This window comes from Streptomyces sp. NPDC014882 (assembly GCF_043081325.1).
Classification (GTDB): domain Bacteria; phylum Actinomycetota; class Actinomycetes; order Streptomycetales; family Streptomycetaceae; genus Streptomyces.
In genome coordinates, this window is the sequence record NZ_JBIBWL010000002.1 from 1 (window position 1) to 56702 (window position 56702).

The window sequence follows — 56702 nt, forward strand, 5'->3', positions numbered from 1 at the left end:
GGGCCGGGCCGGGCCGGGCCGGGTCAGGCCGGGTCAGGCCGGGCCGGGCCGGGCCGGGCCGGGCCGGGTCAGGCCGGGTCAGGCCGGGCCAGGCCGGGCCGGGTCAGGCCGGGTCAGGCCGGGCCGGGCCGGGCCGGGTCAGGCCGGGTCAGGCCGGGCCGGGTCAGGCCGGGTCAGGCCGGGCCGGGTCAGGCCGGGTCAGGCCGGGCCGGGTCAGGCCGGGTCAGGCCGGGCCGGGTCAGGCGTGTTCGACGATCGCGTCGGTGAGGACGGGCGCGTCGTCCCGTTCCACGGCGCTCACGGCGAGGCGGACCGCCCCCGCACCGCGCCACATGCGGATGCGGAGGGTCTCGCCCGGGAAGACCACCCCGGCGAACCGGGCGGCGTAGGCGCGCACCCGCGCCACGTCCCCGTCGAGCAGGGTGTCGACGACCGCCTTGAGGGTGATCCCGTAGGTGCACAGGCCGTGCAGGACGGGCCGGTCGAAGCCGGCCGCCCTCGCGAAGTCGGGGTCGGCGTGCAGCGGGTTGCGGTCGCCGGAGAGGCGGTACAGGAGGGCCTGGTCCTCCCGGGTGCGCCGTTCGACGGTCCGGTCGGGGGCGCCGGCCGGCGGGTCGGGCCGGGCGGAGGGGCCCCGGTCACCGCCCCGGCCGCCCTCGCCGCGGACGAAGATCCGGGCCTCGTCCGTCCACAGCGGCCCGTTCGCGTCGGTGACCTCGGTGCGCATGACGAGGACGGTGGCCGTGCCCTTGTCGTGGACGGCGACGATGCGGCCGGTGGCGGTGGCGGCGCCCTCGGCGGGCAGTGGACGGTGCAGGGTGAGCGACTGGCCGCCGTGCAGGACGCGGGCGAGGTCGACGTCGACGCCGGGCACGGACAGTGCGCCGATCACGCCGGGCGGGCCGCCGCCCGCGACGGTGGCGAAGCTCGGCAGGACGTGCAGCCGGGACTCCAGCGTGTAGCGCAGTTCGCCGGGGTCGGTGGCGGGGACGCCCGCGCCGATGCCGAGGTGGTAGAGCAGGACGTCCTCGCGGTCCCAGGAGATCTCGCCGGTCCGGGGGGCGGCGGCGAGCGCCTCGGCTGCGTCGATGGGCACGGGGGCTCCTGGCGGGTCACGGGCGGACGGAGACCGCGTTCCGGTCCGGCGCCCGCCCCCTGTATAGCCCGGCGTCCATCCCTTGTGAAGGTTCCTGACGGCCCGTCAGCGGGCGTGTCGTGACGCCCCCGAGCTGTCACCCGTGACATTTGTCCTGCCGTGGTCCGTACAACCGCATCTGCCCGTGGGCGGGGGTGGGTGCGTAGCGTCGGAGCGGTGGGCGAGGACCCGTGGAGGGACGACGAAGGGGGACCGTGATGCGCGGGAAGCAGTGGGTGGCCTGTCGGTGGCAGGCGCATGTGCGGCACAAGGCCGAGCGCGCCCGCGACCGGGAGGCGATGCGGGAGTGGCGCAGGACGGGCGAGGTGCCGGAGCATCCGGGCCCGCCGCCGTCCGGCTACTCCCTGCTGCCGTGGCTGCTGCTCGGCATGGGCGCCTTCTCGAACCTCCTCAGGGGCGAGGCCAACCCGTGGATCGGCGGCCTCGGAGTGCTGACCTTCAACTCCCTCTACATCTACGTCGTGTTCCGCAGCTTCGTCCGGGAGAAGCGCGAGGCGTTCTCGACACGGCTGGCCCTGGTGCTGATGGCGCTCGTCACCTGTGCTCTGGCGCTCGGCTACGGCGGCAGCTGGCTGAGCTTCTTCCCCCTGCTAGGACTGGCCGTCGGCGCGAACACGCGAGGGCGCCGGCTGGGGCCGGTCGGCGTCGGGCTGGCGCTTGCCGCCGGCGCCGCCGCCGTGTACCGCAACGGCTGGGGCGACGCGGTGAACATCGCGTACGGCACCCTCCTGTCGACGATGGTGACGGCCGCGATCCTGTCCCTGACCGAGGCGGTACGGCAGTTGCGGGCCGCCCGTGAGGAACTGGCCCGGCGGGCGGTCGAGGAGGAGCGGCTGCGGTTCTCCCGCGATCTGCACGACCTGCTCGGGCACACCCTGTCGGTGATCGTGGTGAAGTCTGAGGCGGTCCGGAGACTCGCCGAGCGCGATCTCGACGCGGCCCTCGCCCAGGTGACGGACATAGAGGCGGTGGGCCGCCAGGCGCTGACGGAGATCCGCGAGGCGGTCACCGGGTACCGCGAGGGCAGTCTCGCCACCGAACTGGACCGGGCCCGCTCGGTCCTGACGGCGGCCGGCGTCGAGCCCGTGGTCGCCCGGTCGGGCCCCCCGCTCGCCCCGCGGACGGCGGCCCTGCTGGGCTGGGTGGTGCGCGAGGCGGTCACCAACGTGGTCCGCCACAGCGGGGCCGGCCGCTGCGAGATCACCGTGGCGGGCACGGCCGGACGAGCACGGCTGACGGTCACCGACGACGGCCGGGGGACGGACGGCCGAGGTACGGGCCGCCGAGGTACGAAAGGTCACGGCACGGGCGGCTCTGAAGGAGAGGGCGGTTCCGGCGCGGGTGGCTCCGGCGACTCCGGCACGGACGGTCCCGGGACGGGCGACTCCGGTCCGGACGGTCCCGGGACGGGCGCCCACTCGTGTGCGGTGGGCTGCGGCACCGGTCTGACCGGCCTGCGGGAGCGCCTCGCCGCGGCGGGCGGCTCGCTGACGGCGGGCCAGGGCCCGGACGGCGGCTTCACGGTCACGGCGGAACTCCCGGCGGACGCGCCGCCGGCGCACGGGGCAGGGGAACTCGGGGACGCCCGGCAGCCCGGCCGGGCGAGAGGAACGGCCGACGGGCCGCTGCCGTACCGGAGCGGGGCGGGCCCGGGCGCCTCCCTGGTGGAGCCGGTGTCCGGGGCGGTGCCGCCGGGGCCCGCCGCACCTACGCTGAGGTCGTGAACGAGATGCCCCGTGACCGTCGTCCCGCCAAGTCCGTCAGGATCCTGCTCGCGGAGGACCAGGGCATGATGCGCGGAGCGCTGGCCCTGCTGCTGGGGCTGGAGCCGGACATGGAGGTCGTGGCCCAGGTCGGCACCGGGGACGCGATCGTGGACGCCGCCCTCCTCCACCGCCCGGACATCGCGCTCCTCGACATCGAACTGCCCGGCACGAGCGGTCTGGACGCCGCCGCCGAGCTGCGCGGGCAGGTGCCCGACTGCCGGGTGCTGATCCTCACCACCTTCGGACGGCCTGGCTACCTGCGGCGGGCCATGGAGGCCGGGGCCGCCGGGTTCCTCGTGAAGGACGGACCGGTGGAGGAACTGGCGGCCACGATCCGCCGGGTGCTGACCGGGGAGACGGTGGTCGATCCGGCTCTGGCGGCCGCCGCGCTCAGCGTGGGGCCCAGCCCGCTGACGGCCCGTGAGTGCGAGGTCCTCAGAGCCTCCGCCGACGGCGCGACGGTCGCCGATGTCGCAGCGGAGCTGCACCTGTCGGAGTCGACGGTCCGCAACTACCTCTCCGCCGCCATCGGCAAGACGGGCACCCGCAACCGTGCGGAGGCGATGCGCGTGGCGCGCCACCAGGGCTGGCTCTGAGCGGTGCGCACGCGGCTGTGCGCACGGGTCTCCCCCCCGTGCCCGCCTGCTGCGACGAACACGGCGGGAGACCCGTGCCCCGCAGTGGCGGCCTGGCACCGTCACGGACGGAGGCCTACCGGGTGCCGCTCCGAAGGCCGGGTGCCGGCTCTAGAGGCCGGGACCCGTGCGGCGCAGGACGCGCAGGGAGCCGGTGTCCGAGACCTCCGTGAAGGCGCCGGACTCCAGGGCGCGCAGGTAGACGCGGTAGGGGGCCTGACCGGTGAACTCGTCGGCCGGGTCCGGGAAGACGTCGTGGATGACGAGGAGGCCGCCCTCGGCGACGTGCGGGGCCCAGCCCTCGTAGTCGGAGCCGGCGTGCTCGTCGGTGTGGCCGCCGTCGACGAAGACCAGGCCGAGGGGTGAGTTCCAGAAGGCCGCGATCTGCGGGGAGCGGCCCACCAGCGCCACCACGTGCTCCTCGAGGCCGGCCCGGTGCAGGGTGCGGCGGAAGGCGGGCAGGGTGTCCATCAGGCCGATCTCGGGGTCGACGGTCTCCGGGTCGTGGTACTCCCAGCCCGGCTGCTGCTCCTCGCTGCCCCGGTGGTGGTCGAGGGTGAGCGCGGTGACCCCGGCCCGCCGGGCCGCGTCCGCGAGGAGGATCGTCGAACGGCCGCAGTAGGTGCCGACCTCCAGCAGCGGAAGCCCCAGACCGACCGCCTCCACGGCGGCGGCGTACAGCGCGAGTCCCTCGTCGAGGGGCATGAATCCCTTCGCGGCCTCGAACGCGGCCAGGATCTCGGGCTCGGGTGCCGCGGCCATGGGGGTCCTTCCGGTGGTACGTGCGTCTGGGCCCGCCCATGGTGCCGCACCCCCCGCCGCGGGGGGCGACGGGGGGTGCGGGGCAGGCGGGTCGGGCGGTGACCGCGCCGGACCGGTCCGGCCCGGGCCGGACAGTGACCCACCGCTCGGGATCGGTCCGGGCGGGGCGGAGCCGGTCGGGCGGTGACCGCGCCGGTCGGGACCGGCCCGGGCCGGACAGCGACCGCGCCGGTCAGGGCCGGCCCGGGCCGGGCGGAGCCGGTCAGGCGGTGACCGTCTCGCCCGGCAGCGCCAGGTCCAGGTCGACCGGGCGTTCGTCGCCGGCGTGGGTCGCCGCGGACGCGAGGGGGCCGTGGCCGGTGGCCCTGGCGGCGAGGACGTAGGCGCCCCGGGCCGGGACGGCGACGACGTAGCTGCCGTCCGGCTGCGACAGGGTGGCGCCGGCCTGACGGCCGCGGTGGTCGATGAGGGTGACCTTGGCGTGGGCGACCGGGGCGCCGTCGGCGTCCAGGACCCGGCCCCGGAAGCCCCGCAGGACCGCCTCGGCGTGGGCCAGGTTGGCGTCCTCCTCGCTGCTGGCACGCAGCTGAGGCGCCGTCGCGGGGGTGTTGCGGGGCAGGAACAGGGCGAGGAGCAGGCCCACGGCGACGGCCGCGGTGGCGATGAGGAAGGAAACCCGGAAGCCGTGCATGGTCGGGACGGCGACGCCGCCCACGTCGTTCGCGGTGTCGGCCAGCACCATGCCGATGACGGCGCTGGACACCGACGTGCCGATGGAACGCATCAGGGTGTTGAGGCCGTTGGCGGCGCCCGTCTCCGAGGCCGGGACCGCACCGACGATCAGCGCGGGGAGCGAGGAGTAGGCGAGGCCGATGCCCGCGCCCAGGACGACCGCGATGACGAGGCTCTGCCAGGCGGCGCTCATCAGGCCGAGGCCGGCGCCGTAGCCGATCGCGATGATCAGCAGGCCGAGGATCAGGGTGATTTTGGGGCCGTACTTGGCGGAGAGGCGGGCGTAGACGGGGGCGGTGACCATCATCGTCAGGCCGAGCGGTGCCACCAGGAGGCCGGCGGTGACCATCGACTGGCCGAGGCCGTAGCCGGTGCTCTTCGGCAGCTGGAGGAGCTGGGGCAGGACGAGGGAGACGACGTAGAAGGAGACGCCGACCATGATCGAGGCGAGGTTGGTGAACAGGACCGCCGGGCGGGCGCTGGTGCGCAGGTCGACCAGCGGCGCCTTGACGCGCAGCTCCATCAGACCCCACAGGAGGAGCACGGCGACGGAGGCGGCGAACAGGCCGAGCGTGAGGACCGAGGACCAGCCCCAGTCGCTGCCCTTGGTGATCGGCAGCAGGAACAGCACGAGGCCGGCGGAGAGGCCGAGCGCGCCCGGCAGGTCGAAGGAGCCCTCGGCGCGGGCCGGGGACTCGGGGACGACGAGCAGGGTCAGGACGATGGCGAGGACGCCGAGACCGGCGGCGCCGTAGAAGAGGACGTGCCAGTCGGCGTGCTGGGCGACGAGGGCCGCGGCGGGCAGGGCGAGGCCGCCGCCGACGCCGATGGAGGAGCTCATCAGCGCCATCGCCGAGCCGAGCCTCTCGCGGGGCAGCATGTCGCGCATCAGGCCGATGCCGAGCGGTATCGCGCCCATCGCGAAGCCCTGGAGGGTCCGGCCGGCGATCATGGTGAGCAGGTCGCTGGTGGCGGCGCTGACCAGGGCGCCGACGACCATCACGGCGAGGCTGAGGATCAGCGTGCGGCGCTTTCCGTACAGGTCGCCGAGGCGGCCCATGATCGGGGTGGCGACGGCGCCGGACAGCAGGGTCGAGGTGAGGACCCAGGTGGCGTTGCTGGGAGAGGTGTCCAGCAGTTGCGGCAGGTCCTTGATGACCGGTACCAGCAGGGTCTGCATCACCGCGACCACGATGCCCGCGAAGGCGAGCACCGGGACGACGGCACCGCCCGCCCTGCGTCCGGGCCGGTCGGTCGACGTGTGCGTCATGAAGCGGGGCCTCCAGGCCTGGGAGCGGACGGGCGAACGGCTGAACCGTGCGGCACGCGCGGGTGGGTGCGGGTACGTGCAGCGTGAACCTCGTATGCACGAGCAACTATTCCGATGCTTCGGCACACTAACGAAATCTTGACCTTCTCTTGGGAAAGGACCACGCGGGCGGTACCGCGGCCCTAGGCCGATATCCCTATGCCGGGGGTGCCGGGTGGTTGAGACCATGGCCCCCATGCCCTCCGCGACACCCGCTCCCTCCGCCGCCCGCCCGTCCCGCTCCGCACGCCGTTCCTCCGCCCCCGCCTGGCTCGTCGTGGCGCTCGCCTGCGCCGGCCAGTTCCTCGTCGTCCTCGACGTGTCCGTCGTCAACGTGGCGCTGCCCTCCGTGCGGGCCGAGCTGGGCATGGGCGCGGCCGGCCTCCAGTGGGTGGTCAACGCCTACGCCATCGCCTTCGCCGGGTTCATGCTGCTCGGCGGCCGGGCCGGCGACCTCTACGGCCGCAAGCGGATGTTCCTCGTCGGGCTCGCCCTGTTCACGCTGGCCTCGCTGGCCGGCGGGCTGGCGCGGGACGACTGGCAGTTGCTGCTCGCCCGGGCCGCGCAGGGACTGGGCGCCGCCGTGCTGGCGCCCTCGACGCTGACGATCGTCACCGCCGCCGTGCCGGACGGCGCGGCGCGGGCGCGGGCGATCGCCACCTGGACGGCGGTCGGCGCGGGCGGCGGCGCCGCGGGCGGACTCGTCGGCGGCGTGCTGGTCGACCTGCTGTCGTGGCGCTGGGTGCTGCTGATCAACGTGCCGGTCGGCGCGGTCGTCCTCGCCGGCGCCCTCGCCCTGCTCCCCGAGAGCCGGGCCGGGGACCGCCGCCGCCCGGACCTGCCGGGCGCCCTCCTCGTCACGGCGGGCCTGGCCGGTCTCGCGTACGGCATCTCGCGGACGGAGGCCGAGGGGTGGACCGCGGCGGGCGCCCTGGTGCCGCTGGCCGCCGGGCTCGTCCTGATCGCGCTGTTCCTCGCCGTCGAGGCCCGCACGGCGGCCCCGCTGATGCCGCTCGGCCTGCTGAGGCTGCGGTCGGTGGCCTCGGCGAACGTGGCGATGCTGCTGTGCGGCTCGGCGATGTTCTCCATGTGGTATTTCATGACGCTGTACGCGCAGAACGTGCTGGGCTACACCCCGCTGGAGGCCGGCCTGGCCCTGATACCCAGCTCACTGGCCATCGTCCTCGGCTCCAAGCTCGCCCCCCGGCTGATGCGGAGGCACGGGGCGCGCACGGTGGCGGCGGCGGGCGCGCTCACGGCGGCGGCGGGCTTCGGCCGGCAGTCGACGATGACCGCCGACGGCACCTACGTCACCGCGATCCTGCTGCCGGGCGTGCTGATGATGCTGGGCGCGGGCCTGTCGGCCACGCCGCTGGCCTCGCTGGCCACGGCCGGGGTGGACCCGGGCGAGGCGGGACTGGTGTCCGGTCTGGTCAACACCTCGCGCACGATGGGCGGTTCGCTGGGCCTGGCGGTGCTGTCCACGCTGGCGGCGGGCCGCACGGCGGGCCGGGGGACGCCCGAGGCGCTGACGGCCGGGTACGCGCTGGCGTTCCGTACGGGGGCGGTGGTGCTGCTCGCGGGGGTGGTGCTGATGCTGGTGTGGCTGCCGCGGCGGACGGAACGGACGAGGCCGACGGAGCAGACGGTCCCGATGGAGCAACCGCGACAGCCGGAACACGCGGGGCCGGTGGAGCAGCGTGAGCCCGCGGCGCGGCGGCGGCACGACGCGCAGCCGGGGCGGGACGTCGTGGGCGCGGATCCCTCGGCCCCGGCGGGCCGGACCGGTTCGGCGGACTCCGGGACGTAGCCGGAGGGCGGACGAAGGGAGGCGGGGACACACGGGGGCACATGCGGACCCGTAGGGACGCGGGGGCACCGAGACCGCCGAGGAGGCCGAGGACGAGAAGGACCGCCCTCCGGGCCTCGTCCGTCCCGCGGACCCCGCCGGCGGGGCGACCGCCGTGGACCGGCCGGTCACCGGAGTCGCCCTTCCCTGGTCCGCCGCCACGCGCCCCGACGGCAGTCGCCCTTCCCTGGTCCGCCGGTGGCCTCCCGGCCGTGTCGGGGGCGCACCGCTAGGGTGGCAGGCGTGTCGTACGTAGGTCCTGACTTCGATCCCCCGCGTCCCCGCCGCTCCGCGCTGCGGCGCACGCTCACCGTGCTGCTCGCCGTGCTCGTGCCCGGTGCGCTGCTCGGATGGCTGGCGTGGGAGGCGCTGGGCGGTTCGCAGGAGCGCGGGTCGGGCGGCCGGGCCGCGGGGGCGGTCTCCGGCACCGGGGGGACGGCCTCGGCCGGCGGCACCCCGGACGACAGGCCGGGCGCGCGGTCCCCGTCGGCGTCCGCACCCGGCGGCGCCGGGACCCTCGCGGGCAAGGTCGTCGTCATCGACCCGGGACACAATCCCGCCAACTCCGCGCACACGGCCGAGATCGGCCGCCAGGTGGACATCGGCACCCACGAGAAGGAGTGCGACACCACCGGCACCGCCACCGACTCCGGTTACAGCGAGGCCGCGTTCACGCTCGACGTGGCGCACCGGCTGCGCGTCCTGCTGGAACAGCGGGGCGCCACGGTGAAGTTGACGCAGGACGCCGACCGGCCGTACGGGCCCTGCATCGACGAGCGGGCCCGGATCGGCAACTCGGCGCGCGCGGACGCCGTCGTGTCGGTGCACGCCGACGGAGCGGGCGCCGGACAGCGCGGCTTCCACGTGATCCTGCCGGGCGCGGTGCACGCGGGCGCCGCCGACACCCGTGCCATCGTGACCCCCTCGCGAAAACTCGGTGAACTGATCGCCGGCGACTTCGCGGACGCCACCGGCACCGCGCCCTCGAACTACGTCGGCGACGGCACCGGTCTCGTCACGCGGGAGGACCTGGGCGGTCTCAATCTGTCAACGGTTCCCAAGGTGTTCATCGAGTGCGGGAACATGCGCGATACCAAGGACGCGGCACTGCTCACCAGCGGCGCCTGGCGGCAGAGGGCGGCGCAGGGGATCTCCGAGGGAATCGTGAGTTTCCTGCGCGGACGGTGACCGGCGCACCGGTCCCCGGGGACAGCCCGATCGTGTGGACGATAGTGTCGTCCCCACGACGAGGGGCCGTTCCCGCGCTTCCCACCCGGGCCTGACGGCGACATGGTGACAGCGACGCCTCTACCGATGCTTGTATCGATGACGAGACGACTGACGAAGGACCTGAAGTGAATATCCGCTCCCTCACTCGAGGCGACGGCGTGGTGATCGGAGCAGCGGTATTGCTGTTCATCGCGTCGTTCCTGGACACGTTCGACGGCTCCGGCGGCGACATTCCCACCGCCTGGGACAACCTCGGTCTGCTGATGGGCATGTACGTCGGCGGCATCATCGGTGCGGCCCTGATCGTCCTCGCCCGCGCGCTGCCCCAGCCGCGCAAGATCGTCGGCCTGGACCTCGGGCAGCTCGGGGTCGCGCTGACGGTGTTCGCCGCGTGGACGGCGTTCTGGTCGATCATCGACCCGCTGGGCGCGTTCAGCGACACCTTCGGCAGCGCGGACGTGGAGCGGGGGGCCGGTCTCATCCTCGGCTTCATCGCGACGCTGGTGTTGGCCGGCGGCGCCGTCGCCACCCCCCTCGTCCCGGCCCTCCAGGCCGCGCTGATCCCGGCTCCGAAGCCGCCGGCGCCGCTGCCCTACGGCGCCCAGCCGCCCGGTGGCTACGGCTACCCGGGCGCGCAGCAGCAGCCGTCGCCGTTCGGCGGGCAGCCGCAGCAGGGTCAGCAGCCGGGCCAGCCGCCGTTCACGGGCGGCCAGCCGGCTCCGGCCCAGCCGCCGGCCGCCGACTTCTCGCCGTTCTGGTTCGCCGTGCCGGTGGCGCGTCCGCTGTACGCGGAGGACGGCGCGCCCATGCCGATCGCCGAACTGGCCCCCGGCACCTGGTACCTGGCCGTCGAGCAGGGCGCCCAGGGCCTGGTGGCGCAGACCCAGGACGGTCGTCGCGGCGTGCTGCGGGACACCTCCGGCATCCAGCGCGGCTGAGTCCGCGCCCCCGCCTCCGCGGCCCCCGCCCTTTCCGGGCGGGGGCCGTCGTCGTGCGGCCACCCTCCGCCCACGATTGATCGGCCGTCAGGAACCCTGCGCGGAAGCGGCCTTCAGAGGAACACCGCGATCGGGTTCAGTGTCAGTTCGCCGCTCTCGCGGTTCCAGGTCGGGACCTTGCCGAGGCAGCGGGCCTGGAACTCCCCGGTGAAGTACTCGGCGTTCTGGAAGCCCTCGCGGACCCCGGCCGCCTCGCAGGTGATCCGTACCCGCGCCGCCGGGTCTCCGGTGCCGTACCGGGCGTGCAGCACGATGTCGCCGTTCTCCGCGCGGCGGGCGGTGAACAGGCCGGTGACCGAGACGAACGCCGAGCCGACGCCGACGGCGGTCAGCGGCACGCTGCGGTCGCCGCCCCGGTCGGCGAGGGTGTCGGCGAGCGCGCGGTTCGGGGTGACGACGCCGGTGGTGAGGTCGGCCTCGACGACGACGTCCTCCTTGCGCATGGTGTCCATCAGCAGCCGGATCACCGTGATCGGGGTGTTCTGCCGGAAGTAGGCGGTGACGCGTTCCCTGGCGATCTCCCGGCGGGCCCCGGCCATGCCGCCGGACAGGCGGGCGAAGAGGCCGACGCCCGCGTGGACGTTGGTGCGGTCGGCGACCTCCGCCTCCAGCGCGGCGGAGAAGCCGCCCTGCTGGTAGAGGTCCATCACCCGCTGTTCGTGCAGGAAGAACGCCATGCCGTGCACGATGCGGCCGCCGCGCCGGCGGCGCCGGAGCAGGCCCAGCCGGGCCAGCGCGTGCCGGGCCGGTACGGCGAGCGCGGCCGCCGTCACCGCCCAGACGACCAGCCACGGCCACCACAGGCTCCACCACTGACTGTCAGTGACACCCACGGATCTCCTTGAACGCGTCGGTGAGCGAGGAGGGTCCGGCGTCGACCGTGCGGCCGCCGGTCGCGGCGGACGCCCGCCGCAGGGCGGCCGCGTCGGCCTCTCCGAACGGGACGGTGAAGGTGGGCACCGCGTCGGCGGCGGACCCCAGCCGGTCGTGCCGGCGCAGGAACTCCCCGTACGACAGGCCCGCGTTGTTCTCGCCGTCCGTCATCAGCACGATGGCGACGGGCCGTCCGGGAGCGGCGCGTACGGCGTCGGCGGCGATGCGGTAGCCGCGGTCGAGGGCCGACCAGAGCGCGGTGGCGTCGTCGAAGCCGCCGCCCGCCACCATCCGGTCGAGGGCCTCCAGGTCGGCGTCGGAGCGCACCGTGACGGTGCGCTCCTGGAGCACGCTCCCGCCGAAGCGGACGACGGTGAGACGTTCGCCCCGGTAGAAGCGGGCGAACTTGCCGGTGGCGGTGCGGTCGGCGCCGCTGAGGCCGGCGAAGGCGGCGCGCAGGGCCTCGATCCGCTCGCCGCGCATCGAGGTGGAGAAGTCCAGCAGGAACACGACCTGGTCGCCGGTGGTGTGCGCCGGGTCACCGTAGTCGTCGACGAGCCGGCGCACGATGGACAGCCGGTCGGGGAAGGACAGGGCGTTGCCGACGGGGGCGCGCAGTTCGGCGGAGGGCTCGACGTCCTGGTTGACGGGACGCCGGTGGGTGCGCCGCATCAGTTCGCGCTGGGTGTCGGCGCTCAGCAGCCAGTCGACGACCTCGCCGTAGGCCGCGCGCTCGCCGGGGTCGAGGAGGAGCAGCGGGAAGTCGGACAGGACCATGCCGTCGTCGGGGTGGACGATCTCCAGCGGGCGGCTCAGCGCGCCGCCGGCGTTGAGGGCGAGCAGTTCGGACTCGTGGGCGATCAGCGCGTCGGCGGCCTGCGGGCGCCGGGCGTAGGCGTCGGTCAGCGCGCGCGAGCCGGCGGCGGTGAGGGTCTGGCCGGAGCGGAAGCCGCGCAGCCGGTCGCAGGAGACGTCCTCCTCGCGCAGTGCGCTGCCGGTGCCGGCGGCCGCGGTGGCGACGCCGACGAGGGCGGCCCGCCCGGTGTCGCTGCGCCGGGGGTCGGCCATGCCGAAGCGTACGGTGCCGTCGGCGGCGGCGTCGGCGAGGTCGGCCCAGGAGATCCGGCCGCCCGGGGCGCGGGCGCGCAGGTCGCGGGCGGCGTCGGGGGTGAGGCCGACGACGACGGGCGAGCGCATGATCGAGGTGGACTCGGGACGGGCGGTGCCGTCGGCCGCGTCCCGCAGGCGCAGCAGGAAGGAGCGGTCGGAGGCGAGCCAGGCCAGGTCGTAGGCGGACTCCCGTCCGGCGGCGGGCGGTTGCCCGGTGAGGTCCGCGGTCGCCGTGTACTCCAGTTCCAGCTCGATCCCGGTGGCCTCCTCCAGCTTCCCCAACAGCGGTTCCACGTCGGCCAGTTCCGGGGCGGCCAGGACGCGCAGGGTGCGGTGGCCGCCGTCGTCGGCGCAGGCGGAGGTGAGGGTGGCGAGGAGGGCGAGGGCCAGGGTGGCGGCGAGGGCCGCGGCCGGCCGCCTCACGGGGCGTCCCGGACGGGCGGGGGGCAGTCGCCGACGTAGGTGATGATGCGCTCCAGCACGTCCAGGTCGGGTTCGTAGGACTTGGTCCGGTCGGGGTTGGCGGCGGGGACCTGGATCCCGTGGCCGTCGAGGTAGGCGTTGAGGCGTTCGCTGGTGCCGTCCTCGCCGGAGAAGCGGACGCGGAAGCCGAGTTCGATGGCCCGGTCGCGCAACTCCTCGTCCTGCTCCAGCAGTCGGACCAGGCGGTCGCCCCGGTCGGTGAGGGAGATGAGCTGGGGCTCGGTGAGGGCGTAGGGCGTGGGGTAGAGCAGGACGCGGTCGGTGTCCTGCTCGCCGTACCTGTCGTGGTGGGCGATCTGGTGGGCCAGGTACTGGTGTTCGTAGATGAGGGAGATGGGGGCGATGCTCTCGCCGAGGTCGGAGAGGTAGCTGTCGGCCTGTTCGTCGGCCCACATGCCCTGGAGGCTGATCAGTGGCTTGATCTTCGCGGCGAGGCCGGTGACCGCTTCCCGGGCGAGCCGCGGGTCGTTGACGTTCTCGGTGCCGGGGGTGGTGTTCCGGTTGGCGACGAAGGCGAGGAGGCTGAGGTAGGTGCCGGCCGCGTTGGACTCGCAGACGTTGGAGGTGCGCACCAGGACGCGGCCGCTGTTGCTGCGGCCGCCGGTGTCGAAGCCGATGCCGTTCCAGGTGTCCGCGCCCTCGGCCCGGCCGTCGCCGTCCTGGTCGGCGGTGCTCCGGCCGCCGTCGGTGCCGTCGAGCAAGCCCGTGAAGGCGGCCATGTCGAGGTCGTAGTAGAGGGTGGGGCCGCCGCCGGGGGCCCGTTGCGGGGTGGCGGCGCCGGCCTCGACCAGGGTGTCGGCGTAGTCGCGGAAGGTGCCGAGGACCAGCGGGGTGACGAAGGGGCGGACGGAGCGCACGGAGCGGTCCTGCCGGCCGAGGACGAGTTTGGCGGCGGGCTGGCCGGAGGGGAAGACGACGTCCGTGCCGTCCAGGGACTGGGTGGCGATGCCCCGGGAGCCGAGGCGGCGGATGTCGACGCGGATGCCGTGCCGGAGCAGCAGCCGCCGCACCTCGGGGTCCCTGAAGAAGTCCGACTTGGAGGCCATCCGCGCCTCCAGGGTGACGATCCGTTCGAAGGGGCGCAGGGTGTTGCCCGAGATCAGCAGGGCGATCAGCCCGGCCACCGCGACCGGCAGGGCCACGGCGACGTGGCGGGGCACCCGGCGGCGGCCGACCCGGCGCGTGCCGAGTCTCGGCTCGTCGATCGCCGGTGTTGCGGAGTGTGACAACGGCCCTCCTGCCACTCAAGGGGGCAGGATCATCGAGGATCCCCTCGAACACCGTCCCCCGGAAGGCACAACTCCAAGCCAACACAGGGCAAATGGAGAAGTCGTGAACAGGCCGTGTTTCATCCCGTCACGAACGGCAAGCCGGAGTGCATGTCCCCTCGATACCGTAACGGTGCGCATTCGGCAGGCACGGTCATCGCCGTCGTCGCCGACGTGATGGCCTTCATCCTGGGCCTCTGGATCGTCATGTATCTGCTGGACGCCAACCGCGGCAACGAACTGGTGCAGTTCGTGCACGACGCGGCCCGCTGGCTGGCGGGGTGGTCGTACGACCTGTTCACGTTCGACGAGGCGTGGGCGAGGGTCGTGGCGGGCTACGGCCTGGCGGCGGTCGTGTACCTGTTCGTCGGGCACGCGATCGCGAACCGGGTCCGCCACTGACCTCTCGCCGGCCTCGTCGGCGGCACACCGGTCGCACCGTGCCGGCGCGACGGTCGTACCGACACCGGACGGCCGGCCGCACCGACACCGCAGCCCGGTCGCGCGGTGACGGCATACCGGCCGCACCGTCACCGCGCGTCCTGTCGGGCCGACATGGCACGTTCGGTCGCGCCGTGACGGCACGGCGGTCGCACCGTCAGCCGCAGCAGTCGGGATCCAGTCCCGTCGGCAGGCGGTCGCCGCCGAACACCGCGCAGGTGGCCTCGTGTCCGCCCAGCGCGGCGACCGCGAGCAGCAGCGACCCGGCGGTCCACGTCGTCAGCTCCCGCGGCCACAGGGCCGCGTCCTCGAAGACGTACCCCGTCCAGTACAGCCCGGACTCCGGGTCGCGCAGCCGCTGGATCCACTGGAGGATCTCCAGCGCCCGGTCGGACTCGCCCACCGCCCAGAGCGCCAGGGCGAGTTCGGCCGACTCCCCGCCGGTCACCCACGGGTTGGGCACGACGCAGCGCACGCCGAGCCCCGGCACGACGAACCGGTCCCACATCTCCTCGATGCGGGCCTTGGCCTCCACGCCGGTGAGCGCGCCGCCGAGGACCGGGTAGTACCAGTCCATGGAGTAGCGGGCCTTGTCCAGGAACCGCTCCGGGTGCCGGCGGATGGCGTGCCGGAGCGCACCCGCCGCCAACTCCCAGTCCGGCTGGGGTTCTTCGCGCTGCTCGGCGATGGCCAGGGCGCAGCGCAGCGCGTGGTGGACGGAGGAGGAGCCGGTCAGCAGCGCGTCCGCGGTGGGCGTGCCGTCGTCGTCGCGGCGCCAGCCGATCTGTCCGCCGCTCTGCTGGAGCCGCAGGACGTACTCGACGGCCGCGTGGACGACCGGCCACATGCGGTCCAGGAAGGTGTCGTCGCCGGTGGACAGGTAGTGGTGCCAGACGCCGACGGCGACGTAGGCGACGAAGTTCGTCTCGCGGCCCCGGTCGGTGACGTCGGCGAAGTCGCCGTCGGCGTAGGCGGCGTACCAGGAGCCGTCCTCGTTCTGGTGCCGGGCGAGCCACTCGTAGGCCCGCTCGGCGGCCTCGTGCTCGCCCGCCGCGTCCAGCGCCATCGCGGCCTCGGTGTGGTCCCACGGGTCGAGGTGGTGCCCGCGGAACCACGGGATCGCGCCGTCCTCCCGCTGTTCGGCCAGGATGCCGCGGACGGTCTCGACGGCCTGTTCGGCGGTGAGGACCCCGGGCAGGACGAGGTGTTCCGTCCGGGGAGTGGTCACTTGGCGTCCACCCGGGGCAGGTGGGGCTTGGTCGCGTAGGCCACGAAGCTCTTGCCGATCAGCGGGTTCAGCGCCTGTTCGGCGACCCGGGTCGCCAGCGGCTTCTTCATGATGTCCCAGACCAGCAGCTTGTGGTACGCGCGCACCGGCAGCGCCTTGTCGTTGTCGACGCCGAACGCGCACTTCAGCCACCAGTACGGCGAGTGCAGCGCGTGGGCGTGGTGGCTGCCGTACGGGCGCAGGCCCGCCTCGCGGATCTTGCCGAGCAGTTCGTCCGCCCGGTAGATGCGGATGTGGCCGCCCTCGACCTCGTGGTAGGCGTCGGACAGGGTCCAGCAGACCTTCTCGGGGCCGTAGCGCGGGACGGTGATCGCGATGCGGCCGCCCGGCTTGAGGACCCGCACCATCTCGGCGAGGACGCCCTTGTCGTCGGGGATGTGCTCCATCACCTCGGAGATGATGACGACGTCGAAGGACTCGTCGGGGAAGGGCAGCGCGAGGGCGTCGCCCTCCATCGCGGTGGCGGTGGCGCCCTCGGGGGCCTCGCCCGCCTCCTTCATCGCCGCGAACCACTTGGCGACCTCGCGGATCTCCTCGCCGTTCTGGTCCAGCGCCACGACCCGGGCGCCGCGCCGGTAGCACTCGAAGGCGTGGCGTCCCGCCCCGCAGCCGAGGTCCAGGACGCGGTCACCCGGGGCGAGCGGGAACCGGGAGAAGTCGACGGTCAGCACGTGGCCCTGCTTTCGCGATCGGATTCAACGTCAACACCGGGGACAGCGCCCGCGGAGAGGGGTGCGGAGGGGGACGCGGGGGTGCGGGGTGCCGGCCGCGCGCCGGACGGGCGGGACCGTCCGCCGCCGGCCCGCTCCACGGCCTCGCGGTACCGCTCGACGGTGCCCTCGGCGGCGCGCGCCCAGGTGAACCGCTCCAGCACCCGGCGTCGCCCGGCCGCGCCGAGCCGGGCCCGCAGCGCCGGGTCGCCGAGCAGCCGGGCCAGCGCGGCGGCCAGCGCTCCCGCGTCGCCCGGCGGTACGGCCAGGCAGGTCTCCCCGTCGGGCCCGGCGACCTCGGGGGTGGCGCCGCCGGTGGTGGCGACGAGCGGGGTGCCGGTCGCCATGGCCTCCGCGGCCGGCAGCGAGAAGCCCTCGTAGAGGGAGGGCACGCAGGCGACCTCCGCCGAGCGGACCAGGTCGACGAGTTCGGCGTCGGAGATGCCCTTGACGAACTCGATGGCGCCGTCGAGGCCGTAGCGCTCCACCGCGGCGGCGACGGGGCCCTCCTGCGGGCGCTTGCCGACGACGACGAGATGGGCGTCCGGCTGCTCGGTGCGGACCTTGGCCAGCGCCTCGACGAGGAAGACCAGTCCCTTGAGCGGCACGTCCGCGCTGGACGTCGTGACGATGCGGCCCGGCACGACGGGCACCGACGGGTCGGGCGCGAACAGGTCGGTGTCGGCGCCGATGTGGACGACGTGGATGCGGTCGTCGCGGACCCCGAGGTGGTCGACGATCTCCTGGCGGGAGGTCCCGGAGACGGTGAGCACGGACGGCAGGCGGCGGGCGACGCGCTTCTGCATGCGGGTGAAGGCGTACCAGCGGCGCACCGAGGCGCGCCGCTTCCAGCCCTCGGCGGCGTCCAGTTCCAACTGCCGGTCGACGGTGATGGGGTGGTGGATGGTGGTGACCAGGGGCGCGCCGACGTCGCCCAGCAGGCCGTAGCCGAGGGTCTGGTTGTCGTGCACGACGTCGAACTCGCCGCGGCGGGCCCGCAGATGGCGGCGGGCGCGCAGGGAGAAGGTCAGCGGTTCGGGGAAGCCGCCGGTCCACATCGTCGCCACTTCGAGGGCGTCGACCCAGTCGCGGTACTCGTCGCGCTCCGGGGTGCGGAAGGGATCGGGCTGGCGGTAGAGGTCCAGGCTGGGCAGCTCGGTGAGGGACAGCCGGCCGTCGTGGCCCTCGTCGAGGACCGGGTAGGGCTGGGAGCCGATGACCTCGACGCGGTGGCCGAGCCGGGCCAGTTCGCGGGAGAGGTGGCGCACGTAGACGCCCTGACCGCCGCAGAACGGGTTCCCCTTGTAGGTGAGGAGCGCGATGTCGAGCGGTCGCCCGCCGTCCGCGGCGAGGTCCTGGGACCCCGCCTGACTGGCCTCAGCGGTCACTCCGGGCCCCCTTCTGCCTGCACTGTCCCGCGAGACTACGACGGGACGCTAATCTAGAACAAGTTTCAGACTTGATCGTCCGGGAGGCTCCGAATCTACCGGCAGGTAAGGACGCTGTGACCCGTGGATCAGGTGATTCACGCCACGGCCCGGCGTCCCGTGTCCGCCGAGCGATCCCGAGCCCTCACCGACCGTCACGGAACGGGACCCCTCCCATGCCTGCGCAAGCCAAGACGGACAAGGCGGACGCCGGCGTCCGGCGCCCCTGTGCCGCTCCCCTCACCGAGCGGCAGGAGGCCCGCCGCCGCCGCATCCTGCACGCGAGCGCGCGGCTGGCGGGCCGGGGCGGGTTCGACGCGGTGCAGATGCGGGAGGTCGCCGAGTCCTCGCAGGTGGCCCTGGGCACGCTCTACCGCTACTTCCCCTCCAAGGTGCACCTGCTGGTCGCCACCATGCAGGACCAGTTGGAGCACCTGCACGGCACGCTGCGGAAGAGGCCCCCGGCGGGCGACACCCCGGCCGCCCGCGTCGTGGAGACCCTGATGCGCGCCTTCCGGTCCCTCCAGCGCGAGCCCCAGCTCGCCGACGCGATGGTGCGCGCCCTCACCTTCGCCGACCGCAGCGTCTCGCCCGAGGTCGACCAGGTCTCCCGCCAGACCACCGCGATCATCCTCGACGCGATGGACCTGGCGGACCCCACCCCCCGGCAGCTCTGCGCGGTCCGCGTCATCGAACACACCTGGCACTCGGCCCTCATCACCTGGCTCTCGGGCCGCGCCTCCATCGCCCAGGTCCGCGTCGACATCGAGACGGCCTGCCGCCTGATCGACGCGCCGGGGCCGGGGGCGGCCGAGTAGGGCGCGAGCGGGGGCCGCGCCGCTCCCGCCGCTTCGGCGGTCCCGGCGCCCCACCGGTCCCACCGTCCCGGCAGTATCGGCGCCCTCCCGGCCGCCGTCGGGCCGCGTCCGCCCGTGCCCGCAGGCGGCCCTCAAGGCCTTTCCTACGGCCGAGTACAGTGGCCCCGTCGTCATCACACCCGTACGGGGGAAAGCCGGTGCAATTCCGGCGCTGACCCGCAACCGTGAGCCGTGCAGACAGCAGACAGCACGGCCAGCCGGACTGCCCCGGACGGGACCGTGACCGGCTCACGTGCGTCGGCGCCGCCGCCGCACGGGCACCGTCGAGGTATGCGGAGCCGAGCCGCCGGGGTGTCCCGCGCTGCCCGGTTCCCTGACAGGGAGAGGCACCCGCCGATCATGAACATCCGCCGCAGCGCCGCCGTCCTGGCCGCCACCGCAGTGATCGGCGCCGCCACGCCCGCCGTGGCCGCGTCCCCGTCGCCGACCCCGTCCGTGGCGGTCCCGTCCGGTCTGTACGGCACCACCGACCCGACGTACGACGGTGTCTGGCGCCAGTCGCTCGCCCTGCTCGCCCAGGACACGGTCGGGGTGAAGCCGGCGGAGAAGGCCGTGGCCTGGCTCACCGGCCAGCAGTGCGCGAACGGCTCCTTCGCCGCGTTCCGCGCCGCCCCCGCCACGGCCTGCGACGCGAAGCTGATGGTCGACACCAACAGCACCGCCGCCGCCGTGCAGGCCCTCGCGGCCCTCGGCGGTCACGGGGCCGCGGCGGACAAGGCCGTCGGCTGGCTGAAGTCCGTGCAGAACGCGGACGGCGGCTGGGGGTACGCCCCCGGCGGCGCCAGCGACACCAACTCGACGGCCGTCGTCGTCGGCGCGCTGGCCGCGGCCGGGGAGAAGCCCGCCGAGGTCGTCAAGGGCGGGAAGTCGCCGTACGACGCCCTGGTCCGGCTCGCGCTGCCCTGTGCCGACGGTGGCGCCTTCGCCTACCAGCCCGACAAGCAGGGCAAGTTGGCGGCCAACGCGGACGCGACGGCCGCGGGCGTCCTCGGCGCGCTCGGCGAGGGCCTGGCGGCCGGTGCCGGGAAGAAGGCGGACGAGACCGCCTGCGCCGCCCCCGGCACCCCGCGGCAGGCCGCCGCCAACGGCGCCGCCTACCTGGCGAAGGCCGTGGCGAAGGACGGCTACCTGACCTCGGTGCTCCCCGGCGCCGAGAACCAGCCGGACTACGGCAACACCGCCGACGCCGTGGTCGCGCTCGCCGCGCAGGGCGGCGCCGGACAGGCGGCGAAGCCGCTGGCCTGGCTCCAGCGCAACGCCGCCGCCTGGGCGAAGCAGAGCGGCCCCGCCGCCTGGGCGCAGCTGGTCCTCGCCGCCCACGCGGCGGGCGCCGACCCGCGCGCCTTCGGCGGCACGGACCTGGTCGCCGCCCTGAACGCGACGGGCCCGGCCCCGCAGGCCGCCGGCTCCGCGCAGAAGGGCGACGCGGACGACGCGGACGAGGCCGACGAGGCGGGGCAGGACCCCGAGGACGGTTTCGGCGTCTGGTGGACCGTCGGCGTCTTCCTCGTCGCCGGCATCGGCATCGGCTTCCTGATCAGCGGCCGCAGGAAGCAGCAGCAGTGATACGCCGTCTCACCGCCCTGTTCGCCGCCGCGCTGTTCCTGGGTCTGGCCGCCACCGGCCCGGCCCAGGCCGCCGGTTACCGCTACTGGTCGTTCTGGGACCGCGACGGCGACCGCTGGGTCTACGCCACCGAGGGCCCCGCCACGGCCCGCCCCTCCGACGGCGCCGTGCAGGGCTTCCGCTTCGCGGTCGGCGAGGACTCGCAGGACGTGGCGCGGCCGCGCGGCACGGCCTCGTTCGCGTCGATCTGCGCGCGGACCCCGGAGCGGGACGGCACGAAGCGGGTCGCCCTGGTCCTCGACTTCGGCACCGCCGCGGACGCGCCGTCCGGCGAGCGGCCGCCCGCCGCCCGCACGGCCTGCGCCCGCGTCCCGGACGACGCGACCACGGCCGAGGCGCTCGCCGCCGTCGCGAAGCCCCTGCGCTACGACACGAACGCGCTGCTGTGCGCGATCACGGGCTACCCGCGGAAGGGCTGCGGGGAGCAGGTGACGACGGACCGGGGCGAGGACGAGAACGAGGCCGGGGCCGGGGCCGGGGCCGGGGCCGGACGGAAGGACACCCCTTCGGCGTCCTCGGCGTCGTCCACCGACGACGGCGGCCCGTCCGTGGGCGTCTACGCCGGCGGCGCGCTGATCGCCGCCCTGGCCGCGGCGGCGGTGTGGCAGGCCCGGCGGCGCCGGAATGACTGAGGGCTCCCGCCCCGCGGGCGACGGCGCCCCTCCCGTCGTGAGCGGCACCCGCCCCACGGGCGACGGCACCCGTCCCACGGGCGACGGCACTCGCACCGCCGACGGTGGCACCCGCCCCGCCGCCGGTGACACCCGCCCCGCCGCCGGCCGCGTCCGCCCCGCCGGGAACCGCGCCCGGCCGACGCCGGCGGGCGCGGGCGCGCCCCAGCTCCACCCCGGCGCCTGGTGGTTGTGGGCCCTCGGCCTCGGCACGGCCGCGACCCGCACCACCAACCCGCTCCTGCTGGCCCTCCTCCTGGCCACCTCCGCCTACGTCGTCCTCGCCTGCCGCCCCCACACCCCCTGGTCCCGGTCCTACTCCGCCTTCCTCCACCTCGCCCTCGCCGTCCTCGCCGTCCGCCTCTTCTTCGTCGTGGTCCTCGGCTCCCCCGTCCCCGGCACGCACGTGATCCTGACGCTCCCCGAAGTCCCGCTCCCCGACTGGGCGCAGGGCATCCGGCTGGGCGGCAGGGTCACCGCCGAGGGGGTCGTCTTCGCGCTGTACGACGGTCTGCGGCTGGCCACCCTCCTCGTCTGCGTGGGTGCCGCGAACGCCCTGGCGAGCCCCTCCCGCCTCCTGAAGGCCCTCCCCGGCGCCCTGTACGAGGCGGGGGTCGCCGTCGTCGTGGCGCTCACCTTCGCGCCGTACCTCATCGCCGACGTGCAGCGGCTGCGGGCCGCCCGCCGGCTGCGCGGCCGCCCGGACCGGGGCCTGCGCGGCCTGTTCCAGGTGGCGCTCCCGGTCCTGGAGGGCGCCCTGGAACGCTCCGTCGCCCTCGCCGCCGCCATGGACGCCCGCGGCTACGGCCGTACCGCCGACGTCCCGTCCCGCGTCCGCCGTACGACGGCCGCCCTCACCCTGGGCGGTCTGCTCGGCGTGTGCGCGGGGACGTACGGCCTGCTCACCGCGGCGGGCGGCACGTACGGGCTGCCGGTGCTCGTCGCCGGCGTCGCCGCCGCGCTCGCCGGTCTGCGGCTGGGCGGACGCCGCTCGCCGCGCACCCGCTACCGCCCGGACCGCTGGACACCGCGCGCCTGTCTGGTCGCCGGCTCCGGCGCCGCGGTCGCCGCGCTGCTCACGCTCGCCGCCTCCGCCGACCCGGCGGCCCTGCACCCCGGCGTGATCCCGCTCACGGCGCCCGCCCTCCCCCTGTGGCCCGCCGCGGCCGTGCTCGTCGGGCTGCTGCCCGCGCTGCTGCCCGCCCCGCCGTCCACCCCGCCGCCCGCCCCGCTCCCGAAGGAGCCGTCGCCGTGATCCGCTTCGAGAACGTCTCCGTGACGTACGACGGTTGTCCCGAAGCCACCGTGCGGGACGTCGACTTCGAGATCCCGGAAGGGGAACTGGTGCTGCTCGCCGGTCCGTCCGGGGTCGGCAAGTCGACGCTGCTCGGCACGGTCGGCGGTCTCGTCCCGCACTTCACGGGCGGCACCCTGCGCGGCCGGGTGACGGTCGCCGGCCGCGACACCCGCACCCACGAGCCGCGCGAACTCGCCGACGTGGTGGGGACGGTGGGCCAGGACCCGCTGTCCCACTTCGTCACGGACACCGTGGAGGAGGAACTCGCCTACGGCATGGAGTCGTTGGGCCTGCCTCCGGCGGTGATGCGGCGCCGCGTCGAGGAGACCCTCGACCTGCTCGGCCTGGCCGGACTGCGCGACCGTCCGATCGCCACGCTCTCCGGGGGCCAGCGGCAGCGCGTCGCGATCGGCTCGGTCCTCACCCCGCACCCCCGCGTCCTCGTCCTGGACGAGCCGACCTCCGCGCTCGACCCGGCCGCCGCCGAGGAGGTCCTCGCCGTCCTGCTCCGTCTGGTCCACGACCTCGGTACGACCGTCCTGCTCGCGGAACACCGGCTGGAACGCGTCCTGCAGTACGCCGACCGGGTCGCCCTGCTGCCCGCGCCCGGTGCGGCCCCGGTGCTGGGCACCCCGGCCGGGATCATGGCCGTGTCGCCGGTGTGCCCGCCCGTGGTGGAGCTGGGCCGGCTGGCGGGCTGGTCCCCGTTGCCGCTGACCGTCCGCGACGCCCGGCGCCGGGCGGGCGGTCTGCGGGAACGGCTGGCCGGCCGGGAGCCCGAGCCCGCCCCGCCCACGGCCGCCGAGCCGCCGTCACCGCCGCCGGCGCCGCCGCGCCGGGCGTTCTCCGGGTGGCGCCGGCGCCCCGCAGCCGCCCCCGACGCGTCCGCGCCCCCGGCGGAGGTCCGTTCCCTCTCCGTGCGCCGCGCCGGGGTGCAGGCGCTGCGCGACGTCGACCTCACGGTGTCCCCCGGCGAGACCGTCGCCCTCATGGGCCGCAACGGCGCCGGCAAGTCCACCCTGCTCAACACCCTCGTGGGCCTGGTCGAACCGTCTTCCGGCACGGTCCGGGCGGGCGGCGCGCTCCCCCACCGCACCGCGCCCCGCGACCTCGTCCGCCGGGTCGGCCTGGTCCCGCAGGAACCCCGCGACCTGCTGTACGCCGACACGGTCGCCGCCGAGTGCGCCGCCGCCGACCGGGACGCGCGGGCCGCCCCCGGCACCTGCCGCGCCCTCGTCCGCGACCTGCTGCCCGGCATCGCCGACGGCACCCACCCCCGCGACCTGTCCGAGGGCCAGCGTCTGACGCTGGCGCTGGCGGTCGTCCTGGCCGCGCGCCCGCCGCTGCTCCTGCTCGACGAGCCGACCCGCGGCCTGGACTACGCGGCGAAGACCCGCCTGGTCGGCCTCCTGCGCGGGCTGGCCGCAGCCGGGCACGCGATCGTGCTGGCCACGCACGACGTGGAGCTGGCGGCGGAGCTGGCCCACCGGGTCGTGCTGCTGGCGGAGGGCGAGGTGATCGCGGACGGTCCGACGGCCGAGGTGATCGTCTCCTCCCCGTCCTTCGCCCCGCAGGTGACGAAGATCCTGGCCCCGCAGGAGTGGCTGACCGTCGCCCAGGTGCGGGAGGCGTTGCGGTGACCGCGACCGGCCGGCCGACGCCGGCACCGGCCCCGGTCGGGCAGGCGCGGGCGGTCCGCCTCGGCCCTCGTTCGGTGGCCGCGCTCGGGCTCGTCGGCGCGGTCGGGGCGGTCGCCTTCGCCTGGCCGTTCCTGGCCCCGCCCGCCTCCGCGCTGAACGCGCACGCGCAGGACGCCCCCTGGCTGTTCGCGGGGCTGCTGGTCCTGCTGGTCGCGGTGGTGGCGGCGACGATCTCGGAGTCGGGGCTCGGCGCGAAGGCGGTCGCGATGCTCGGTGTGCTGGCGGCGACCGGCGCCGCCCTGCGCCCGATCGGGGCCGGTACGGCGGGCATCGAGCCGATGTTCTTCCTGATGGTGCTCAGCGGCCGGGTCCTCGGCCCCGGCTTCGGCTTCGTGCTGGGCTCGGTCACGATGTTCGCGTCCGCCCTGCTCACGGGCGGGGTGGGCCCGTGGATGCCGTTCCAGATGCTGTCGATGGGCTGGTTCACGATGGGCGCCGGCCTGCTGCCGGGCCCGGACCGGCTGCGCGGCCGGGGCGAGCTGGCGCTGCTCGCGGTCTACGGCTTCCTGGCCGCCTTCGCCTACGGCACGGCGATGAACATGGCGGGCTGGCCGTTCCTGGGCGAGCTGGCCTCGCGCATCGCCTTCGATCCGGACGCGGCCGTGGCGGAGAACCTGGCCCGTTTCCTCGCGTACTGCGCGGCCACCTCGCTGGGCTGGGACCTGGGCCGGGCCGTCGTGACCGTCGTGCTGACCCTGACGCTGGGCCCGGCCGTGCTCAGGGCGCTGCGCAGGGCCACCCGGCGCGCGGCCTTCGAGACCGCGGTCACATTCGAGGACCGCTGAGCCGCGCCGACGGGCCGACGGGCGGTGAAGCACCCCACATGACCCACATCACCTACGATCCGCCCTAGTGGTGCATTTCGGACGCCATGTCCATGCAGATTGCCGTCCTGACCTGCGCTTTGAGAGCCAGGTCACACGACCGACCTTTCCCCCACATGCGGCCACAACTAGTAAAAGGGGTCATTGCGGACCCCTGCCGAGCCTGTTTCTCTGGAGGACGTCGCACGGCGCCGACGAGCCCCCGGGCCCCCGGCGCCGACGCATGCAGCCCCCCGCCGCACATCACGCGGTGCGGCCGCGCACCGCGTGACTCCGCATGCACCACGACGCACCTGCCCCCGAAGGAAAAAGGTTCTCCGTGTCCGTCTCCGTCATCCGCCGCATCGCCTCCCCGAAGAAGGCCCTCACCGCCGCCGCCCTGGCCGCCGCGACCGCCGGCATGGCGCTGTCCGCGGCTCCCGCCCAGGCCGCGACCGTGACCTCCGCCTCCCAGGCCAAGGCGATCGCGCACCAGATGATCCCGGACGCCGCGCAGTTCGGCGCGTTCAGCAAGATCGTGCAGCACGAGAGCAACTGGGACGTCGACGCCACCAACTCCTCCTCCGGCGCCTACGGCCTGGTCCAGGCCCTGCCGGGCAACAAGATGGCCTCGGCCGGCTCCGACTGGAAGACCAACGCCAAGACCCAGATCAAGTGGGGTCTCGACTACATGAACTCCCGCTACGGCAGCCCCGCCGGCGCCTGGTCCTTCTGGCAGGCCAACGGCTGGTACTGAGCCGAGCCGACCCCGCACGCGTGAGGCGGCGGCCCCCCGATCCCCGGGGGCCGCCGCCTCACGCCTTTCCGGTGCGCCGGCACCCGGGGTCTCCCGGGGCGCCGGCGTCCGAGGCCACCGGGGCCCCGCCGCCAGGGCGATATCCTCGCTCCTTCGTTCGGGTCGGAGTCACCGCCCCGGCGCCCCGACCGTCGAAGGAACCGTTCGTGACCTCGATCCCGGCGCCCGGCCGCGACCGCCTGCCCTCGCTGACGGGGCTCCGTTTCTGGGCGGCGCTGCTGGTCGTCCTGTACCACCTGTCCCGGCAGGCGGGCACCGTGCCGGGACTCAGCGAGGCGGTCTGGTACGGCCGGAGCGGGGTGACGTTCTTCTTCGTGCTGTCGGGGGCCGTGCTGGCCTGGACGTACGACGGCGTGCGGGTGCCCGTCCGGATCTTCCTGTGGCGCCGGTTCGCCCGCGTCTGGCCGCTGCTCGCCTTCGGCGTGGCGGCGTCCGTCGCCGTGTACGCCCTGATGGACCGTGCCGTGTCGGCGAAGGCGGTCGTCGCGAACCTGCTGCTGGTGCACGCCTGGTTCCCCGAGCCGGTCGTCTTCAAGGGCGGCAACCCCGCGGCCTGGTCGCTCAGTGACGAGGCCTGGTTCTACCTGGTCTTCCCGGTGCTGATGGCCCTGCTGGCGGGCCGCGGGGCGAAGGTGTGGGCGTGGACCGCGGCCGGTGCCGTCGGCGCCGGCCTCGTCCTGTGGCCGGCGCTGTCGGGTCTGCCGCCGGTCACGCGCGCGTGGGCGCTCGACTACCTGCCGCTGACGCGTGGCCTCCAGTTCCTGCTGGGCGTGGTGGCGGGGCTCGCGCTGAAGCGCGGCTGGCGCCCGCCCGTGTCGCTGCCCGTGGCCGCCGCACTCGTGGTGGCCTGGCACCTCGCGCTGATCCCCTGGCACCACGCCGTGCCCGACGCCCTCTGGTACAGCCCGTACACGGCCTCCCAGTGGCTCTCGGCACCGGTCTTCGCCGCCCTCATCTGCGCCGCCGCCCGGGCCGACCTCGACGGGCGCCGCACCGGACTGGGCGGACCCTGGATGATCCGGCTCGGCCACTGGTCGTTCGCCTGGTACCTCCTCCACGAGATCGTCCTCCGCGCGGCCCTCTTCCACTGGGGCAGGCCCGCCCCCGGCGCCGCCACCCTCCTCTTCTGGGCCGGCGTCCTCCTGGTGAGCCAGGCCGCCGCGGGCGCCGCCTACCACGGGCTGGAGCACCCGGCCGAACGGTGGCTGCGGGGCCTCGCGGGCCGGCCCGCCGCACCGTCCGTCCGTCCGCCCGCCGGGGTGGGCGGGCGATAGTCCGCCCGGGCCCGGCGCCCGTTCAGGCGCGCGCCGTCCGTTCCCGCTCCGGTGCCGCCCGGCGGTCCTCCCCCGCGGGCGCCGCCCGCGCCGCCCCCGCCCGCGGCCCCTGCAGCAGGTACGCCAGCCCGAAGCCGGCGAGGACCACGACGGCACCGCCCGCCGCGTCGAGGATCCAGTGGTTGCCGGTGGCCACGATCGCGGAGACCGTGAAGAGGGGATGCAGGAGGCCCAGGGCCTTCATCCACCCCTTCGGGGCGACGAGCGCGATCACCGTGCCGCACCACAGGGACCAGCCGAAGTGCAGGGAGGGCATCGCCGCGTACTGGTTGGTCAGGGACGTCAGCGTGCCGTAGTCGGGCCGGGTGAAGTCCTGCGCGCCGTGGACGGTGTCGACGATGCCGAGGCCGGGCATCAGGCGCGGCGGGGCCAGCGGGTAGAGCCAGAAGCCGACGAGGGCGAGCAGGGTCGTGAGGCCGAGGGAGGAGCGGGCCCAGCGGTAGTCCACGGGGCGGCGCAGGTAGAGGACGGCCAGCACCGTCAGCGGGACCACGAAGTGGAACGACGTGTAGTAGAAGTCGAAGAAGTCGCGGAGCCGGCCGATCCCGACGACCGCGTGGTTGGCCCGGCGCTCGATGTCGAGGTGGAGGAAGCGCTCGATGTCGAGGATCTGCCGGCCGTGGGCCTCCGCCCGCCGGCGGCCGCCGGAGATCGTGCCGCCCGTCGCCGCCAGCCGGACCTGCTGGTACGCCGCGTAGGTGACGCGGATGAGCAGCAGTTCCAGGAGCAGGTTGGGGCGGGTGAGGACCCGGCCCGGGAAGGGCAGCAGCGGGACGTGCTTCCAGCGGGCCGGGACGGGGGCGGCGTACTGCGTCGGGACCGGGGCGCGGTGGTGGGGGGAGGTGCGGGGCAGGAAGGGCACGGCCGTCGCGGCGGCCAGCGCGGCCAGCAGGACGACGTTGTCCCGCAGGGGGTACAGGGCCGCCATGTCCGGCAGCATCATCTCCGCCGGGAGGGTCATGACCAGGACGACGGCGACCGGCCAGACGTGACGGTCCGAGGCCCGCCTGCCGACCCGGCCGACCACCGCCGGCAGGAGCCACAGGAGCTGGTGCTGCCAGGTCGTCGGGGACACCGCGATGGCGGCGCAGCCGGTGATCGACACCGCGAGCAGGAGCTGGCCGTCGCGTGCGTAGCGCACCGCCCGGCGGACGCCGAGGACGGCCACGGCCGCGCCCAGCGTCAGGAACAGCGCGATCTCCGGCGGACCGGACAGGCCGAGGCGCAGCAGGGCGCCGTGCAGGGACTGGTTGCCGAGGGCGTCCGCCTCGCCGCCGAGGCCCGCGCCGGCCATGTGGTGGACCCAGTAGGCGGCCGAGTCGTGCGGCATCGCCGCCCACGCGAGCAGGGTGCAGGCCAGGAACGCCGCGCCCGCGGTCGCGGCGGCCCGGCGCCGGCCGGTGAACCACAGCAGCGGGGCGAACAGCAGGACGGTCGGCTGGAGGGCGGCCGCCAGGCCGATCAGCGCGCCCCCCGCGTGCCGCCCCCGCACGACGAAGCAGCCGAGCAGGACGAGCAGGACGGGGATGATGCTGGTCTGACCGAGCCAGAGGGTGTTGCGGACGGGCAGGGACAGCATCAGCAGGCTGATCGCGACGGGTGCGGCCGGCAGCGGGGCGCGTCTGCTCACCGGCTGCGGCAGGGCCCGCGCGGCGACCAGGCCGAGCGCGACGACCAGCAGCAGGGTGCCGAAGGTCCAGCCCCAGCCGAGGGCCTGTTCGGCCGCCCGGGTCAGGGGCTTGAGGACGAGCCCCCCGAACGGGGTGCCGGTGAAGCGCGTCGAGTCGTAGAGCGAGCCGTTGACGTGCAGGACGCCCTCGGGCCCGACCCAGGTCTCCAGGTCCGTCAGCCGCTCTCCGCGCGGGGTCCCGAGGACGACGGCCACCTGCCGGACGGCGAGGAGGGCCGCGACCAGCCAGAGGCCGAGACGGGCCAGGCGCGGGCGTGCTCTCGCCGTGCCGGCCGCGCTCGCTCCGAGGGGTTCCGCCGACCGCCCGCCGTGCTCCGCATTCGCCACGCCTCGTAGGCCTCCCGCCCCGTAGGTCCCGCACGTTCCCTCGTGGGGTGCTTCACGAGCCCTCTTCGCCACCCGGGGAGGCCCGCGGCACCCCCGACGAAGACGCGGGCCGCCCCGCCTCCGCCTGACATTCGCTCCACTTTTGTCCGGAAGACGATAGTGCGGGGGGCGGGGGCCGTTTCCGCGGAGCGCGTGACGATCCGCCGGGCCGGACCGGGCGGCGAAGGCCGGCAGGCCGCTGACCGGCGGGTTCCCTCCGGTGTCGGCCGCGGGAGGGGGGCGCGGACGGAAACTCGGGTGCGGTGCGCGGTGTTGACGAACGGATCAGCGTTTCCGGACCGATCGGCGTTTCCGACACGTGCCGTCGGCGGCCGGGAGGCGGACGCGGACGGTGCCGCGGAGGACGTGCGGGGCACCCGCGAGGCGCTCGAACTCGTCGGCGCCCACCCGGGGTCGAGCGGTACGGCGGTCCGGACGGCGGGCGCCGAGGGCCACGACGGCTTCGCGCCGGCGCGTGTGCCGACGCGTGTGCGGGCGCAGCCCCGGGCGCGCGTCCCCGGCTCCCGGGCCCGCGTCTCCGGGCCACGCGTCCCCGGCTCCCGGGCCCCGCGTCACCGGCCCGTGCCCCCGGGCCTCCGCGTCACCGGGCCCCCGGCCGTCGGGGCGCGCCTCGTCCTCAGGCCTCGTGGTAGAAGCCCACGTTGACGCTGCGCGGGCCGGTGCGGTCCGTGACGACGACCTCGCCGTTGCCGCCCCGCGGGAGCTGCACGCTCCCGCCGTAGGCGATGGTCTGGGCGTACTCGCCGACCACCAGGCGGACCTCGGAGGACGGGTCCGGCTGGGAGCCGCGCAACCAGCTGACCTGCCAGACACCCTCGGGGCCGCACCGGAACTCCAGGTGGACCCGGGAGACGAACAGCCATTCCTCGGGCGTGACGAGGCGGCACACGGACTTGTCCCGGCCCACCCGCAGCACGGCGCCCGGCTCGCTGGGCGCGTCGGCCATGAGCATGCCGGCCGTGGCACCCTCTTCCGTTCCGGAGACGGTGGCCATGGTGAGTTCGAGCACGTGCGCTCCTCGAGAGATGTCTGTCCGACGGTGTCCGAACTGTGCGTGCACAGCCGCCGCATACTAAATCGCCCGGCCCCGCCGCGTCCGGCACAATGGACGCATGACCGAGCGAAAGCCACCCGGTGTCCCGTTCGAGTCCTGGGTCGACAAGCAGATCCAGGACGCGGAGCGGCGCGGGGAGTTCGATCATCTCGCGGGCGCGGGAAGGCCGTTGGACCCGGAGCTCGAGGGTTCCTACGACGAACTGTGGTGGGTCAGGCGCAAGATGGCGCGCGAGGGGCTCTCGGTCCTGCCTCCCGCGCTGGCCCTGCGCAAGGAGGCGGAGGACGCCCTCGCCGCGGCGTACGCGGCACCGTCGGAGCGGGCCGTCCGGAAGATCCTCACGGACGTCAACGTCAAGCTCCGCGACATGATGTTCAAGCCGCCGCCCGGCCCCCCGCTGGGCATGAAGCCGTACGACGTCGAAGAGGTCGTACGCCAGTGGCGGGAGCGCCGGGCGGCGGCTGGAAACGGCTAGGAAACGGCCGGAGCCGGAAACGGCCGGAAGGCCGGAGCCGCTACAGGTGCAGCAGCCGGTCCGTCAGCTCGCGGTAGTCCCGCAGGGCCAGCCGGAGCTGCTCGGTGTCGGGGGTCCCGGCGACCGCGCCCTTCCCGCCCTCCCCGTCCTCCGCGAGCTGCCAGGAGCCGCGCAGGGTGCGGCGGCGGCCGTTCACGGCGTCGGTGAAGCGGGCGGCGAGTTCCTCCAGGACCTGGTCGGCCTCCTCGACCGCGTCACGGGGCCGTTCCACGAAGCCGGCGACCGCGTGCCGCATCCGCTCGGAGAGCCTGTCGCACTCGTCGTGCGGAAGCAGCGAGGTGCCGTCGGCGCCGTGGGCGGTGCCGGTGCCCCGGGAGGTGTCGTGGGCACCGTGAGGGGCTCCGGTGCCCCGGGACGGACCGAAGCCGCCGCTGTCCTCGACGGCCCCGGCCGGAACACCGCCGGGCGCCGAGGCGGCATGCGGTTCCCGGCCACCGGTGACCGGGTCCACGAACGGGTCCACGGACGGGTCGGCCGCCGGGCCGGCGGGGTCGGCCGCCGGGTTCGGCGTCCCCGTCCCCCGGCCCGGTCCCTGGCCCTGCTCCGTTCCCGTTCCCGTTTCCCGGCCGTACCCCCGGCTCTCCCCCAGCGGTACGACTCGGGGCTGCTCCTGCTCCTGTGCAGCGCGGCGGTACTCGCCGCCGGATGTCACGTCGGGCATGCCCGTTCACCCCTCCTTGGTCTGGTGCCGGTGGAAGCCCGGCAGGTGGAACCCGGAGCCGCCCTCGTGGTGCGCGGTCCGGCGGTCCTCGGTGGACCGGGTCGTCGGTGTCCGGTGGCGGCCCTCGCCCACCAGCTCGTCGAAGAGGGCGCGGGCCTCGACCATGGCGGCCCGCAGGTCCTCGGTGCCGGGCGCCTCACCGCCCCGCGCTCCGCCGTCCTGGTGGAAGCGGGTGACGTGGTGCACGTGCCGGTAGCCCTGCACGTGGTCGGCGTGGTGCACGGCGAGCGCGGCGACCTGCTCGTCGTACTGCCCGCCGTCCGGGTAGCCGCGGGCGCCGGCGACCTCCGACACGATCCGGTCCGCCTCGGCGACCGCCTCGCGCGGGGAGTCGACGAAGCGCTCCTGCGCGGCGGCCCAGCGGGCCTCGAAACGCTCGCGCTCGGCGGGCTCCAGCGGCCGTTCCCTCAGCCCGCCGTGCCGCTCCACCAAACCGCCGAGTTCCCGCTCGGCGGCCTTGACGTCCCCGCCGTGCCGGGCCACGGCACGGTCGTACTCGGGCCCGAAGCGGCGCTTCAGGCCCCGTCCTCCCTGTGACGACCCTCGGGCCCGTGCGGCCAGGACGGCTGCGACGGCGAGGACGGCCGCCACGATCACGATCAGAGCGATGATCACGCCTGTGGACATGGTTGCCTTCCGGTGTTTCGGCCCCTCGGGCCGGCTTATAATCCGGGTTGCCCGGACCGGGGCGGACAAACGGCACCCATGTCATGCCGGGCGCGCCGGACGCGCCGGACGTACGGCAGACGCCGGCACCCGCGTCGTCCCGGCCCCGCATATCCGGTTGCGCGCCCGGCGGGGGAACTGCCGAGAATGACCGCCATGACTGCCGTGACCTCCTGGACCGTCACCCCGGAACCCGTGGACTCCCCCGTCGCCGTCGCACTGTGGCGGGAGTACTACACCGAGGTCAGCGACCGCTGGTACCTGCTGCACGAGGGCCGGCGGACCGATCCGGCCGAGTTGGAGCGGGAGATCGCCGCCCGCACCGGGGGCGGACTGGCGCCGCCGGGCGGGCGGCTGCTCGTCGCCCGGTACGGCGGTGAGCCGGCCGGGAGCGCGGGCGTACGGCTGCTGGACGCGGCGACGGCGGAGCTGACGCGGGTCTTCGTGCGGCCGGAGGCGCGGGGCAGGGGCGGCGGACCACTGCTCGTCGGGGCCGCCGAGGACGCGGCCCGTGCGCTCGGCGCCGGGCGGATGGTCCTCGACACCCGCGGCGACCTCGTCGAGGCGCGCGCCCTGTACGCCCGGTGCGGCTATCGGGAGGGCGCCCCGCACAACGAGGACCCCTACGCCGAGCACTGGTTCGCCAAGGACCTGACCGGCGGGAGCAGCGGCGGCGGGGGCACGGGCGGCGGGAGCAGCGGCGGCGGCGCGGGCGCCGGCTGAGCCGCGCGCCTCAGCCGAACCGGGTCGCCGGGCGTCCGTCGTGCGGCTGTTCGCGGTCGGAGCCGCACAGTTCGTCGTTCAGCTCCTTCACCAGCTGCGCCAGGTCGGTGGGGCGGTCCGGGCCCCACCAGTCGCCGAGCAGTTCGGCCAGCGACTCCTCACGGGCCCGCGAGAGGCGTTCGGCGGCCTCGCGGCCCTCGTCGGTCAACAGCAGGTCGAGGCCCTCGCGCACGGCGAGCCGACGTTCCTCTGTCTGCCGGGCTGCCTCCAGGACCACGGGCAGCGGGACGGAGCCGCGTTCGGCGAGCCGGCCCGGTTCGACGCTGCCGTGGCGCTTCATCCGCAGCAGCATCCAGCTCGCGGCGGGCAGCAGGTCGTAGCCGGCCCGTTCGGTGATGGTGCGGTAGATCTCGCGGCGGCCCTCGCGGGTGCCGAGGACGGACAGGGCCCGGCAGACCTCGTCGTGCGAGGAGCGCTCGACCGGATTGCTGGCCAGCGTCTCCGTCACGTCCGGCGCGGTGACCGAGGCGCGCAGCGGGTCCTCCTTGAGGAACCAGGCGAGGAGGAAGCCGAGGGCGGCGACCGGGGCGGCGTACAGGAAGACGTCCGTGATGGACGAGGCGTAGGCGTGCAGGACCGGGGGGCGCAGGGCGGCCGGCAGGTCGCCGATGACGCGCGGGTCGGCCTCCAGCGCGTCGAGGGACACGGCGGGCGGGAGGGCGACGCCCCGGAAGGCGTCGGCGAGTTTGTCGCCGAGGCGGGTCGTGAAGATCGTGCCGAAGACGGCGACGCCGAAGGAGGCGCCGATGGAGCGGAAGAACGTCGCGCCGGAGGTGGCGACGCCGAGGTCCTGGTAGGAGACGGCGTTCTGCACGATGAGGACCAGGACCTGCATCACCAGGCCGAGGCCCAGGCCGAAGACGAAGAAGAAGGCGCTCATCTCGGCCGTGGAGCTGTTCTCGTCGAGCCGGTGCAGCAGGAGCAGGCCCACGGTCGTCACGGCGGTGCCGGTGACCGGGAACACCTTCCAGCGGCCGGTGCGGCTGACGATCTGCCCCGACGCCGTCGACGCCAGCAGCAGACCGGCCACCATCGGCAGCATGTGCACGCCGGACAGGGTGGGCGAGACGCCGTGGACGACCTGGAGGAAGGTCGGCAGGTAGGTCATCGCGCCGAACATCGCGAAGCCGATGATGAAGCTGATCACCGCGGACAGCGCGAAGGTGCGGATGCGGAACAGCTTGAGCGGCAGGACGGGTTCCGCGGCCCTGCGTTCCACGGCCACGAACGCGACGGCCAGGACGACGCCGAGCACCGCGAGTCCGATGATCTGCGGCGAGCCCCAGCCCCAGGTGGTGCCGCCCAGGGAGGCCACCAGCACCAGGGCGGTGGCGACCGAGGCGATGAGGAAGGTGCCGAGGTAGTCGATGACGTGCCGCGTCGCCCTGCGCGGGATGTGCAGGACGGCCGCGATGACGCCGAGCGCGACGACACCGAGCGGGAGGTTGACGTAGAAGACCCAGCGCCAGCTCAGGTGCTCGGTGAAGAGGCCGCCCAGGAGGGGGCCGAGGACGCTGGTCGTGCCGAAGACGGCGCCGAACAGGCCCTGGTAGCGGCCGCGTTCACGCGGCGGGACGATGTCGCCGACGATCGCCATCGACAGCACGATCAGGCCGCCGCCGCCCAGGCCCTGCAGCGCGCGGAAGCCGATGAGCTGCGGCATGTTCTGCGCCGTCCCGCACAGCGCGGAGCCGATCAGGAAGATCACGATGGCGGTCTGGAACAGCCTCTTGCGCCCGTACTGGTCGCCCAGCTTGCCCCACAGCGGGGTCGCGGCGGTCGACGCCAGCAGATAGGCCGTGACCACCCAGGAGAGGTGGTCCAGGCCCCCCAGGTCGCTGACGATCGTGGGCAGCGCCGTCGACACGATCGTCTGGTCGAGGGCGGCGAGCAGCATGCCGAGCAGCAGCGCGCCGATCGACACGAGGACGTTGCCGGGCACGTGCTCCTGGCGGGGATCCTCCGTCAGGGCCTGCGCGTCCAAGGCCATGGATGCCTCCTGGGGCTTGCGTGGACCCTCCCATCGTGATCGGTGTGTCCCGTTATGGCCTGTCGAGTCCCCCCGGAATCTCTCGTTCCGGGGGTGGCGGGCAGTCGGTTGTGCGGAAGATCTGCATAATCCTTGGAGTTTCCATGGGGAGGGGCGAACGGGTGAACGATCCGAGGGACGGGCAGGGGCGGCCGGGGGAACCGGCGCACCCCCGGCGGCACGGGCATCCGTGTCCGCGGTGCGGCGCGCTCCGAGCGGCGGACAACACCCCGTCCTGCGCCTGCGCGCGGCAGGCCTCCGACGCCCTGCGCGACACCCGCGAGGCGGAAGCGGCGGCGGCGGAGGACTTCGATCCGCTGCGGATACGGCCGTACGTGGAACTCGGCCGGACGGCCGGAGCCGGAGCCGGGTCCGACGCCGGCCCGGGGGCCGGGGAGGGAGGCCGGGAGGCGGCGGCCGGCGACGTGACGATGCCGTTGCCGACGGCCTCCGCGCCCGACGCGGCCGGCACGGCCGCCGTGTCCGACGCGACCATGCCCCTGCGGGCCGTCCCCCCGTCCGCCGCGGCTCCCGTGCCGACCCCGCTCGCGCCGTCCGGCTCCGCGCCCAGCGACACCGACCTGAGCCTGTTCGAGGCGGGCCGGGAGGCCGGGGACGGCCCGTACGACGACGGGGCCCCGCGCGGACGCCGGCGCCGTACGCTGCTGATCGCGTCCGCCGGTGCCGCCGCCGTCGTGATCGCCGCGGCCGGGTTCGCGAGCGGGATGTTCTCCTACGAGCCGCCGACCCGGGACCAGGCCGCCCCCGAGGGGGTCCGGGCGGCCGTTCCCGACGCCTCGACCAGCGCGCCCCCGGCGGCGTCGCCGTCCGCGAGCCGCTCCGCGTCGCCCTCGGCGTCGAGCGCCTCGCCGTCGCCGTCCGAGAGCGCGAGCGCGTCGCCCTCCCCGACCGAGTCGAGCGCCTCCCCGTCGCCCTCCCGCACCGCCGGGCCGAGCCCGAGCCCGTCGGCCAGCCAGGCCACGCCGTCCCTGGCACCGGGGGACGGGGCCGACGGCGACAGCGGCGAAGCGGCCGTCCTGCGCCGCGGGGACCGGGGGCCGGAGGTGACCGAACTCCAGCTGCGGCTGCGGCAGGTGTACCTCTACAACGACGACGCGACCGGGGTGTTCAACGGCCGGGTCGAGGACGCGCTGCGCACCTACCAGTGGTCACGGGGCGTCCAGGACGACGAACTGGGCACGTACGGGGCGGCGACGCGGGCACGGCTGGAGTCGGAGACGAAGGAGCCCTGAGGGCCCGTCACCACCGTCCCGCCGTCCCGCCGTCCACCCGGGGGCGGCGGGCTTCCCGGCGTCCGGTGCGTGCCCCGCCGTGCCGGGCCCCGATCCTCGTACCGGGCGCACCCGGGCGGCACGCGACGCGGCGGTTCCCGCACGTCGGCACCGGAGGACGGCGGCCGCCCCGCAACGGCCGGAGGTCCCCTCCCGGGGCCCGGTGCGGCGAGCGGGGCCCCTTGGGGGGAGCACGCGGGGGCGCCGCGGGGCGGGCGGGAAGGTGACGGCAAGGCCCACGGGGCCGCGCCGGCCGCGGGCGGAGCGGCGGGGCCGCGCCGGCGGACCGGGGTCCGCCCGGCTCACCCCACGTGGATCCGCACCTCGGCCCCGGCCCGCTCCACCCGCACGTCCGTCAGGTCCCGCACCACCGCGTCCGGCCGGTGCGCGACCGCCCGCGGTCCGACCCCCACGACGCGCATGCCCGCGGCGCGCCCCGCCGCGATCCCCGCCCCGGAGTCCTCGAACACCACGCACCGAGCCGGGTCCACGCCCAGCTCGGCCGCGCCCTTCAGGAAGCCCTCGGGGTCCGGCTTGCTCGCGCCGACCGATTCCGCGGTGACGCGGACCCGCGGGAGGGGCAGGCCCGCCGCGGCCATGCGCGCCGTCGACAGGGGGACGTCCGCCGAGGTGACCAGGGCGTGCGGGACACCGCGCAGGGAGGCGAGGAAGCCGGGGGCGCCGGGGACCGGGACGACGCCGTCCAGGTCGGCGGTCTCCTCCGCGAGCATCCGGGCGTTGTCGGCGAGGTTCTGCTCCATGGGGCGGTGGGGCAGCAGGACGGCCATCGACGCGTACCCCTGGCGGCCGTGGACGACCCTCATGACCTCGTCGCCGTCCAGCCCGTGCCGCTCGGCCCAGCGCCGCCAGACCCGTTCCACGACGGCGTCCGAGTTCACGAGGGTGCCGTCCATGTCGAGGAGGAGGGCGCGGGCGGTCAGGACGGTGGTGGACACGGCGGCCTGCATCGGCGACTCCCAGTGCGAACGGGCACGTGCGCGGGCACGCGGAAGACAAGGCGGCCCCGCCCGCCGGTCAGGGAGAACGGACGGGAGCCACTTTGTTTTCCCACGGTACAAAACAGGGGAGCCATTGCGCCAGCCGCCCCGGGAAGGTTCACCGTCCGTTCAGCCGCGTTCGGTCCCCTTCGGCTCCGCGCGGGGCTCAGGCGGTGGCCGCCTCCCACAGGCTCCACACGCCGAGACCCAGCATCAGCGTCGCCGCGATCCTGGTGATCAGCTTCAGCGGCACCCGCTTCATCAGGGCCTTTCCGCCGACGATGCCGAGTCCGGCCACCGACCACAGCGCCAGCACCGCGCCGAGACCGACGGAGAGCGGGTCGTCGTAGCGGGCGGCGAGGTTGGCCGTCATGATCTGCGTCAGGTCGCCGAACTCGGCGACGAGGATGAGCATGAAACCGGCGCCCGAGACCTTCCAGAAGGACTGGTCCCTGGGCTTGCGGATCTCCTCGTCGTCCTCGTGCTTGCTCCTCAGCAGGACGGCCGCGCCACCCAGGAACAGCACACCGGTGACGACCTGCACGGCCTGCTGCGGCAGGAGGGTCAGCACGCTGCCGGCCGCGACGGCGAGCGTGACGTGCAGCGCGAAGGCCGCGGCGACACCGGCGAAGACGTACGAGGCGCGGTAGCGGGTGCCGAGGACGAGGCCGGCGAGGGCGGTCTTGTCCGGCAGTTCGGCGAGGAAGACGACGCCGAAGACGAGCGCCGTCACGGTCAGGCTGATCAAGGGTCCTCAATCGGTCGGGGGCCGCCCCGCCGAGAGTGCTGCTTCCTTCGCGCAGGACGCCTCGGCACGGCAGCACACGGATGCCCCGTGCCGTACGGCACGGGGGTGCACTGCTTGCCGAAGGTCTCGCTGGCCGACCGCGCGACGGTCCGCCTCCGGGCGCCGGCTCAGACGAGCTGAGCAGTATGTCGACGGTCCGGCGAAGAGCTACTCCCCTTCTGCGCCGTCCATACTACGCGACCGCCGCACCGGCCCCCGGTCCCGGAACCGCGCGACCGCCGCACCCGCCCCCGGGCGCCCGGACCGCGCGCCCTCCGCGACGCCCCGGCGACGCCCTCCGCGCCGGCCCCCGGATCCGGACCGCCGGGACGAAAGTCCCGCCGCACCTCTTGTTGTGTCATGCACACGTCACTAGCTTCTTACCGCGCACACACCTCCCCGCAATGCGGCCCCGCGAGCATTCCCTCGCTCGCACCGCAACACCCCCACCCCTCAAGGGAGTTCGCATGTCACGCATGTCGAAGGTCTACGCGCGTCGACGGGTCAGCATACTCGCGGCGCTCACCGGACTGACAGCCTCCGTCGCCCTGTTCAACTCCCCGAGCGCCTCCGCCGCCCTCCCCACCCCGGTCAGCGCCGCCACCGCCCGCACCTACCTCGCCTCGCTCCCCGTGGCGGCCGAGGACCGCACCGGCTACAACCGCGACCTGTTCCCGCACTGGATCACCCAGTCCGGCACCTGCAACACCCGCGAGGTCGTCCTCAAGCGCGACGGCACGAACGTCGTCCAGGACTCCGCCTGCGCCGCCACCAGCGGCAGCTGGTACTCCGTGTACGACGGCGCCACCTGGACCGCCGCCTCCGACCTCGACATCGACCACCTGGTGCCGCTCGCCGAGGCCTGGGACTCCGGCGCCGACGGCTGGACCACCTCCCGCCGCCAGGCCTTCGCCAACGACCTCACCCGCCCGCAGCTCATCGCGGTCACCGACAACGTCAACCAGGCCAAGGGCGACCAGGACCCCGCCACCTGGATGCCCTCGCGCACGGCCTACCGCTGCACGTACGTCCGCGCCTGGGTGCAGGTGAAGTACTACTACGGACTCTCCGTGGACTCCGCCGAGAAGAGCGCCCTCACCAACTACCTGGCGAGCTGCTGATCCGGAAATCCGTGCGGAAATCTCGCCGTCCGCCTCCGTCGTTCCGTACCGTACGGGACGACGGAGGAGGCGATCACGTGGCCGAACTGCGGCTGGGACCCCTGCTGAGATACGCCGACGGTTCGTCCGCGACGGTCTGGATCGAGGCGAGCCGCCCGTGCTCCGCCGAGGTGCGGTGCGCGGACGGCTCCGGCGGTGCGGCCCGCACCTTCCAGGTGGCGGGCCACCACTACGCCCTGATCCCGGTCACCGGCCTCGCGCCGGGCACGACCACGCCGTACGAGGTGTTCCTCGACGACGCGCGCGTGTGGCCGCCCCCCGACTCGCGCTTCCCGCCCTCGGCCATCCGCACCCCGGCCGACGGCGCGGACGTGACGGTGGCCTTCGGGTCCTGCCGGTGGGCGTCGCCCCCGACCGGCGAGCACGACCCGGTGGGCCCCGACGCCCTGGACGGCCTGGCCGAGCGGATCGCCGCCGACCCGGAGGGCGAGCGGCCCGACGTCCTGCTGCTGCTCGGCGACCAGGTGTACGCCGACGAGACCTCGGACGCGACCAGGAAGCGCATCGCGGCCCGCCGCGACCCGGACGAGCCGCCGGGCGGCGAGGTCGCCGACTACGAGGAGTACACCTGGCTGTACGACGAGTCCTGGCGCGACCCCGAGGTCCGCTGGCTGCTGTCCACCGTGCCCAGCTGCATGATCTTCGACGACCACGACGTCATCGACGACTGGAACACCTCCGCCGCGTGGGTGGCCGACATGCGGGCCACCGACTGGTGGCGCGACCGGATCCTGAGCGGTCTGATGTCGTACTGGGTGTACCAGCACCTCGGGAACCTCTCCCCCGCCGCCCTGGCCGCCGACCCCCTCTACGCGGCCGTACGGGACACCTCCGACGCCACCGGCCTCGTGCGCGACTTCGCCCGCCGGGCCGACGGCGAGCCCGCCTCCGTGCGCTGGAGCTACCGGCGCGACTTCGGACGGGTGCGGCTGCTGATGGTGGACTCGCGGGCCGCCCGGGTCCTGGAGGAGGACGAGCGCTCGATGCTCGACCCGGGCGAGGCGGCCTGGGTGCGCGAACAGGCCCTGGACGCGCCGGGGTCGTACGACCACCTCCTGGTGGGCACCTCGCTGCCCTGGCTGCTGCCGCACCTGGTGCACGACGCGGAGACCTGGAACGCGGCCCTGTGCCGGGGCGAACGCGGTCCGCGCTGGGCGCGGTTCGGGGAGAAGGTGCGGCGGGCGGCGGACCTGGAGCACTGGGCGGCGTTCCCGGAGTCCTTCGCCGAGCTGACCCGGCTGCTGGCCGAGGCGGGGACGGGACCGCAGGCACCGGCGAGCGTTCTCGTGCTGTCCGGGGACGTGCACCACGCCTACGTGGCCGAGACGCGCTGGCCCGGCGACGCGCCCGACGCGCGGGTGCTGCAACTGACCTGCTCGCCGGTCCACAACTCCATCCCCCGGTCGATGAGGGTGGGTTTCCGCTTCGGCTGGAGCGCCCTCGCCCGCGGGATCGGGCGCCGCTTCCGGCGGCACGGGCGCTCCCCGCGGCCGCCCGTGGACTGGCGCAAGACCGGTGGGCCCTGGTTCGGCAACCAGCTGATGACGCTGACGCTGCGCGGACGTTCGGCCCGGCTGCGGCTGGAACAGGCCCGCGAGGGCGCCGGGCTCACCGTGGTGACGGAGTCCGAACTGACCTCCCGGTAAGGGTCCGTTCCCGCCACCGGCCGCCGCCCTGCGGCACCGGCCGGCACCGCGTCCCCGGCCGCCGCCGTGCGGCACCGGCCGGGGACGGGGCGCTGGCGTGATCCCGACCATGGCTAAATGTTGAACTTGCAAGCATTGGTGAGGTCCGCCTAGCGTGGGCCGCTCGTTCGGTACCGCCCTCCCCACGCGGCCCGCCCGCCCCACGGCGAGCCGCACGTCCGAAACCGAAGGAGTAACCCCCCATGTCCGCTCGTCTCGACAGCGCACAGCCCTACGCGATCGGCCTGTTCCGCATCGTCGTCGGACTGCTCTTCGCCTGCCACGGCGCCGCCTCGCTCTTCGGCGTCCTCGGCGGAGCGGTCGGCACCGACGGCGGCACCATCGACGCCGGCACCTGGCCCGGCTGGTACGCGGCCGTGATCCAGCTGGTCTGCGGCGGCCTGGTGCTGCTCGGCCTCGGCACCCGGGCCGCCGCCTTCCTCGCCTCGGGCTCGATGGCGTACGCGTACTTCGACGTCCACCAGTCGGAGGCGCTGTGGCCGATACAGAACGGCGGCGAGGCCTCCGCCATGTTCTGCTGGGCCTTCCTGCTCCTGGTGTTCACCGGCTCCGGCGCGTTCGGCCTGGACCGGCTGTTCGCCCGGCGCACGGCGGCGGGCCGGGAGCCGGCCACCGAGCAGGCCGCCGTCGCGGCCTGACCCGACGGCACCCCGGTCCCGGGCGTTCTCCCCCACCGTCGCGGGGAGGACGCCCGGGGCGCGAACGGACCGCACTCGTGTGAACACGCCGTGGTGAACACACGAGCCCCCCGTGAAGCTCCTGTCACCCCTCGGGCGTACGCTGTATGGCTGTCATTGGCCGCACCTGCCGCTCCCCCGCGACACAGCGGCACGGTTCGGCCGCACGGGGGAGACGACGGGGAGTTTCGCGTGTTCGAAAGTGTGGGGGCGTTGATCGGCGCCCCATGGATCTACGTGCTGGTAGCCTTGTCGGTCCTTCTTGACGTGTTCCTGCCGGTGCTGCCGAGCGGCGTGCTCGTCATCACGGCGGCGACGGCCGCGGCCGCGGGATCGGGGGCGGCGACCGGACGGCTGCCGCACGAGGTGCCCGACATCCTCGCGCTGGTCCTCTCCGCGGCGACCGCCTCCGTCCTCGGCGACCTGGCCGCCTACCGTCTCGCCCGGCGCGGCGGGGCCCGGCTGGACCGCGCGATCTCCCGTTCCCGGCGGCTGACCACCGCGCAGGAACGGCTGGGCCGGGCCCTCGCCGAGGGCGGCGGCGCGCTCGTCGTCCTGGCCCGGTTCGCACCGGCCGGCCGGTCCGTCGTCTCGCTCATCGCGGGCGCCGCGCAGCGCCGCGTCCGCGACTTCCTGCCCTGGTCCGCCCTGGCCGGCCTCTCCTGGGCCGCGTACAGCGTCGCCCTCGGTTACTTCGGCGCGCACTGGCTCGGGGCGACCTGGCTGGCGGCGGGGGTGTCCTTCCTGGCCCTGTGCGCCGCGGGCTCGGGAGCGGCGTACCTGATGCGCCGACGGCCGGCGTGACCGCCGGGCCTCGTCCCCGCACGTCCGGCCGCCGCAGGGCCTTGCCCCCGGCGTCCGGTCACCGGCGGGAGGGCCCGCCTGAGGACGGCCCGCGCCCGCGTCAAGAGGCGGCACCCCGGGCGTACCGGGTGGCCGTGTCCCCGCACGGGAGCACCGGCCGTCCCGCGGCCGCCTCGCCCGGCGGTGGCGCGGACGGGCACCGAGGTCCGCGGCCGAGCGGGGCCGGGAGGGGAGGCGGCCGCCGGGTGCCGGGTCGCACGAGCCGCCCGGCGGGGCGGCCACACCCGCGCGGCCGCCCTCGGCCCAGCAGCGGGGCCGCCGTGGGCGGGCGCGGCCCGCGAGGTCACCCCCCGCCCGGCGCGGCCGTGCGGGGCACGGCTCCGCGCACCTCCAGTCCGGCCAGCAGGTCCGCCGTGGCCTCGGCCACGGCCTCCACCGCCCGCTCGAACACCTCCCGGTTGTGCGCGGCCGGCGCCCGGAAGCCGGACACCTTCCGCACGTACTGGAGGGCGGCGGCCCGGATCTCGTCCTGCGTGGCCTCCTCGGGCAGCGCGGGCGGACGAAGCGTCTTGATGCTGCGGCACATGCCCCCAGTCTCACTCCCCGCGACCCTCTCCGTCGCCCCTTTCCCCATCCCCGGGACCCTGCCATGATCGCCTCAGAGGCGGCCACCGGATCCGGGGCCGACCGACGAGAGGAACAGCAACACCATGACGAACGAGCTCACCCTGGCGGTCCTCGGCCCCGGCGGCGTCGGCGGTCTGCTCGCCGGACTCCTGTCCCGCGCCGGCCACCGCGTGGTCTGCCTGTCCGGCGAGGACACGGCGGCCCGTCTGCGCGCCGACGGGGTGCGCGTGCGCAGCGCGCGGTTCGGCGACTTCACCGCCCCCGTCGCCGCGGACACCGTGCTCCGCGCCCCCGTCGACGCCGTCCTGATCGCCGTCAAGCACACCGCTCTCGACGCGGCGCTGGCCCGGGTCCCGGCCGCCGCCGTCGGCGACGCCCTCCTCGTGCCGTTCCTCAACGGGGTCGAGCACCCGGCGTTCCTGCGCGCCCGGTACGGTCCGGAGTCCGTCGCCCCGGCCGTCGTCCGCGTCGAGTCCACGCGCGTCGCCGCGGGCGTGATCGAGCACGCCAGCCCCTTCGCGGAGATCGACCTCGCCGGTGACCTGGTCCCCCGCCCGCGCCTCGACGGTCTCGCGCGGGCGCTGACGGAGGCCGGCCCGACGACCCGGGTCCTGCCGGACGAGACGGCCGCGCTGTGGGCGAAGATGGCGTTCCTCGCCCCCTTCGCCCTCCTCACCACCCGCCACGCGCTGCCCCTCGGCGAGGTCAGGACGCGCCACCGCGAGGACCTGACCGCCCTGGTCGCGGAGACGGCCGCGGTGAGCCGCGCCTGCGGCGCCCCCGCCGACCCGGCGGCGGCGCTCGCCCGCTACGACGCCTTCCCCCCGGCCACCAGGTCGTCCATGCAGCGCGACGCGGAGGCCGGCCGCCCCCTGGAACTGGACGCGATCGGCGGGGCGTTGCTCCGCGCGGCCGAGCGGCACGGGGTGCCGGTACCGGTGGCGGCGCGCCTGGTGCGGGAGTTGCGGGAGGCGGGTCACTGACCCCGTTCGACACACCGGTCGTGGGACGTGATCCAGTGCCCCTCGGGGTACTCGAAGCCGAACCGGCCGAGCAGGGTGAACCACGCCCTGCGGCACACCCTGTTGGAGGCGGGGTGGTCCACGGCCGGGAAGGCGTGCAGGGTCCCGGGTCCACCGGTGTCCCGCGTGTCCTGCCGGACGGCCTCGACGACCGCGCGGGCCGCCCGCGCGGCCGGTCCCCGCCCCTGCAACTCGGGCAGCCTCCCCATCCCGTCTCCCAGACCGGTTCACCCCGCCAGGTCCGCTCCCGGTAGCCGATCGAGCCGACGGTCCCGCCGCTCCCGGCCGGCACGACCCGGTACATCCGACCCGACTCCAGCTCCGGATACCGTCGGTGACGTTCGGTCAGTTTCGCCGCCGGCTCGGGACCGCCCAGGTGGCCGGTCTTCTCCGGGCTGTTGTTGCGCTCCAGCAGCCAGAAGTCGCCCTCTGCCCAGGGCACCGACCGCACGTGTTCCCCACCGGTGTCCTCCATGCCGCCACCGTGGGACAGGGGTCTGACAGCGCCCCTCCGTTCATTCGTACGGATGAACCACCCCGGGAAACTCGCGATTCAAAATCGAACAGACGTACCATTGCCGCGTGGCTACCACCTATGACTTTCCCAGTGACCTGCGCGCCGGTCAGGAGGAGCTGCATCAGGTCCGGACCGAGCTGTCGGCCCTGCTGAAGCGGCTGCCCTGGTCGGTCGAGCCGCTGGACGGCTTCAGCGACGACGGCGGCTGGCGCAAGGTGGAGCGCCCCGCCTCCCCCGGCTGGACGGCCGACGAGCAGGCTGAGGTGGAGAAGCTCCGCCGGCGCGAGCACGAGCTGGCCGTGTTCGTGTCCGGCCACCGCTTCTGGGCGGAGGTGGCCGCCGCCGACCGCGTGGAGGCCCGCATGCGCCTCAAGCACGCCCACGAGGCCCCGCCCGACGAGGAGAGCCGGCAGTGAACCGCCCCCGACGCGCGAGAGGGTCCCCGGGACGTGCCGGGGACCCTCTCGCACTGCCTGGTGGGCGCGGACGGTTTCGAACCGCCGACATCCTGCTTGTAAGGCAGGCGCTCTACCCCTGAGCTACGCACCCAGGACGAGTGGACAGCCTACATGGCCCGACGCCGTGCCTCCTACAGGGCGACGCCCCGCGCCGGGGAGGGGAAAGTCACCGCGGGGAAGCGAACCGATCGCCCCGTGTGTTCGTCATCAACCGGTGGGAGAATGACTCCGGGCAGGGCGGATCACAGCACGGGAGAGGGATGTGACGGCGACACCAGCACAGCCGTACTCGCCGTCGGTGCCGCACGCGCGTCCGCGTCCGCGTCCGCGTGAGCGTACGCGCGCACGTCCGCGGGTGCTCGGCGACGCCCTCGCGCTCGCCGCCCTCCCCCTCGTCGCCGCCCTCCTGCTGCCCGCCGCGTTCGCCGGGGGCGGCACCCGCCGCTGGTTCGGCGGACGGGCGGAGGGCCAGCGGGCGGAGGCCCAGGCCGCGAAGGACGCCGCGGCGGCCGCGTTCTACGAACTGGACACCGCCCAGCGGGATCTGCGGATCTCGATCGAGACGATCACGGCGGTCGACGCCTCGCCGGCCGCCCGGCGCGCGGTGGCCGACTTCGAGGCCCTCGGCCGGCGCATCGACGAGGCCAGCCACCGGTACATCCAGGCCGTCGACGCCCACGACCTGGACCGGGACGACCTGGAGGCCGCCACCGCCACGCGGGCGCGCGGCGAGCTGACCCGCGCGAAGGACGAACTGGTCCGCGTCAAGGGCGAACTGGACCGCTTCGCCGACGGTCTCGGACCGCTGCTGGACACGGCGGAGGCCCAGCTGGCCCGGCTGGCGCCCGCCGTGGAGCGGGCCCGCCAGAGCCTGCTGGCCGCGTCGAACGCGCTGGACGCCGTCCGGGAGACGGGGCTGAGGGCGGACGACCTCGCCGCCCGGCTGGCCGCGCTCGCCCCGGAGCTGACCAGGCTGAACCAGGGCGCCGGGCAGCACGGCGTGCCGGGCACCCTGGAGCGCGCCGAGCGGGTCTCCCGCGAGGCCGGGGCGGTCCGGGCGGAGGCGGAGCGGCTGCCGGAGAAGGCCGCCGAGATCGACCACCGGCTGGTGTCCCTGCGGACGCGCGCGCAGGCGCTGACGACCCGGTCGGGGCAGGTCGAGCCGATCCTGAGCGAGCTGCGCCGGCGTTTCACGGCGGCCTGCTGGCAGGACCTCCAGCACGTCCCCGGCCAGTCCGTGGAGCACGTCCGGCAGGCGGAGGCCAGGCTCGCCGAGGCGCAGAGCGCGCGCGACGCCCAGCGCTGGCCGGACGCCACCGCGCTGCTGTCGACGGCGCGGGCCCTGCTGAACTCCACCGACGAGGCCGTCTCGGCCGCCGGTGACCGGCTGACCAGGCTGAACGCCGTGCAGAAGGACCCGCGGCAGGAGATCGAGCGGACCCGCTTCGCGATCCGGGACGCGCAGCGGCTGGCGATGACCGGACGCCACACCCCGGACCCGCGGGACGCGCGGCCGCTGGACGAGGCGGTGGCCCGGCTGGAGCGGGCGATCGCCACGCTGGAGGGCCGGCACCCGGACTACTGGCACTTTTTGACGGAGACGGAGGCCGTGCGGCACACGGTGTCCGACGTGGTGACCCGGATCCGCGAGGACCGCGGCGCCGGGCACTGAGACCGGCCCGCCCCTCGACCGCCCGCCACCTGCCGCCCGGTCCGCCCGGCACCGTCGGCGTTGCCGTCGGCGCGCGTCGGGCGGATATTGGAGGTGCGTACGACTCGGCTCGCGCAACGCTTCCGGAGGGAGGCGGAGATGGCCACCCACCTCACGCACTCGGGGACCCGCCGACGGATCAGGCTGGACGACCACCTGCCCGTCGACCACCGTCTCAACATGGTCTACCGGATCGGCGCCGGTCTGATGGGCGTCGGACTGGTGGTCTTCGGGATCTTCGGGATCATCGACCGGATCGGCTTCTTCGACACCGGCGGGGACACCGTCTGGAGCCTGAACACCAACGGCGCGCTCAGCTGGCTGTCGGTCGCCGTCGGTCTGCTGCTCCTGGTCGGGATGGTGATCGGCGGGAACTTCGCCTCCACGCTGAACATGACGCTCGGCGTGCTCTTCGTGGCCAGCGGCTTCCTGAACATGGGGCTGCTGGAGACGGACTACAACTTCCTGGCGTTCCAGATCCAGAACTGCATGCTCAGCTTCGTGATCGGCATCCTGCTGCTGGTGTTCGGGATGTACGGCAGGGTCGGCTCGGCCCTGCCGCACGACAACCCGTACTGGCGGTCCCGCCACCCCGACATGGCGGAGGACCGGGACCGTCATCAGGAGCGGCGGGAGCAGTTCCCGGCGGAGCACCCGCAGGCGCGCCGCATCACGTCCCGGGAGGCGGCCCGTGAGGCCTTCGGGGACGGCTCCCGGTCCGGTCAGGACCCGCCGGGGCCCTGACCGGGGACGCGTGCCCGTCAGGTGCGGTAGGCGTAGTACGCGGCGGTCGGGTACGACGCGACGACGCTCGCCACCGACCTGCTGTAGGTGTTGGTCGAGTGGTAGGTCACGTACGGCACGCCCCGGCTGCGGGACGTGACGATCATGGTGTGGTCCTTGGAGCCGTCCTTGTCGAAGTCGACCTGGAGGACGTCGCCGACGTCCAGCTGGTAGACGTTCGCCAGGGGGGTCGTCCGCTGGGAGTTCTGGGCGAACCAGGACCACTCGTTGACGCCGACGAACGAGTGCGACTGGATGTCGGCGTTGCCGAACCACCTGGTGTAGTCGTACACGTAGCCCGGGACGTGCTTCCAGCCGCCGGCCTTCAGGGCCTGGCTGACGAAGTTGGTGCAGTCGCCGCCCGCGCCCTGCCCGTTGTAGTTCGGGTAGGCGGGGTTGTAGTTCGACCAGTACTGCTTGGCGTAGGCGGCCATGGCCTGGTAGTCGAGGCCGCTGGCGGTGAAGTTCTTCGCGTTCGCCGGGCCGGGGTACGAGGTCGACGCCTTGGGGGCCGACGGCGTGGTGCTGCCGGTGGTGGCCACCATCGGCGCGACGGACGGCTTGGCGGTCTGGTTCACCGCGAGGCCCTCGTCGGTGTCGCGGATGCCGGTCAGCTGCCAGTCGCCGTGCCGGTCGGCGGTGAACGTCAGCTCGTGGTGGGCCTGGAACCCGGTGGCCTTCGGCTCGTCGCCGCGGACCTTCTCGTAGGTGAGGGTCGTGGTCTCGGTGACCGCGACCTTGGCCTTGCGGCCCTTCACGCTCGTGGCGTCCAGGGTGACGGTGGTGCTGCCCTTGCTGTACTTCTCGCCGAGCTGGGCGAGCCGCGCCTTGCGCCGGTCCAGCGAGGACAGCGCGGCGTCCTCGGCACGGTCCTGCTTCGACGACAGCTTGACGTCGCCGGAGAAGCCGTCGGTCAGCGGCTTCCCGCGCTTGTCCCGCTTGCCGTCGACCAGGGCTTCGGTGCGGTCGGTGAAGACCGCGTCGGCGAGGCGCTGGAAGGTGGCCTTGGTCCGGGCGTCCACCGTGGGGTCGTCGACGACCGCCGCGCCGGCGCTCCAGTTGGGCAGCAGGGCCACTCCCGCGACGACGGAGGTGGCGGCCGCCCCGAGTATCGCGGCGCGACGCCGCGTACGGCTCAATTTCCTTGACTTCACTGATGCTTCCCCTCTTGCCCCGGCGGCTGGATGCCGGGGTAGCGCATCTTTGCATGCCGTGTGTGGCTCGTGTGAAGAGGGGGGCGGCAGTCCGGGTCCGGGAGTTATGGGACCGTCACTGCGCCGTGCCGTCCCGTGTCGACCCGGTTGCCGGACGGTGTCCGGTCACTGGACGACGGTCGACCAGTCCGGCGACTGGGCGGGGTCGAGGGTGCGCAGCCGCTCCAGGGTGGCGGGCGTCTGCACGTCCATCCAGTCGGCCAGTTCCTTGAAGGACACGCACTTGACGTCCTTCTTCACGCACACGGTCTTGATGACCTCGTCGACGGCCTTCATGTAGATGCCGCCGTTCCACTCCTCGAAGTGGTTGCCGATGAACAGCGGGGCCCGGCTGCCGTAGTACACGCGGTTGAAGCCGGCCATGTAGGTGTCGAGGGTCTCCTGCTGCCACTGCGGGTACTTGGCCGGGTCGCCCTGGGTCTCGCCCTCGGACTGGTTGTAGAGGAAGTTGAAGTCCATGGACAGGCCCTGGTACTTGCCGCCCTCGTACGGGAGCATCTGGAGCGGGAAGTCCCAGATGCCGTTCTTCTTCGCGGGCCAGATCTGGAAGTCGCCGGCCGAGCTGGCGTCGTAGCGCCAGCCGTAGCTCTTGGCGGCCTTCAGCAGGTTGGCCTGGCCCTCCAGGCAGGGGGCGCGGCCGCCGACGACCTCCTTCTTGAAGTCGAAGGGCAGCGGGTCCATGTCGGTGTAGCCGGTGTTGGTCTTCCACTTCTCGGCGAAGCCGAAGAACTGGTCGATCTCGCTCTTCCACTCCTCGACGCTCCAGTCGCCGCCGCCCTTGGCGCCGCAGAAGTGGCCGTTGAAGTGGGTTCCTATCTCGTTGCCCTCCTCCCAGGCCTTGGCGAGGTCCTCCAGGGTGGTGCGGACGTGCTCGTCGGTGGGGAAGCTGATCGCCGCGGAGCCCTTGGGGTGCTGCGGCGGGCTGTAGAGGCCGGCCTTGCTCTTGGGCAGCAGGTAGATGCCCGTGAGGAAGAACGTCATGTGCGCGTCGTACTCGCGCGCCATCTCCCGGTAGTGGGTGAACAGCCCGTCGTCGCCGGCCAGGGCGCCGTCCCAGGAGAAGACGACGAACTGGGGCGGTTTCTCACCGGGCTTGAGCGGTACGGGCTCGATGCCGCCCTTCTGCGGGCCGGTGTACGAGGTGGAGCCGTCCCCGAGGACCTTGGTCCTGCCGTCCCACTCCGGCTCCTCGCCCGGTGACGCCGTCGCCTTGCCCCCCTTGCCGGCGGAGGCGGTCGGCGCGGTGTTGTCCGTGCGGCTGAGCACCAGGTAGCCCGCCACCAGCGAGGTGATGACGAGGAAGGCCGCCAGGGTCAGGAAGCCCGGATGGGCGGCGGCGGGGCGGTTGGCTGCCCGGGCCTTGCGGCGGCGGCCCGACGGTGGCGTCATGTGCGGCTCATTCTCGAGGGGTTCGGGGGCGGCGGTGCGGCCCGGGGTCAGCGGAGCGGGCTCATGGCTCTGGACCAGATGCCGTAGGGGACGCTGTCGTCCGCCGGGCCGTCGATGCCGTTCAGCGGCAGCGGTTCGAGACTCTTCGCCAGGTTGATGCGGTAGACGACGACCGCGGTGGAGACGGCCTTGTGGGTGCCGACGTACCAGGCGGCCTTGTCGTCCTGGGTGGTCCCGGCCTTCCCGGCCACCTGGACGCCCTCGGGTGCCGCGCCGGGGTGGGCGGTGCGGAAGCCGTCGGTGAGGGCGGAGGTGACCTCCTCGGCCGTGTCGGCGCCGATCGCGCGGGCCGGCTTCGGGAGGGCCAGCGGGACCTTGGTGCCGTTGTGGGTGACCTGCCGCACGGAGTACGGATCGGTGTGCTTGCCGGCCGCGGCGAAGGTGGAGTAGCCGCTGGCCATGCGGATCGCGCTGGGGGTGGAGCTGCCCTGGGACAGGGCGGGCACCTGTGCGCCGAGGCTGGAGGGGAGCAGTCCGGCCGCCTCCGCGGTGTCGCGCACCTTGTCCAGGCCGGTGTCCATGCCGAGCTGCATGAAGGGCGTGTTCACCGACAGGGCCAGCGCCCGGTGCAGGGAGATCTGCCCGTAGGACCTGTCGCCCTCGTTGCTGGCGGCGACCTTCTTGCCGCTGCGGTCCCAGTACGGCCCCTCCGGCGTGGTCACCGGCACGTCGTCGTCGCCGTCGTAGACGGACTCCGCGGTGACCTGGGTGGTCTCGCCGTCCCGCGTCTTGTGGACGCCGTGCTCCAGGCCGGCGGCGTAGACGAAGGGCAGGAAGGCGGAGCCGGCCGGGACGGTGGTGGCGTTGGACTCGTTGTAGCCCTGGGTGCGGTGGTCGGGGCCGCCGTAGACGGCGAGGATCCGTCCGTCGGCGGCCACCGAGGCGGCGCCGTAGTGGGCGGTCCTCGCGTTCTTCGGGTCGTCCTTCAGGGCCTTCGCGCGGGCCTTGGTGACGGCGTCCGTGAGCTGGGCCTCGCGGTCCTTCTCGAAGGTCGTGTAGATCTGGTAGCCGCCCAGGTCGAAGTCCTTGTCGCCGATCTTCGCGGACTTCTTGGCGTACTGGGAGGCGAGCTCGACGAGGTAGTCGCTCTGTTCACCGGTGTCGTACAGCGGATTGCTCTTGAGCGGCTCGGGGAACTTCGTGTACGTGGCCCGCTCGGACCGGGAGAGCTTGCCGATGGAGACCATCCGGTCCAGGGTCCACGTCCAGCGCTCGACGGCACGGGCGCGGTTGGCGCCGCTCAGGGTGGGGTCGTAGAGCCCGGCGCCCTTGAGCAGGGCGGCGAGGAAGGCCGCCTCGCTGGCGTTCAGCTCGCTGACGTCCTTGCCGTAGTAGGCCTGGGCGGCGCGCTGGATGCCGTAGGTGCCGCGGCCGAACCAGCTGGTGTTGAGGTAGCCCTCGAGGATGTCGTCCTTGCTCATCTGGTTGTCGAGCTTGAGGGCGATCATCGCCTCGGTGAACTTGCGCCGGACCGTCTGGTCCTGGTTGAGGTAGACGTTCTTGACGTACTGCTGGGTGATCGTGGAGCCGCCCTGGGTGTCGCCCTGGCCGAAGGTGCGGAAGACGGCGCGGCTGATGCCCTTGAAGGAGATGCCGGGGTCGCTGTAGAAGCTCTCGTTCTCGGCGGCGAGGACCGCCCAGCGGACGTCCTCGGGGATGTCCTTCAGCGGCATCGCCTGCCGCTGCACCCAGCCGGTGCGGGCCATGGGGGTCCCGTCGGCCCAGAAGTACACGTTGTCCTGCTGGGTGGCGTAGGTGTTGAGGTTGTCCGGGACGTCGGTGGCGGCGTAGGCGACGACCAGGAAGAGGGTGCTCAGGCCCAGGGAGGCGAGGACGCCTCCGAGCGACTGCCGCCAGGAGGGGATCCAGCGGCGCCAGCCGGTGCGGCCGGGCCGCGGGTACTGCGGGCGCATCCGGCGCGCGTACGGCGCGAGGAAGGCCGCGAGCCGCGTCGCGTGGGGGGCGAGGAAGGCGACGAGGGGGGCCAGCCGGGGGCCGGCGGCGGCGGCGAGGCGGGAACGCACGGAGGGGCGGGGGGCCTTCCTGCCCTTCCGCCTCTCTCCGGGTATGGAGGACTCCCCGGACGGGCCGGGTGTGTCCGGCCCCTCCGCGCTGCCCGGTATGCCTTCCGGGGGCACCCGCAGCTGCATGGTCTCGTCCGCCTTGAAAGAGGCGGGGACCTTCAGCTGCATGGTGGCGTCGGCCGGCTCCCGGGGCTCCTCCCCCTGCCCCGCCTGGGTCACGATGTCTCCCTCCGCACTAGGTGTTGCTCGCGTAGGCAGACGTACAGACGTACGAGGGTCTGGCATGGTTGCCGTCGCGGCGGCAGCAAGCCCTGATTCCCCCAACCTCGCGGTTCATCGCGGCGCCCTCAAATTACCAGCGCCCTTCGCAAGTTCTCCACATAGGAAATCGACAGAAGTGAACGCCGTCGAAACAGTGGGATCCGGTTCCGCCCATAGAGGGATTAACCTGTCCGCATGCCTCGCTACGAGTACCGCTGCCGGACCTGCGGCGACACCTTCGAACTGAGCCGCCCCATGGCGGAGTCCGCCGCGCCCGCCGACTGCCCCGCCGGCCACGACGACACGGTCAAGCTGCTGTCCACCGTAGCCGTCGGCGGCACGGTCTCCGCCCCCGCGCCCCGGGCGGGCGGCGGGGGCGGCGGGGGCGGCTGCTGCGGCGGGGGCTGCTGCGGCTGACCCGTGGGGCCCGTCGTCCGGATCACGCCACGGACGAGGGGGGAGTCCGGCACGGCCTCCCCCGGAGGGGCCTCCGGCGTCGCCGTCGGTCGCCGGTTCCCCCGCGCGCGGCCGCGCGCGGGGGAGATCCATCGCGTCGACGCCCTCCCCGACGTGCGGCAGCGCGCGCCGGCCCCCGCTCACCGGCGCCGAGAAGCCCGCCGCCGTGCGACCCGGTCCGGACGCCGGGCCCTACTTCTGGCGGGCGCCCTTCAGGAACTCGCGCAGGATCCGTTCCCCCGCCAGTACCCCGCGCTCGGGCAGCGCCGTGACCTGCGGTGCCGTCCAGGCCGCCTCGTGCAGCTCGCCGTGGCCGGGGCGCCAGCCCCGGTCCGACACCAGCAGCAGGTCGGCGTCGAGCAGGGAGTCGCCGGCCGTCAGCGTCAGCTCGGCGCCGGTGCGCCGGGCCACCTCGCGCACGGCCGCGCTCTTGGTCAGCGGCTTGGGCACGGCGTAGATCTTGCGGCCCTGGAGCGACACGGTCCAGCCGCGCTCCTCCGCCCAGACCGCCAGCTCCTTCACCCACTCCTCGGGCAGCAGCTCGCGCTCCACCACCAGGTAGGCGAACAGGTCCTCGGCGATGCGCTCCTTGCGCAGCCAGAGCGGGTCGGCGAAGGCCGCGAGGTGCGCCTGCACCTCCGCGAGCGGCGCGCACTCGTCGGCCAGCCGCGCGTTCACCACGGCCTGCCAGTCCGGGTCGGACACCCCGTCGACCAGCAGGTGCCCGCCGTTCGCGCAGATCGCGTAGGCCGGCGGCGGACCCGGCAGGCTGATGCGCTGGTACTGCTTGCGGGTCCGGGTGGTCGTCGGCACGAACACCGCCGCGTCCCCGAGATCGGTCAGCAGCCGCGCCGCCGTCTCCGTCATGTAGGACAGCGGACGGCTCTCGTGGACCTCCACGCACAGCAGCCGGGGGGCCCGCGCGTCCGGCATGGTCAGCGCGAGGGCCGCCGCGGAGTAGATGAGCGTACGGTCGAGGTCGCTCGCCACCAGCACGGGCATCAGAGGGTCACCGCCTTGCCGTCGGCACCGGTCGCGCCGCGCGTGTACTGCGGGTGGATCAGCCCCACGCAGGTGTACGGCAGCTCGCCGACCTCCTCCACCGGGACCCCGCGCTGGCCGGCGAGGAGCCGGACGTGGTCCAGGTCGGCGCCCGCCCCGGCCCGCGCCAGGATCTTCCACGGCACCCGGCGCAGCAGCACCCGGGTGGTCTCGCCGACGCCCGGCTTGACCAGGTTCACGTCGTGGATGCCGTACTCCTCGCTGATGCGCTCGACCGCGGCCCAGCCCTCCCAGGTCGGCGCGCGGTCGGCGGCCAGCAGCTCCTTCACCGTCGCGTCCACGGCGTCCGCGACCTCCGGGAAGCGGGCCGAGACGGCGTCCAGGAAGGCGCCCGACACGTCCGCGCCGGCCAGCTCGCGGTAGAACTTCGCGCCGTGGAAGTCGTCCGGGCCGACCAGGTCGGCGCGCAGCACGGTCCGCGATATCAGGCCCGAGACGGTGGAGTTGAGGCAGGCGGACGGGATCAGGAAGTCCTCCCGGGTGCCGTACGTGCGCACGCAGGCGCCCGGGTCGGCCAGCACCGCGATCTCCGGGTCGAAGCCGGCCGCGCCGCCCGCCGCCTCGAACTCCTCGATCGCCGCGGCCAGTTCGCGGGTGATGGCGCCCTTGCCGGTCCAGCCGTCGACGAAGACGACGTCCGCCGGGTCGTGGTGCCGGGCCAGCCAGCGCAGCGCGTTGGCGTCGATGCCCCGGCCGCGGACGATGGAGACCGCGTAGTGCGGCAGCTCCAGGCCGTGCCGGTGCTGCGCCCAGCGGCGCATCAGCACGCCCACCGGGGTGCCGGCGCGGGCCAGGGAGACGAGCACCGGGCGGGGGGAGCGCTCGGCGATCACCAGTTCCGTGACCGCGCCGACCGCCTGCGCCAGCCGGGCCGCGGACTCCTCCAGGGCCGTGTGGAACAGCGCCTGGTACTGCTCGCTGGGCTGGTACTCCACCGGCAGCGACTCCGCGTAGTGCGCGCCGCCGCTCTGGATGGCCTCCTCGCGCTCCTCCGTCGGCGCCTCCAGCGTCACGTCGGAGAGGTCCTGGAGCAGCCAGCCGACCTCCTCCGGCGCGTACGAGGAGAAGGCGGGACCGCGAAGGGGGTCGGGCAGCATGGCGGACCTTTCGGGTACGTACAGCGGCTCGGGGACGTGGCTGGGCACGACCGCGAGGACGACGTGCGGGGTGTGCGCGGCGAGCCGGTCGAGGAGGCCGCCGGGGGCGTGCAGCGCCGGGGTGTCGGCGACGGAGTCGACGACGGCGACCACGGCGTCGAAGCCGGCGCCCGCGACGTTGTAGGCGTAGCGCTCGCCGGGGCCGTCGGCCGGATCGTCGTGCGCGGGGAAGACGATCCGGCTGCGTATCGCGTAGCCGGGGTCGTCGACCGCGAGGACGGGTGAGCGGGTGGTGGTGGAGAAGCGCACCTCGGCGGCCGTGACCTGCTCCAGCTCGCGGGCCAGCCGCAGCGGCGCGTACATCAGCTCCTCGAAGCCGAGGACGTGCACGCGGCGTGCGCCCTCGGGGAGGGCCTCGGCGAGCCGGGCCGCCATCGCGGGCAGGGCGGCCTCGAGGCGGGCGCGGTGCCGCGGGGTGAAGCCGTGGCGGCCGCCGTCGGGGAGGCCGCGGGGCCAGCGCAGATCGACGCGGTCGATCCGCGGGGCGGGCGCGGGCCGTCCGTCCGGGTGCCCGCCGGCGGGGGCGGGTCCCCCGTCCCCGGCCGGTCCGCGCGCGTCACCGCCCGGCGTCCGCGCCGCGTCCGCCTCGTGGCGCGCGACCAGTTCCCGGCCCTTCTCCAGCACCCCGGGCGGGAGCCGGACCGTGCCCGAGGCCGCCGCCACCAGGTCGACGCGGGCGCCGATCTCGCGGGCGAAGGCCTCCAGGCGCCCCGCGTCGGCCGGGGAGCGCATGTCGACGAGGGCGACGACGACGTACCGGCGGCGGGGGTAGCGCTCGTGCAGGTCGCGGATGGTGTTCAGGACGGTGTTGCCGGTGGAGAACTCGTCGTCGACGAGGACCAGCGGGCCGTCGCCGACCAGGAGCGCCGGGTCCTCCGGCAGCAGCAGGTGGGAGGTGGCGTGGGAGTGGGACTCCTCGAAGCCGCCCGCCGGGACGACGCCGGGGACGGGGCGCCGGGTGGAGTGCAGGTAGGGCGCCGCGCCGACGCCGTCGGCGACGGAGTGCCCGAGGCCGGTGGCCGTCTCCGCGTACCCGAGGACGACGGCGTCGGCGGCCTCCTCGCCGAGCAGTTCCGCCACCCGGCGGCCCAGGGCGAGGCCGTGGCCGTACACCACGGACGGCGACTGGGGGACGTGCTTGCCCAGCACGTGGGAGACGAGCAGGTGGGCCCGCTTGGGGTTGCGGCGCAGGGCCAGCCCCAGCAGGTCGGTCAGCCCGTCGTCGCCCACGAGGTGGACGCCCAGCCGCTCGGCGACCCAGCTCCCGGACCAGACCCCGTTGTTCACTGCGTTGTTCATGCGTCCCTATGTCGTGAGGAGGTGGGGCGGGTTCAGCCGGGTATGCCCGCGGCGAGCAGGTCGACGAAGCTGACGTCCTCGTGCGCGACGCCGAAGACCTCGGCGCGCAGCATCGTCCGCTCGGCCCAGGCCCGGTGCGGCTTCACCTCGTTCATCTTGTTCGTGTACGCCGACCTCATCACGCCCCCG

General features: G+C 74.5%; 50 protein-coding genes, 1 tRNA gene and 1 riboswitch (1 of these 52 running past the window's edge). Of the genes, 26 read left to right on the plus strand and 25 right to left on the minus strand.

The window, feature by feature from the left end; all coding sequences use genetic code 11:
• Window positions 1-238: 238 nt before the first annotated feature.
• A complete protein-coding gene (locus ACF09K_RS04665) occupies window positions 239-1096 on the minus strand; it encodes a MaoC/PaaZ C-terminal domain-containing protein (RefSeq protein WP_392241047.1) in 858 nt (285 codons plus the stop codon).
• Window positions 1097-1353: 257 nt separating this feature from the next.
• On the opposite strand from ACF09K_RS04665, the gene ACF09K_RS04670 reads away from it, so the two are divergent.
• Together ACF09K_RS04670 and ACF09K_RS04675 are read left to right on the plus strand one after the other, a co-directional pair.
• Window positions 1354-2880, plus strand: coding sequence for a sensor histidine kinase (locus ACF09K_RS04670; protein WP_392241048.1), 1527 nt, complete (start codon window positions 1354-1356; stop codon window positions 2878-2880).
• Between the two features lie 5 nt (window positions 2881-2885).
• Complete coding sequence (locus ACF09K_RS04675; RefSeq protein ID WP_392241625.1) at window positions 2886-3518, plus strand: response regulator; 633 nt, start codon at window positions 2886-2888, stop codon at window positions 3516-3518.
• Between the two features lie 150 nt (window positions 3519-3668).
• Here the strand turns inward: ACF09K_RS04675 and ACF09K_RS04680 are convergent, their stop codons facing one another.
• Together ACF09K_RS04680 and ACF09K_RS04685 are read right to left on the minus strand one after the other, a co-directional pair.
• Window positions 3669-4319, minus strand: a complete 651-nt coding sequence (locus ACF09K_RS04680) for a class I SAM-dependent methyltransferase (RefSeq protein ID WP_392241049.1) — start codon at window positions 4317-4319, stop codon at window positions 3669-3671.
• 262 nt (window positions 4320-4581) lie between these two features.
• Window positions 4582-6321, minus strand: coding sequence for an MFS transporter (locus ACF09K_RS04685; protein ID WP_392241050.1), 1740 nt, complete (start codon window positions 6319-6321; stop codon window positions 4582-4584).
• A gap of 226 nt (window positions 6322-6547) precedes the next feature.
• Between ACF09K_RS04685 and ACF09K_RS04690 the strand changes: the two genes are divergently transcribed.
• The 3 genes from ACF09K_RS04690 to ACF09K_RS04700 all read left to right on the plus strand — a co-directional run bounded on the left by ACF09K_RS04690 (window position 6548) and on the right by ACF09K_RS04700 (window position 10377).
• Window positions 6548-8170: a DHA2 family efflux MFS transporter permease subunit gene (locus ACF09K_RS04690; RefSeq protein ID WP_392241051.1), complete on the plus strand. Its 1623-nt coding sequence runs from the start codon at window positions 6548-6550 to the stop codon at window positions 8168-8170.
• Between the two features lie 282 nt (window positions 8171-8452).
• Window positions 8453-9397 (plus strand): N-acetylmuramoyl-L-alanine amidase, encoded by a 945-nt coding sequence (locus ACF09K_RS04695; RefSeq protein WP_392241052.1) that lies wholly within the window; start codon window positions 8453-8455, stop codon window positions 9395-9397.
• Between the two features lie 167 nt (window positions 9398-9564).
• The gene (locus ACF09K_RS04700) at window positions 9565-10377 is read left to right on the plus strand and encodes a hypothetical protein (RefSeq protein ID WP_392241053.1); all 813 of its coding nucleotides are present in this window, start codon (window positions 9565-9567) and stop codon (window positions 10375-10377) included.
• Between the two features lie 113 nt (window positions 10378-10490).
• Here ACF09K_RS04700 and ACF09K_RS04705 read toward each other — a convergent pair whose 3' ends face one another.
• From ACF09K_RS04705 to ACF09K_RS04715, 3 genes are read right to left on the minus strand one after another with little or no spacing between them, the layout of a single operon-like run.
• The gene (locus tag ACF09K_RS04705) at window positions 10491-11270 is read right to left on the minus strand and encodes a hypothetical protein (protein ID WP_392241054.1); all 780 of its coding nucleotides are present in this window, start codon (window positions 11268-11270) and stop codon (window positions 10491-10493) included.
• Complete coding sequence (locus ACF09K_RS04710; protein WP_392241055.1) at window positions 11257-12843, minus strand: substrate-binding domain-containing protein; 1587 nt, start codon at window positions 12841-12843, stop codon at window positions 11257-11259. Before ACF09K_RS04710 ends, ACF09K_RS04705 begins: the two co-directional genes overlap by 14 nt.
• Window positions 12840-14132, minus strand: coding sequence for a hypothetical protein (locus ACF09K_RS04715; RefSeq protein WP_392241056.1), 1293 nt, complete (start codon window positions 14130-14132; stop codon window positions 12840-12842). The genes ACF09K_RS04710 and ACF09K_RS04715 overlap by 4 nt, the downstream gene beginning before the upstream one ends.
• A gap of 150 nt (window positions 14133-14282) precedes the next feature.
• Here ACF09K_RS04715 and ACF09K_RS04720 point away from each other — a divergent pair, with 150 nt between their 5' ends.
• On the plus strand, window positions 14283-14573 hold the full coding sequence (locus ACF09K_RS04720; protein ID WP_392241057.1) for a hypothetical protein: 291 nt from the start codon (window positions 14283-14285) through the stop codon (window positions 14571-14573).
• A gap of 196 nt (window positions 14574-14769) precedes the next feature.
• Here the strand turns inward: ACF09K_RS04720 and ACF09K_RS04725 are convergent, their stop codons facing one another.
• The 3 genes from ACF09K_RS04725 to ACF09K_RS04735 are packed head-to-tail and all read right to left on the minus strand — an operon-like array spanning window position 14770 to window position 17998.
• Complete coding sequence (locus ACF09K_RS04725) at window positions 14770-15840, minus strand: prenyltransferase/squalene oxidase repeat-containing protein (RefSeq protein WP_392241058.1); 1071 nt, start codon at window positions 15838-15840, stop codon at window positions 14770-14772.
• Window positions 15837-16571: a class I SAM-dependent methyltransferase gene (locus tag ACF09K_RS04730; protein ID WP_392241059.1), complete on the minus strand. Its 735-nt coding sequence runs from the start codon at window positions 16569-16571 to the stop codon at window positions 15837-15839. The genes ACF09K_RS04725 and ACF09K_RS04730 overlap by 4 nt, the downstream gene beginning before the upstream one ends.
• Window positions 16565-17998, minus strand: a complete 1434-nt coding sequence (locus ACF09K_RS04735) for a glycosyltransferase family 4 protein (RefSeq protein WP_392241060.1) — start codon at window positions 17996-17998, stop codon at window positions 16565-16567. Before ACF09K_RS04735 ends, ACF09K_RS04730 begins: the two co-directional genes overlap by 7 nt.
• A 215-nt stretch (window positions 17999-18213) precedes the next feature.
• Here ACF09K_RS04735 and ACF09K_RS04740 point away from each other — a divergent pair, with 215 nt between their 5' ends.
• From ACF09K_RS04740 to ACF09K_RS04775, 8 genes are all read left to right on the plus strand, one after another.
• Window positions 18214-18855 (plus strand): TetR family transcriptional regulator, encoded by a 642-nt coding sequence (locus tag ACF09K_RS04740; RefSeq protein WP_392241061.1) that lies wholly within the window; start codon window positions 18214-18216, stop codon window positions 18853-18855.
• A 193-nt stretch (window positions 18856-19048) separates the two neighbouring features.
• Window positions 19049-19117: riboswitch (cobalamin riboswitch) on the plus strand.
• A gap of 137 nt (window positions 19118-19254) precedes the next feature.
• Window positions 19255-20481 carry a prenyltransferase/squalene oxidase repeat-containing protein gene (locus tag ACF09K_RS04745; protein WP_392241062.1) on the plus strand — a complete coding sequence of 409 codons (1227 nt, stop codon included), beginning with the start codon at window positions 19255-19257 and terminating at the stop codon, window positions 20479-20481.
• Window positions 20478-21173, plus strand: a complete 696-nt coding sequence (locus ACF09K_RS04750) for an SCO2322 family protein (protein ID WP_392241063.1) — start codon at window positions 20478-20480, stop codon at window positions 21171-21173. The genes ACF09K_RS04745 and ACF09K_RS04750 overlap by 4 nt, the downstream gene beginning before the upstream one ends.
• A 37-nt stretch (window positions 21174-21210) precedes the next feature.
• On the plus strand, window positions 21211-22467 hold the full coding sequence (locus ACF09K_RS04755) for an energy-coupling factor transporter transmembrane component T (protein WP_392241064.1): 1257 nt from the start codon (window positions 21211-21213) through the stop codon (window positions 22465-22467).
• Window positions 22464-24149 carry an ABC transporter ATP-binding protein gene (locus ACF09K_RS04760; RefSeq protein WP_392241065.1) on the plus strand — a complete coding sequence of 562 codons (1686 nt, stop codon included), beginning with the start codon at window positions 22464-22466 and terminating at the stop codon, window positions 24147-24149. The genes ACF09K_RS04755 and ACF09K_RS04760 overlap by 4 nt, the downstream gene beginning before the upstream one ends.
• Window positions 24146-24994: an ECF transporter S component gene (locus tag ACF09K_RS04765; RefSeq protein ID WP_392241066.1), complete on the plus strand. Its 849-nt coding sequence runs from the start codon at window positions 24146-24148 to the stop codon at window positions 24992-24994. The genes ACF09K_RS04760 and ACF09K_RS04765 overlap by 4 nt, the downstream gene beginning before the upstream one ends.
• Window positions 24995-25352: 358 nt before the next feature.
• Window positions 25353-25769: a transglycosylase SLT domain-containing protein gene (locus ACF09K_RS04770; protein ID WP_392241067.1), complete on the plus strand. Its 417-nt coding sequence runs from the start codon at window positions 25353-25355 to the stop codon at window positions 25767-25769.
• A 206-nt stretch (window positions 25770-25975) separates the two neighbouring features.
• Window positions 25976-27103 carry an acyltransferase family protein gene (locus ACF09K_RS04775; protein ID WP_392241068.1) on the plus strand — a complete coding sequence of 376 codons (1128 nt, stop codon included), beginning with the start codon at window positions 25976-25978 and terminating at the stop codon, window positions 27101-27103.
• A 22-nt stretch (window positions 27104-27125) separates the two neighbouring features.
• Here ACF09K_RS04775 and ACF09K_RS04780 read toward each other — a convergent pair whose 3' ends face one another.
• On the minus strand, window positions 27126-29180 hold the full coding sequence (locus ACF09K_RS04780) for a bifunctional glycosyltransferase 87/phosphatase PAP2 family protein (protein WP_392241069.1): 2055 nt from the start codon (window positions 29178-29180) through the stop codon (window positions 27126-27128).
• A gap of 676 nt (window positions 29181-29856) precedes the next feature.
• On the minus strand, window positions 29857-30249 hold the full coding sequence (locus ACF09K_RS04785; protein WP_392241070.1) for a hypothetical protein: 393 nt from the start codon (window positions 30247-30249) through the stop codon (window positions 29857-29859).
• 103 nt (window positions 30250-30352) lie between these two features.
• Here ACF09K_RS04785 and ACF09K_RS04790 point away from each other — a divergent pair, with 103 nt between their 5' ends.
• Window positions 30353-30769, plus strand: a complete 417-nt coding sequence (locus ACF09K_RS04790) for a DUF1992 domain-containing protein (RefSeq protein WP_392241071.1) — start codon at window positions 30353-30355, stop codon at window positions 30767-30769.
• Between the two features lie 40 nt (window positions 30770-30809).
• Here ACF09K_RS04790 and ACF09K_RS04795 read toward each other — a convergent pair whose 3' ends face one another.
• Both ACF09K_RS04795 and ACF09K_RS04800 read right to left on the minus strand, forming a co-directional pair.
• On the minus strand, window positions 30810-31490 hold the full coding sequence (locus ACF09K_RS04795) for a hypothetical protein (RefSeq protein ID WP_392241072.1): 681 nt from the start codon (window positions 31488-31490) through the stop codon (window positions 30810-30812).
• Between the two features lie 6 nt (window positions 31491-31496).
• Window positions 31497-32177, minus strand: coding sequence for a hypothetical protein (locus tag ACF09K_RS04800; RefSeq protein ID WP_392241073.1), 681 nt, complete (start codon window positions 32175-32177; stop codon window positions 31497-31499).
• A gap of 195 nt (window positions 32178-32372) precedes the next feature.
• Between ACF09K_RS04800 and ACF09K_RS04805 the strand changes: the two genes are divergently transcribed.
• Window positions 32373-32939, plus strand: coding sequence for a GNAT family N-acetyltransferase (locus ACF09K_RS04805; protein WP_392241074.1), 567 nt, complete (start codon window positions 32373-32375; stop codon window positions 32937-32939).
• Between the two features lie 10 nt (window positions 32940-32949).
• Here the strand turns inward: ACF09K_RS04805 and ACF09K_RS04810 are convergent, their stop codons facing one another.
• Window positions 32950-34989, minus strand: a complete 2040-nt coding sequence (locus ACF09K_RS04810; protein WP_392241075.1) for a DHA2 family efflux MFS transporter permease subunit — start codon at window positions 34987-34989, stop codon at window positions 32950-32952.
• Between the two features lie 161 nt (window positions 34990-35150).
• On the opposite strand from ACF09K_RS04810, the gene ACF09K_RS04815 reads away from it, so the two are divergent.
• Entirely contained in the window at window positions 35151-36281 is a 1131-nt protein-coding gene (locus ACF09K_RS04815; protein WP_392241076.1) for a peptidoglycan-binding protein, read from the plus strand.
• A gap of 341 nt (window positions 36282-36622) precedes the next feature.
• On the opposite strand, the gene ACF09K_RS04820 is transcribed toward ACF09K_RS04815, so the two are convergent.
• On the minus strand, window positions 36623-37288 hold the full coding sequence (locus tag ACF09K_RS04820) for an HAD-IA family hydrolase (protein ID WP_392241077.1): 666 nt from the start codon (window positions 37286-37288) through the stop codon (window positions 36623-36625).
• A gap of 196 nt (window positions 37289-37484) precedes the next feature.
• The gene (locus tag ACF09K_RS04825) at window positions 37485-38066 is read right to left on the minus strand and encodes a TMEM165/GDT1 family protein (RefSeq protein WP_392241078.1); all 582 of its coding nucleotides are present in this window, start codon (window positions 38064-38066) and stop codon (window positions 37485-37487) included.
• A gap of 515 nt (window positions 38067-38581) precedes the next feature.
• Here ACF09K_RS04825 and ACF09K_RS04830 point away from each other — a divergent pair.
• From ACF09K_RS04830 to ACF09K_RS04845, 4 genes are all read left to right on the plus strand, one after another.
• A complete protein-coding gene (locus ACF09K_RS04830; RefSeq protein WP_392241626.1) occupies window positions 38582-39226 on the plus strand; it encodes an HNH endonuclease family protein in 645 nt (214 codons plus the stop codon).
• A 77-nt stretch (window positions 39227-39303) separates the two neighbouring features.
• Window positions 39304-40932 (plus strand): alkaline phosphatase D family protein, encoded by a 1629-nt coding sequence (locus ACF09K_RS04835; protein ID WP_392241079.1) that lies wholly within the window; start codon window positions 39304-39306, stop codon window positions 40930-40932.
• Window positions 40933-41174: 242 nt separating this feature from the next.
• Window positions 41175-41630, plus strand: coding sequence for a DoxX family protein (locus tag ACF09K_RS04840; protein WP_392241080.1), 456 nt, complete (start codon window positions 41175-41177; stop codon window positions 41628-41630).
• A gap of 231 nt (window positions 41631-41861) precedes the next feature.
• A complete protein-coding gene (locus ACF09K_RS04845) occupies window positions 41862-42473 on the plus strand; it encodes a DedA family protein (protein ID WP_392241081.1) in 612 nt (203 codons plus the stop codon).
• Between the two features lie 343 nt (window positions 42474-42816).
• Here the strand turns inward: ACF09K_RS04845 and ACF09K_RS04850 are convergent, their stop codons facing one another.
• Complete coding sequence (locus ACF09K_RS04850; protein ID WP_392241082.1) at window positions 42817-43059, minus strand: DUF2277 domain-containing protein; 243 nt, start codon at window positions 43057-43059, stop codon at window positions 42817-42819.
• A 124-nt stretch (window positions 43060-43183) separates the two neighbouring features.
• On the opposite strand from ACF09K_RS04850, the gene ACF09K_RS04855 reads away from it, so the two are divergent.
• Window positions 43184-44083 carry a ketopantoate reductase family protein gene (locus ACF09K_RS04855; protein ID WP_392241083.1) on the plus strand — a complete coding sequence of 300 codons (900 nt, stop codon included), beginning with the start codon at window positions 43184-43186 and terminating at the stop codon, window positions 44081-44083.
• On the opposite strand, the gene ACF09K_RS04860 is transcribed toward ACF09K_RS04855, so the two are convergent.
• Window positions 44077-44331 carry a hypothetical protein gene (locus tag ACF09K_RS04860; protein WP_392241084.1) on the minus strand — a complete coding sequence of 85 codons (255 nt, stop codon included), beginning with the start codon at window positions 44329-44331 and terminating at the stop codon, window positions 44077-44079. The two genes, ACF09K_RS04855 and ACF09K_RS04860, sit on opposite strands and share 7 nt — an antisense overlap.
• Before the next feature lie 373 nt (window positions 44332-44704).
• Between ACF09K_RS04860 and ACF09K_RS04865 the strand changes: the two genes are divergently transcribed.
• Window positions 44705-45055 (plus strand): hypothetical protein, encoded by a 351-nt coding sequence (locus tag ACF09K_RS04865; RefSeq protein ID WP_392241085.1) that lies wholly within the window; start codon window positions 44705-44707, stop codon window positions 45053-45055.
• A 58-nt stretch (window positions 45056-45113) separates the two neighbouring features.
• On the opposite strand, the gene ACF09K_RS04870 is transcribed toward ACF09K_RS04865, so the two are convergent.
• A tRNA-Val gene (locus ACF09K_RS04870) sits at window positions 45114-45188 on the minus strand.
• Window positions 45189-45359: 171 nt separating this feature from the next.
• Between ACF09K_RS04870 and ACF09K_RS04875 the strand changes: the two genes are divergently transcribed.
• Entirely contained in the window at window positions 45360-46769 is a 1410-nt protein-coding gene (locus tag ACF09K_RS04875; protein WP_392241086.1) for a hypothetical protein, read from the plus strand.
• A 138-nt stretch (window positions 46770-46907) separates the two neighbouring features.
• Window positions 46908-47552 carry a DUF4383 domain-containing protein gene (locus tag ACF09K_RS04880; RefSeq protein ID WP_392241087.1) on the plus strand — a complete coding sequence of 215 codons (645 nt, stop codon included), beginning with the start codon at window positions 46908-46910 and terminating at the stop codon, window positions 47550-47552.
• A gap of 17 nt (window positions 47553-47569) precedes the next feature.
• Here the strand turns inward: ACF09K_RS04880 and ACF09K_RS04885 are convergent, their stop codons facing one another.
• The 3 genes from ACF09K_RS04885 to ACF09K_RS04895 all read right to left on the minus strand — a co-directional run bounded on the left by ACF09K_RS04885 (window position 47570) and on the right by ACF09K_RS04895 (window position 52446).
• Window positions 47570-48730 (minus strand): amidase domain-containing protein, encoded by a 1161-nt coding sequence (locus tag ACF09K_RS04885; protein WP_392241088.1) that lies wholly within the window; start codon window positions 48728-48730, stop codon window positions 47570-47572.
• 180 nt (window positions 48731-48910) lie between these two features.
• Complete coding sequence (locus ACF09K_RS04890; RefSeq protein ID WP_392241089.1) at window positions 48911-50194, minus strand: hypothetical protein; 1284 nt, start codon at window positions 50192-50194, stop codon at window positions 48911-48913.
• 47 nt (window positions 50195-50241) lie between these two features.
• Complete coding sequence (locus ACF09K_RS04895; protein ID WP_392241627.1) at window positions 50242-52446, minus strand: transglycosylase domain-containing protein; 2205 nt, start codon at window positions 52444-52446, stop codon at window positions 50242-50244.
• A gap of 288 nt (window positions 52447-52734) precedes the next feature.
• Between ACF09K_RS04895 and ACF09K_RS04900 the strand changes: the two genes are divergently transcribed.
• The gene (locus tag ACF09K_RS04900) at window positions 52735-52956 is read left to right on the plus strand and encodes a zinc ribbon domain-containing protein (RefSeq protein ID WP_392241090.1); all 222 of its coding nucleotides are present in this window, start codon (window positions 52735-52737) and stop codon (window positions 52954-52956) included.
• 231 nt (window positions 52957-53187) lie between these two features.
• Here ACF09K_RS04900 and ACF09K_RS04905 read toward each other — a convergent pair whose 3' ends face one another.
• The 3 genes in view from ACF09K_RS04905 to ACF09K_RS04915 are tightly spaced (at most 32 nt apart) and all read right to left on the minus strand, a layout consistent with a single transcriptional unit that may run on beyond the window.
• Window positions 53188-53997, minus strand: a complete 810-nt coding sequence (locus ACF09K_RS04905) for an HAD family hydrolase (protein ID WP_392241091.1) — start codon at window positions 53995-53997, stop codon at window positions 53188-53190.
• A complete protein-coding gene (locus tag ACF09K_RS04910; protein ID WP_392241092.1) occupies window positions 53997-56513 on the minus strand; it encodes a phosphoribosyltransferase in 2517 nt (838 codons plus the stop codon). The genes ACF09K_RS04905 and ACF09K_RS04910 overlap by 1 nt, the downstream gene beginning before the upstream one ends.
• A gap of 32 nt (window positions 56514-56545) precedes the next feature.
• A protein-coding gene (locus ACF09K_RS04915) for an HpcH/HpaI aldolase/citrate lyase family protein (RefSeq protein WP_392241093.1) crosses the window boundary here: on the minus strand, window positions 56546-56702 show its final stretch. The gene runs 1010 nt beyond the window's last position; 157 of the gene's 1167 nt are visible here — the last part of the coding sequence; the start codon falls outside the window, past its right edge; its stop codon occupies window positions 56546-56548.

Coding starts and splice junctions, on each gene's coding strand:
- ACF09K_RS04670 (WP_392241048.1), top strand. CDS start 1,354: ATGCGCGGGAAGCAGTGGGTGGCCTGTCGGTGGCAGGCGCATGTGCGG.
- ACF09K_RS04675 (WP_392241625.1), top strand. CDS start 2,886: ATGCCCCGTGACCGTCGTCCCGCCAAGTCCGTCAGGATCCTGCTCGCG.
- ACF09K_RS04680 (WP_392241049.1), bottom strand. CDS start 4,319: ATGGCCGCGGCACCCGAGCCCGAGATCCTGGCCGCGTTCGAGGCCGCG.
- ACF09K_RS04685 (WP_392241050.1), bottom strand. CDS start 6,321: ATGACGCACACGTCGACCGACCGGCCCGGACGCAGGGCGGGCGGTGCC.
- ACF09K_RS04690 (WP_392241051.1), top strand. CDS start 6,548: ATGGCCCCCATGCCCTCCGCGACACCCGCTCCCTCCGCCGCCCGCCCG.
- ACF09K_RS04720 (WP_392241057.1), top strand. CDS start 14,283: ATGTCCCCTCGATACCGTAACGGTGCGCATTCGGCAGGCACGGTCATC.
- ACF09K_RS04740 (WP_392241061.1), top strand. CDS start 18,214: ATGCCTGCGCAAGCCAAGACGGACAAGGCGGACGCCGGCGTCCGGCGC.
- ACF09K_RS04745 (WP_392241062.1), top strand. CDS start 19,255: ATGAACATCCGCCGCAGCGCCGCCGTCCTGGCCGCCACCGCAGTGATC.
- ACF09K_RS04790 (WP_392241071.1), top strand. CDS start 30,353: ATGACCGAGCGAAAGCCACCCGGTGTCCCGTTCGAGTCCTGGGTCGAC.
- ACF09K_RS04795 (WP_392241072.1), bottom strand. CDS start 31,490: ATGCCCGACGTGACATCCGGCGGCGAGTACCGCCGCGCTGCACAGGAG.
- ACF09K_RS04800 (WP_392241073.1), bottom strand. CDS start 32,177: ATGTCCACAGGCGTGATCATCGCTCTGATCGTGATCGTGGCGGCCGTC.
- ACF09K_RS04805 (WP_392241074.1), top strand. CDS start 32,373: ATGACTGCCGTGACCTCCTGGACCGTCACCCCGGAACCCGTGGACTCC.
- ACF09K_RS04810 (WP_392241075.1), bottom strand. CDS start 34,989: ATGGCCTTGGACGCGCAGGCCCTGACGGAGGATCCCCGCCAGGAGCAC.
- ACF09K_RS04820 (WP_392241077.1), bottom strand. CDS start 37,288: ATGCAGGCCGCCGTGTCCACCACCGTCCTGACCGCCCGCGCCCTCCTC.
- ACF09K_RS04830 (WP_392241626.1), top strand. CDS start 38,582: ATGTCGAAGGTCTACGCGCGTCGACGGGTCAGCATACTCGCGGCGCTC.
- ACF09K_RS04840 (WP_392241080.1), top strand. CDS start 41,175: ATGTCCGCTCGTCTCGACAGCGCACAGCCCTACGCGATCGGCCTGTTC.
- ACF09K_RS04850 (WP_392241082.1), bottom strand. CDS start 43,059: ATGTGCCGCAGCATCAAGACGCTTCGTCCGCCCGCGCTGCCCGAGGAG.
- ACF09K_RS04855 (WP_392241083.1), top strand. CDS start 43,184: ATGACGAACGAGCTCACCCTGGCGGTCCTCGGCCCCGGCGGCGTCGGC.
- ACF09K_RS04860 (WP_392241084.1), bottom strand. CDS start 44,331: ATGGGGAGGCTGCCCGAGTTGCAGGGGCGGGGACCGGCCGCGCGGGCG.
- ACF09K_RS04880 (WP_392241087.1), top strand. CDS start 46,908: ATGGCCACCCACCTCACGCACTCGGGGACCCGCCGACGGATCAGGCTG.
- ACF09K_RS04890 (WP_392241089.1), bottom strand. CDS start 50,194: ATGACGCCACCGTCGGGCCGCCGCCGCAAGGCCCGGGCAGCCAACCGC.
- ACF09K_RS04895 (WP_392241627.1), bottom strand. CDS start 52,446: ATGCAGCTGAAGGTCCCCGCCTCTTTCAAGGCGGACGAGACCATGCAG.
- ACF09K_RS04900 (WP_392241090.1), top strand. CDS start 52,735: ATGCCTCGCTACGAGTACCGCTGCCGGACCTGCGGCGACACCTTCGAA.
- ACF09K_RS04905 (WP_392241091.1), bottom strand. CDS start 53,997: ATGCCCGTGCTGGTGGCGAGCGACCTCGACCGTACGCTCATCTACTCC.
- ACF09K_RS04910 (WP_392241092.1), bottom strand. CDS start 56,513: ATGAACAACGCAGTGAACAACGGGGTCTGGTCCGGGAGCTGGGTCGCC.